Origin of the sequence: Pseudomonas sp. C11, assembly GCF_034683865.1 — a bacterium.
Classification (GTDB): Bacteria; Pseudomonadota; Gammaproteobacteria; order Pseudomonadales; family Pseudomonadaceae; genus Aquipseudomonas.
In genome coordinates this window covers 111,159-168,829 of the sequence record NZ_JAWIIP010000011.1, presented here as the reverse complement: position 1 = coordinate 168,829, position 57,671 = coordinate 111,159, and the positions used below count along the sequence as shown (strand labels likewise).

47 protein-coding genes and 1 riboswitch (2 of these 48 cut by a window edge) are annotated in these 57,671 nt (G+C 62.8%); of the genes, 29 read left to right on the top strand and 18 right to left on the bottom strand.

What is annotated here, in order from left to right; translation table 11 throughout:
- Positions 1-1,796, bottom strand: partial view of a methyl-accepting chemotaxis protein gene (locus tag VC352_RS18520; RefSeq protein ID WP_322980986.1) — the 5' portion only. The gene continues 355 nt to the left of window position 1, outside the view; the window shows 1,796 of its 2,151 coding nt (coding positions 1-1,796); the start codon lies at positions 1,794-1,796; its stop codon lies off the left edge, out of view.
- 201 nt (positions 1,797-1,997) lie between these two features.
- On the opposite strand from VC352_RS18520, the gene VC352_RS18515 reads away from it, so the two are divergent.
- Positions 1,998-2,819: a M48 family metallopeptidase gene (locus VC352_RS18515; RefSeq protein WP_322980985.1), complete on the top strand. Its 822-nt coding sequence runs from the start codon at positions 1,998-2,000 to the stop codon at positions 2,817-2,819.
- 17 nt (positions 2,820-2,836) lie between these two features.
- On the opposite strand, the gene VC352_RS18510 is transcribed toward VC352_RS18515, so the two are convergent.
- The 4 genes from VC352_RS18510 to VC352_RS18495 form a co-directional block, all read right to left on the bottom strand.
- The gene (locus VC352_RS18510) at positions 2,837-3,280 is read right to left on the bottom strand and encodes a ketosteroid isomerase-related protein (protein ID WP_322980984.1); all 444 of its coding nucleotides are present in this window, start codon (positions 3,278-3,280) and stop codon (positions 2,837-2,839) included.
- A 110-nt stretch (positions 3,281-3,390) separates the two neighbouring features.
- Positions 3,391-3,972 carry a TMEM165/GDT1 family protein gene (locus VC352_RS18505; RefSeq protein WP_322981015.1) on the bottom strand — a complete coding sequence of 194 codons (582 nt, stop codon included), beginning with the start codon at positions 3,970-3,972 and terminating at the stop codon, positions 3,391-3,393.
- A 26-nt stretch (positions 3,973-3,998) separates the two neighbouring features.
- Positions 3,999-4,185: riboswitch (yybP-ykoY riboswitch) on the bottom strand.
- Positions 4,186-4,221: 36 nt separating this feature from the next.
- On the bottom strand, positions 4,222-5,217 hold the full coding sequence (locus tag VC352_RS18500) for a class I SAM-dependent methyltransferase (protein WP_322980983.1): 996 nt from the start codon (positions 5,215-5,217) through the stop codon (positions 4,222-4,224).
- A 77-nt stretch (positions 5,218-5,294) separates the two neighbouring features.
- Positions 5,295-6,260: a 2-hydroxyacid dehydrogenase gene (locus VC352_RS18495; RefSeq protein ID WP_322980982.1), complete on the bottom strand. Its 966-nt coding sequence runs from the start codon at positions 6,258-6,260 to the stop codon at positions 5,295-5,297.
- A 79-nt stretch (positions 6,261-6,339) separates the two neighbouring features.
- On the opposite strand from VC352_RS18495, the gene VC352_RS18490 reads away from it, so the two are divergent.
- The 5 genes from VC352_RS18490 (at position 6,340) to VC352_RS18470 (ending at position 15,175) form a co-directional block, all read left to right on the top strand.
- Positions 6,340-6,969 carry a LysE family translocator gene (locus tag VC352_RS18490; protein ID WP_322980981.1) on the top strand — a complete coding sequence of 210 codons (630 nt, stop codon included), beginning with the start codon at positions 6,340-6,342 and terminating at the stop codon, positions 6,967-6,969.
- A gap of 162 nt (positions 6,970-7,131) precedes the next feature.
- A complete protein-coding gene (locus tag VC352_RS18485; RefSeq protein WP_322980980.1) occupies positions 7,132-8,814 on the top strand; it encodes a fatty acid--CoA ligase in 1,683 nt (560 codons plus the stop codon).
- 217 nt (positions 8,815-9,031) lie between these two features.
- Positions 9,032-10,885, top strand: a complete 1,854-nt coding sequence (locus tag VC352_RS18480) for a DUF1302 domain-containing protein (RefSeq protein ID WP_322980979.1) — start codon at positions 9,032-9,034, stop codon at positions 10,883-10,885.
- Between the two features lie 31 nt (positions 10,886-10,916).
- Positions 10,917-12,284: a DUF1329 domain-containing protein gene (locus tag VC352_RS18475; protein ID WP_322980978.1), complete on the top strand. Its 1,368-nt coding sequence runs from the start codon at positions 10,917-10,919 to the stop codon at positions 12,282-12,284.
- A 149-nt stretch (positions 12,285-12,433) separates the two neighbouring features.
- Complete coding sequence (locus tag VC352_RS18470) at positions 12,434-15,175, top strand: LuxR C-terminal-related transcriptional regulator (RefSeq protein WP_322980977.1); 2,742 nt, start codon at positions 12,434-12,436, stop codon at positions 15,173-15,175.
- Here VC352_RS18470 and VC352_RS18465 read toward each other — a convergent pair.
- Positions 15,164-16,030, bottom strand: coding sequence for a hypothetical protein (locus VC352_RS18465; protein ID WP_322980976.1), 867 nt, complete (start codon positions 16,028-16,030; stop codon positions 15,164-15,166). The genes VC352_RS18470 and VC352_RS18465 overlap by 12 nt on opposite strands.
- 73 nt (positions 16,031-16,103) lie before the next feature.
- Here VC352_RS18465 and VC352_RS18460 point away from each other — a divergent pair, with 73 nt between their 5' ends.
- Positions 16,104-16,760, top strand: coding sequence for a TetR/AcrR family transcriptional regulator (locus VC352_RS18460; RefSeq protein ID WP_322980975.1), 657 nt, complete (start codon positions 16,104-16,106; stop codon positions 16,758-16,760).
- A 69-nt stretch (positions 16,761-16,829) separates the two neighbouring features.
- A complete protein-coding gene (locus VC352_RS18455) occupies positions 16,830-17,771 on the top strand; it encodes an alpha/beta hydrolase (RefSeq protein ID WP_322980974.1) in 942 nt (313 codons plus the stop codon).
- A 42-nt stretch (positions 17,772-17,813) separates the two neighbouring features.
- Here the strand turns inward: VC352_RS18455 and VC352_RS18450 are convergent, their stop codons facing one another.
- Entirely contained in the window at positions 17,814-18,659 is an 846-nt protein-coding gene (locus tag VC352_RS18450) for a metal-dependent hydrolase (protein WP_322980973.1), read from the bottom strand.
- A gap of 206 nt (positions 18,660-18,865) precedes the next feature.
- On the opposite strand from VC352_RS18450, the gene VC352_RS18445 reads away from it, so the two are divergent.
- From VC352_RS18445 to VC352_RS18420, 6 genes are all read left to right on the top strand, one after another.
- Positions 18,866-19,891 (top strand): AraC family transcriptional regulator, encoded by a 1,026-nt coding sequence (locus VC352_RS18445; protein WP_322980972.1) that lies wholly within the window; start codon positions 18,866-18,868, stop codon positions 19,889-19,891.
- Positions 19,888-20,532, top strand: coding sequence for an MBL fold metallo-hydrolase (locus tag VC352_RS18440; RefSeq protein ID WP_322980971.1), 645 nt, complete (start codon positions 19,888-19,890; stop codon positions 20,530-20,532). Before VC352_RS18445 ends, VC352_RS18440 begins: the two co-directional genes overlap by 4 nt.
- A 65-nt stretch (positions 20,533-20,597) precedes the next feature.
- Positions 20,598-21,266: an OmpA family protein gene (locus VC352_RS18435; RefSeq protein WP_322980970.1), complete on the top strand. Its 669-nt coding sequence runs from the start codon at positions 20,598-20,600 to the stop codon at positions 21,264-21,266.
- Positions 21,267-21,387: 121 nt separating this feature from the next.
- Positions 21,388-22,044: an OmpA family protein gene (locus VC352_RS18430; protein ID WP_322980969.1), complete on the top strand. Its 657-nt coding sequence runs from the start codon at positions 21,388-21,390 to the stop codon at positions 22,042-22,044.
- 163 nt (positions 22,045-22,207) lie between these two features.
- The gene (locus VC352_RS18425; RefSeq protein ID WP_322980968.1) at positions 22,208-25,921 is read left to right on the top strand and encodes a response regulator; all 3,714 of its coding nucleotides are present in this window, start codon (positions 22,208-22,210) and stop codon (positions 25,919-25,921) included.
- Between the two features lie 45 nt (positions 25,922-25,966).
- A complete protein-coding gene (locus tag VC352_RS18420) occupies positions 25,967-28,123 on the top strand; it encodes a putative bifunctional diguanylate cyclase/phosphodiesterase (RefSeq protein WP_322981014.1) in 2,157 nt (718 codons plus the stop codon).
- Positions 28,124-28,135: 12 nt separating this feature from the next.
- Here VC352_RS18420 and VC352_RS18415 read toward each other — a convergent pair whose 3' ends face one another.
- From VC352_RS18415 to VC352_RS18400, 4 genes are all read right to left on the bottom strand, one after another.
- A complete protein-coding gene (locus VC352_RS18415) occupies positions 28,136-29,032 on the bottom strand; it encodes an acyltransferase (RefSeq protein WP_322980967.1) in 897 nt (298 codons plus the stop codon).
- Positions 29,033-29,241: 209 nt separating this feature from the next.
- Positions 29,242-31,335, bottom strand: coding sequence for a phosphate acetyltransferase (gene pta / locus VC352_RS18410; protein ID WP_322980966.1), 2,094 nt, complete (start codon positions 31,333-31,335; stop codon positions 29,242-29,244).
- 8 nt (positions 31,336-31,343) lie between these two features.
- The gene (locus VC352_RS18405; protein ID WP_322980965.1) at positions 31,344-32,528 is read right to left on the bottom strand and encodes an acetate kinase; all 1,185 of its coding nucleotides are present in this window, start codon (positions 32,526-32,528) and stop codon (positions 31,344-31,346) included.
- Positions 32,529-32,819 carry a DUF3565 domain-containing protein gene (locus VC352_RS18400; RefSeq protein ID WP_322980964.1) on the bottom strand — a complete coding sequence of 97 codons (291 nt, stop codon included), beginning with the start codon at positions 32,817-32,819 and terminating at the stop codon, positions 32,529-32,531. It abuts the gene before it with no gap.
- Between the two features lie 11 nt (positions 32,820-32,830).
- Here VC352_RS18400 and VC352_RS18395 point away from each other — a divergent pair, with 11 nt between their 5' ends.
- The 4 genes from VC352_RS18395 (at position 32,831) to clpB (ending at position 37,508) form a co-directional block, all read left to right on the top strand.
- A complete protein-coding gene (locus VC352_RS18395) occupies positions 32,831-33,316 on the top strand; it encodes a peptidylprolyl isomerase (protein WP_322980963.1) in 486 nt (161 codons plus the stop codon).
- A gap of 151 nt (positions 33,317-33,467) precedes the next feature.
- Positions 33,468-33,953, top strand: coding sequence for a glutathione peroxidase (locus VC352_RS18390; protein WP_322980962.1), 486 nt, complete (start codon positions 33,468-33,470; stop codon positions 33,951-33,953).
- A 133-nt stretch (positions 33,954-34,086) separates the two neighbouring features.
- Positions 34,087-34,824, top strand: a complete 738-nt coding sequence (locus VC352_RS18385) for a nitroreductase family protein (protein ID WP_322980961.1) — start codon at positions 34,087-34,089, stop codon at positions 34,822-34,824.
- 119 nt (positions 34,825-34,943) lie between these two features.
- The gene (clpB, locus tag VC352_RS18380) at positions 34,944-37,508 is read left to right on the top strand and encodes an ATP-dependent chaperone ClpB (protein ID WP_322980960.1); all 2,565 of its coding nucleotides are present in this window, start codon (positions 34,944-34,946) and stop codon (positions 37,506-37,508) included.
- Positions 37,509-37,708: 200 nt separating this feature from the next.
- On the opposite strand, the gene dld is transcribed toward clpB, so the two are convergent.
- From dld to VC352_RS18365, 3 genes are all read right to left on the bottom strand, one after another.
- A complete protein-coding gene (dld, locus tag VC352_RS18375) occupies positions 37,709-39,427 on the bottom strand; it encodes a D-lactate dehydrogenase (protein WP_322980959.1) in 1,719 nt (572 codons plus the stop codon).
- Between the two features lie 4 nt (positions 39,428-39,431).
- On the bottom strand, positions 39,432-40,571 hold the full coding sequence (lldD, locus tag VC352_RS18370) for an FMN-dependent L-lactate dehydrogenase LldD (protein ID WP_322980958.1): 1,140 nt from the start codon (positions 40,569-40,571) through the stop codon (positions 39,432-39,434).
- Between the two features lie 82 nt (positions 40,572-40,653).
- Positions 40,654-42,348, bottom strand: a complete 1,695-nt coding sequence (locus tag VC352_RS18365) for an L-lactate permease (RefSeq protein ID WP_322980957.1) — start codon at positions 42,346-42,348, stop codon at positions 40,654-40,656.
- A gap of 296 nt (positions 42,349-42,644) precedes the next feature.
- Between VC352_RS18365 and VC352_RS18360 the strand changes: the two genes are divergently transcribed.
- Positions 42,645-43,412, top strand: a complete 768-nt coding sequence (locus tag VC352_RS18360; protein ID WP_322980956.1) for an FCD domain-containing protein — start codon at positions 42,645-42,647, stop codon at positions 43,410-43,412.
- Between the two features lie 181 nt (positions 43,413-43,593).
- Here VC352_RS18360 and smpB read toward each other — a convergent pair whose 3' ends face one another.
- A complete protein-coding gene (gene smpB / locus VC352_RS18355) occupies positions 43,594-44,076 on the bottom strand; it encodes an SsrA-binding protein SmpB (protein ID WP_322980955.1) in 483 nt (160 codons plus the stop codon).
- A gap of 135 nt (positions 44,077-44,211) precedes the next feature.
- Here smpB and VC352_RS18350 point away from each other — a divergent pair, with 135 nt between their 5' ends.
- The 3 genes from VC352_RS18350 to VC352_RS18340 are packed head-to-tail and all read left to right on the top strand — an operon-like array spanning position 44,212 to position 46,359.
- Positions 44,212-45,615 carry a sodium-dependent transporter gene (locus VC352_RS18350; protein WP_322980954.1) on the top strand — a complete coding sequence of 468 codons (1,404 nt, stop codon included), beginning with the start codon at positions 44,212-44,214 and terminating at the stop codon, positions 45,613-45,615.
- Complete coding sequence (locus VC352_RS18345) at positions 45,612-46,046, top strand: type II toxin-antitoxin system RatA family toxin (RefSeq protein WP_322980953.1); 435 nt, start codon at positions 45,612-45,614, stop codon at positions 46,044-46,046. Before VC352_RS18350 ends, VC352_RS18345 begins: the two co-directional genes overlap by 4 nt.
- Complete coding sequence (locus VC352_RS18340; protein WP_322980952.1) at positions 46,039-46,359, top strand: RnfH family protein; 321 nt, start codon at positions 46,039-46,041, stop codon at positions 46,357-46,359. Before VC352_RS18345 ends, VC352_RS18340 begins: the two co-directional genes overlap by 8 nt.
- Positions 46,360-46,422: 63 nt before the next feature.
- Here the strand turns inward: VC352_RS18340 and VC352_RS18335 are convergent, their stop codons facing one another.
- The gene (locus VC352_RS18335; RefSeq protein ID WP_322980951.1) at positions 46,423-46,941 is read right to left on the bottom strand and encodes an outer membrane protein assembly factor BamE; all 519 of its coding nucleotides are present in this window, start codon (positions 46,939-46,941) and stop codon (positions 46,423-46,425) included.
- A 94-nt stretch (positions 46,942-47,035) separates the two neighbouring features.
- On the opposite strand from VC352_RS18335, the gene fur reads away from it, so the two are divergent.
- Complete coding sequence (fur, locus tag VC352_RS18330) at positions 47,036-47,440, top strand: ferric iron uptake transcriptional regulator (protein ID WP_159973498.1); 405 nt, start codon at positions 47,036-47,038, stop codon at positions 47,438-47,440.
- 216 nt (positions 47,441-47,656) lie between these two features.
- On the opposite strand, the gene recN is transcribed toward fur, so the two are convergent.
- Positions 47,657-49,333, bottom strand: a complete 1,677-nt coding sequence (gene recN / locus VC352_RS18325; protein ID WP_322980950.1) for a DNA repair protein RecN — start codon at positions 49,331-49,333, stop codon at positions 47,657-47,659.
- A gap of 157 nt (positions 49,334-49,490) precedes the next feature.
- Here recN and grpE point away from each other — a divergent pair, with 157 nt between their 5' ends.
- From grpE to dapB, 4 genes are all read left to right on the top strand, one after another.
- The gene (grpE, locus tag VC352_RS18320) at positions 49,491-50,060 is read left to right on the top strand and encodes a nucleotide exchange factor GrpE (RefSeq protein ID WP_322980949.1); all 570 of its coding nucleotides are present in this window, start codon (positions 49,491-49,493) and stop codon (positions 50,058-50,060) included.
- Positions 50,061-50,159: 99 nt separating this feature from the next.
- Entirely contained in the window at positions 50,160-52,076 is a 1,917-nt protein-coding gene (dnaK, locus tag VC352_RS18315) for a molecular chaperone DnaK (RefSeq protein WP_322980948.1), read from the top strand.
- Between the two features lie 117 nt (positions 52,077-52,193).
- Positions 52,194-53,321: a molecular chaperone DnaJ gene (dnaJ, locus tag VC352_RS18310; protein ID WP_322980947.1), complete on the top strand. Its 1,128-nt coding sequence runs from the start codon at positions 52,194-52,196 to the stop codon at positions 53,319-53,321.
- 77 nt (positions 53,322-53,398) lie between these two features.
- On the top strand, positions 53,399-54,202 hold the full coding sequence (dapB, locus tag VC352_RS18305; RefSeq protein WP_322980946.1) for a 4-hydroxy-tetrahydrodipicolinate reductase: 804 nt from the start codon (positions 53,399-53,401) through the stop codon (positions 54,200-54,202).
- A 143-nt stretch (positions 54,203-54,345) separates the two neighbouring features.
- Here dapB and VC352_RS18300 read toward each other — a convergent pair whose 3' ends face one another.
- Positions 54,346-55,764, bottom strand: a complete 1,419-nt coding sequence (locus VC352_RS18300; protein ID WP_322980945.1) for a DNA cytosine methyltransferase — start codon at positions 55,762-55,764, stop codon at positions 54,346-54,348.
- A gap of 277 nt (positions 55,765-56,041) precedes the next feature.
- Here VC352_RS18300 and carA point away from each other — a divergent pair, with 277 nt between their 5' ends.
- Together carA and carB are read left to right on the top strand one after the other, a co-directional pair.
- Positions 56,042-57,190, top strand: a complete 1,149-nt coding sequence (gene carA, locus VC352_RS18295) for a glutamine-hydrolyzing carbamoyl-phosphate synthase small subunit (RefSeq protein ID WP_322980944.1) — start codon at positions 56,042-56,044, stop codon at positions 57,188-57,190.
- 29 nt (positions 57,191-57,219) lie between these two features.
- A protein-coding gene (gene carB, locus VC352_RS18290; RefSeq protein ID WP_099526107.1) for a carbamoyl-phosphate synthase large subunit crosses the window boundary here: on the top strand, positions 57,220-57,671 show its 5' end (the start). The gene runs 2,770 nt beyond the window's last position; only the first 452 of its 3,222 coding nucleotides appear in the window; the start codon lies at positions 57,220-57,222; its stop codon lies off the right edge, out of view.

Sequence of the window (57,671 nt, the reverse complement as noted above, 5' to 3'; positions counted from 1 at the left end):
GTGGCCTGCTGGGTCTTCTGTGCCAGGTTGCGCACTTCATCGGCGACCACGGCAAAGCCTCGGCCTTGTTCGCCCGCGCGGGCGGCTTCGATCGCGGCATTCAGGGCCAGCAGGTTGGTCTGCTCGGCGATGCCGCGGATGGCGACGAGAATGGCGTTGATGTTCTCGCTGTCCTTGGCCAGGTTCTGCACCACCCCGACGGCGCGGCCGATCTCACTGGCCAGGGCGGCGATGGCGGTGGAGGTTTGCTGCACCACCTGCTTGCCCTGATTGGCGGCCTGGTCGGCGTGATTGGCTGCTTCGGCCGCCTGGGTGGCGTTGCGCGCCACATCCTGGGCGGTAGCGGTCATTTCATGGACTGCTGTGGCCACCAGTTCGATTTCCGCCAGTTGCTTCTGAATGCCCTGGTTGGTGCGGATGGCGATATCGGCGGTGTGCTCGGACGAGTCGCTGACCTTCTGTACCGACACCACGACCTGGCCGATCATGCTCTGCAGCTTGCTCAGGAAGGCGTTGAAACCTTGTGCGATCTGCCCAAGCTCGTCGGCGCGATCGACCTTCAGGCGCACGGTGAGGTCGCCTTCGCCCTTGGCGATGTCGTCCAGCATGTTCACCATCTGCCGCAGCGGTCGGGCGATGCCCAGTGCCACCAGCCAGATGACCAGCAGGCCCATCGCCGCGATCAGCAGGCCGACCAGGGTCATACCGAAGGTGTCGGCGTCGCGTTGTTGGGCCAGTTCGCCTTGCATCTTGTTGAGATCCGCCATCACCACCTGCACCGGGAGCGACAGCATCAGCACCCAGCGTGCATCGCTCTGGCCGATGGCAAAACTCAGGAACAGTTCGATATGGCTGTGCTCGGGATCATCCGGGTTGTCGATGGAGTAGATCGGCTGGCCCGGTTGCAGCTTGCCTAGGTTGCCCTGTTCGTTGGCATCGAGCAGGACGGTGGCCGGCTCGCCGAGTTTGTCCGGAGCACGGGTGGAGGCGATCAGGCGGCCGTTGCCGGCGATCAAGGCCAGTTCGCCGGCGCCGTCGTAGAGCTGCGCGTCGGCTTGCTTGAGTAGATCCTGGATGAAATTGACGGCCAGGTCGGCACCGGCGATGCCGCGGAACTCGCCGTTGACCAGAATCGGCGAGGTGAACGAGGCGAGCATGGTCATCTTGCCGCCGACGTCATAGGGCGCCGGATCGATGACGCAGGGGCGTTTGCGCTCCTTGGCGCACAGGTAGTACTCACCGGCACGTACGCCGGTGGGCAGGAGTTCCTCGCTTTCCATCGAACCGATGGCATCGATGCCCAGGCTGCCGTCGGCATTGCGGAACCACCAGGGCAGGAAGCGCCCGGTGCCGTCATAACCGTCCCCCTTCTTGCCGGCATACAGGTCGTCACTGGCATCGAAGGCGTTGGGTTCCCAGCCGATGTAACTGCCCAGCAGTTTGGGGTTTTGTGCTGTGGTCTCGTGCACCAGGCTGGCGAGTTCCTCACGGCTGATGCTCAGTTGGGGGCTGCCATTGCTGTCGGTCATGCCGAGCATGGCGTTGAGGCGTGCGAGGTCGGCAGTGATTTGCAGCGGCACATCCAGCTCACGCTGGATCATGCTGGCCTGCCCCTGAACCAGGGTAGTCAGGCGCTGCTCGATGGCTTGTTCGAGTAGCGCGTGCGTGCGTTTTTCCACCATTGCCTGGCTACGGCTGCTGGCGAAAAGGGCGTAGAGCACCAGGGCGGCTACTACGGCCAACACGCTGGCGCCTGCGAGTAGGGCGACAGAGAACTTGATCGACTTGAACTTCATTGCAGCTCCGGACGCAGATAGGTCTCACCACTGAATCGGCTGCGGGGGAAAAATCCTGAGCCGCAACCCTTCTTTAGCACCCGCTTTCTTACATTCGCTATCGCTCAGCAAAGATGGCCCGCCGCCATTGCGCAAGTCGCCAGGTTGCTCGCCTGGTGACTGCGTCCTAGCATACGGACTCGTTTTCTCGGAGAGTCGTGGATGAACAAGTCACTTACCCTGAGTGGGCTGGCGGCAGCATTGCTGCTGGCCGGCTGCCAGGCGGTCAACACCACCAGCGGTGGCGCCGTTGGCGTGGAGCGCAAGCAGTACATGTTCAGCATGTTGTCAGCCGATCAGGTCAACCAGATGTACGCCCAGTCTTACCAGCAGACGCTTAGCGAGGCGTCGAGCAAAGGCGTTCTGGACAAGACCAGCGCCAATGCCAAGCGAGTGCAGGCTGTGGCCAATCGACTGATCCCGCAGGCGCCGCGCTTTCGGCCGGATGCGGCCAACTGGAACTGGGAGGTCAATCTGATCAAGAGCCCCGAGCTCAACGCCAACTGCGGGCCGGGCGGCAAGATCATCTTCTATTCCGGCATCATCGAGCAGCTCAAGCTGAGCGATGACGAGATCGCCGCGATCATGGGCCACGAGATGGCTCACGCATTGCGCGAGCATAGCCGCGAGGCCATGTCCAAGGCTTATGGTATCGAGATGGCCAAGCAGGGCGCGGGGGCCTTGTTGGGCTTGGGGCAGGACAGCCTGGCACTTGCCGATACCGTGGTCGAATACAGCCTGACGCTGCCCAACAGCCGGGGCAACGAGAACGAGGCTGATCTGATCGGGCTCGAACTGGCCGCGCGTGCGGGCTACGACCCGAACGCGGCGATCTCGCTGTGGAAGAAGATGGAGGCCGCCGGTGGCAATGCGCCGCCCGAGTTCATGAGCACCCACCCGTCGTCCAGCAGCCGCATTGCCTCTCTACAGGCGGCGATTCCCAAGGTGATGCCGCTCTATCAGCAGGCCAAGGCAGGTCAGTAACAGGGCAAGGCGCTGCCTCAGGGGAGCGCCTTGTCGGCAAAGGGGCGGGTTTCCAGACCCAACTGCGCGCGGAAGCTTTCCATGTCGAACATGGTGCAGATTTCCTGGATTTCGTCGCTGTGATTCAGAGTCCAGAACGCCATGGCTGAAATACTCAGTACCCGGTCGCTGGCCGGATAGCCAAAGGCCGGGCGCTCGATCGTGCCGATCATGGTGCTCCAGGTGAACACCTTGTTGCCTTCGGCAATGCATTCCTCGAGCACCACCTGAATGTCCGGCATGGCTTGGCGGACTTCCTCCACCAGATGCGCGAAGCCTGCGCTGTCGAGTGCGGCGCCGGTGAAAGAGCTTTTATAGAGGAAGTCGCTGCTGTGCAGTTGCTCGGCGAGGGCCAGTCGGCCTCGATTCCAGGACAGGTCGATATGCTGGCGCACCACCTTCTTGTGTTCTTCCAATGACATGCCTTCCTCCCGAGACGTGCGTGGCAGCACTGTGATGTGCTGCGCACTCTAAGTGCCCGGGAGGTGGCAGAAATTGGCCGAAATGACGTGCAGGTGGCGTCAGTGAATCGTCAGATGAGCCCGCTGAGTTTCAAGGCCTGATAGCCCGCATACACCGCCAGCACGGCAAACGCGCAGGCAGCGAGGCGGCGGATCAGTGCCAGCGGCAGGCGGTCGGCTGCGAAGTTGCCCGCCAGCACGACCGGCACGTTAGCCAGCAGCATACCCAGCGTGGTGCCCATGACGACCAGAACGAAATGCGGGTACTGAGCGGCCAGCATCACTGTGGCGACCTGGGTCTTGTCGCCCATTTCGGCAAGGAAGAAGGCGATCAGGGTGGTGAGGAATGGGCCGTATTTTTTCAGACCCGACTCTTCATCTTCGTCCAGTTTGTCCGGAATCAGCGTCCAGATGGCCACGGCGACGAAGCTGGCCGTGAGAATCCAGCTCAGGGTGGCGGGCGAGAAGAAGCCGGCAACCCAGTTGCCCACGGCGCCTGCTGCGAAGTGGTTGGCCAGGGTGGCGGCAACGATGCCCCAGATGATCGGCCAGGGGCGGCGGAAGCGGGCGGCCAGCAGCAAGGCGAGCAGTTGCGTCTTGTCGCCAATCTCGGCGAGGGCAACGATGAAGGTGGGGACGAACAGGGATTCCAGCATCAGGTTTCCTAAAGGGGCGGGTCGACACGGCGTATGACACGAACGACCTTCCCGCCCCGGGTGAGGTTGTGCGTGTCATAGGTCTTGTCAAACCGCGGGCCTCTCTAAGAAGGCCTTGGGTCGCATGCGCCATGCTCTGTGGAGCAAGTGTGTTGACGCATGCCGGGCGAGCAGGGCGCTCGCGGGAGACTACTCCCCTAGGACGGGCGCAATTGTGCCCAAGCGCCTGCTCAGGAGCAAGCCCATTCAGCCGCGTGCGCTGTAGATGCGGAAACCGTCGGCCTCGGCAAGGGTGTGGCAGGGGCCGAGATGACGCGCGATCAGCGGGGGATACTTGAGAAAACTATTGGCCACCAGGCGCAGCTCTCCACCTTTGAGCAGATGGCGTTTGGCCTGGGTCAGCAGGTTCTCGCTGGCCTGGTAGTCGGTGTGTACGCCTTGATGGAAAGGCGGATTGCTGACGATGGCGCTCAGCCCCTCGGGAGCCGACTCGATGCCGGTACCGGCGATGACGTTGGCCTCAAGGCCGTTGCGGGCCAGAGTCAGGCGACTGCTTTCCAGGGCGAAGGCGTCGACGTCCAGCAGGCTCAGTTCGCTGCTCGGGTAGCGTCGTTTGAGTGCGGCGCCGAGTACGCCAGCGCCGCAGCCGAAATCGAGCAGATGACCGCTTGGCAGGCCGTCCAGGTGTTCCAGCAGCAGCGCACTGCCGCGATCCAGGCGGCCATGGGCGAATACGCCGGGCAGAGTGACGATCTCCAGCGCGCCATCGCTGAGCGGCAAGGAATAGTGTTGTGCCAGTGCGTGCAGGTCGGGATGCTCAGGAACCTGCTCCACTTCTACGCCCCACAGCTGGCAGTGGCGGGCGCTATCCAGCTTGCGGGGGCGGCCGAAAGCCTCGAGTTGCTTCGCCGCACGCTCGATGCCTGCGCGTTTTTCCCCGACCAGGTACAGCGGCTTGCCAGCCAGGCGTGAGGCCAGGGCCTGTAACAGGTAGTCGCTCAGCTCGCGCGATTTCGGCAGGAACAGCACCGCCGCGCGATAGTCACCGGCCGGCATCTGCGTGTCGAAGTGGCTGCGACCGGGGAAGCGTGTCGCGAGCAGTGCCTGATCACCGGCATGCCAGTTCCAGCCCTGGGCATGTGGCAATACGCCGAGCAGATCGTCTGCCGGCAAGCCTGCCAGCAGCAGTTCGCCGTCGAACAATTCGGCCTGGCGCAGCAGTACTTCGCTTCGCGGATCCATGAGGTGTCCTGTGCATCGGTTTACGGGAAGAAGCATGCAGCAGGCGCTATCACGCCTGCTGAAAAGGGGCGCGCAGCTTACCCGACGACCCGCACTGGCGAACAGGCAAAGAAGCCCGCGGCATTGGCCACGACCTGCCCCACGATGCGTTGCCGGGCCTCTTGACTGCCCCAGGCGCTGTGCGGCGTGACGATCAGACGTGGGATGTCGTTCGCCAGCAGCGGGTTGCCATCTTTTGGCGGCTCCTGCAGCAGCACGTCTGTGGCGGCGCCGCCCAGATGACCACGGCGCAGCGCGTCGGCCAGCGCCTGCTCATCGACCAGCCCACCGCGAGCGGTGTTGATCAGGAAGGCGCGCGGTTTCATCAGCGCCAGCTCGCTGGCGCTGATCAGGTTGCGGGTCTGTTCGTTGAGCGGGCAGTGCAGGGTCAGTGCATCCACCTGTGGCAGCAGTTCGTGCAGTGGCAGGCGATCCGCGCGCGCCGGGCGACCGGGCAACTGCCCGAGCAATACACGCATACCGAAGGCTTCGGCCAGGCGGGCGACGGCACTGCCCAATTCGCCGTGGCCGAGCATGCCGAGCGTTTTGCCTTCCAGCTCGACGATGGGGTGATCGAGCAGGCAGAACTGGCTGGCCTGCTGCCAGCGCCCGGCGGCAATATCGTGTTGGTAGTCGGGCAGGCGCGTGGCCAGCGCCAGCAGCAGCATCAGGGTGTGCTGCGCCACGGACGGGGTTCCGTAGCCCTGGCAGTTGCATACGGTCACGCCATGTTCGCGAGCAGCGCTCAGGTCGATGTTGTTGGTGCCGGTGGCGGTTACCAATACCAGCTTCAGTTCCGGGCAGGCGGCGAAGGTGGTGGCGTCCAGTGGCACCTTGTTGCTGATGGCGACCTGGGCACCTTGCAGGCGTTCGGCGACCTGATCCGGACGCGTTTGCGCGTGCAGGGTCAGCTCGGCGAAGGCCTGATGCAGCGGTTGCATATCCAGGTCGCCCAGGTCGAGGGAGGCGTGGTCGAGAAAGACGGCGCGTGCGCTGTTGCTCATCAGCTGTACCTTTTCGCAGGTGGGTCGCAGGAGTAGATTGGCGAGCCTACCAGACCTTCCTTGTCGATGCGGAGCCGCCATGTACTGGAGCGAATTTCTCACCGTTGCCCTGATCCATCTGCTGGCGGTGGCCAGCCCAGGGCCGGATTTTGCCATCGTCGTACGGGAAAGCGTCGCTCACGGCCGACGTGCAGGTGTCTTCACCGCGCTGGGCGTCGGTAGCGGAATCCTGGTGCACGTGACCTATTCGTTGCTGGGTATCGGCCTGATCGTGTCGCAGTCCATCGTGCTGTTCAACGCACTGAAATGGCTGGCTGCGGCTTACCTGCTGTACGTCGGCTTCAAGGCCCTCAGGGCGCGCCCGGCCGACCCTTCAGCAGCCGAGTTGGCGCTGACCGACGAGCCCCGCAGTGCCCGCAGCGCCTTCGTCACCGGTTTCATCACCAATGGGCTGAATCCCAAGGCCACGCTGTTCTTCCTCTCCCTGTTCACCGTGGTGATCAATCCGCATACGCCTGTTGCCATTCAGGCGGGGTATGGCCTTTATCTGGCGATGGCCACCGCCATCTGGTTCTGCCTGGTGGCCTGGCTGTTCAGCCAGCAACGCGTGCGCGCCGGTTTCGCTCGGCTGGGCCACTGGTTCGACCGACTCATGGGTGTCGTACTGGTGGGTATCGGTGTGAAGCTGGCATTCACCGAGATGCGCTAGCCGCATCCGAGTCGTCGTGAAATGTCCTGAAAGCAGCAGGCGTGGCCGTTTCCTTCGTTGCGGTCACGCTACAAATCATTCTTTGGGATGATTCTGTCATCCGCTTGCCCCACTAGAGTCGCAGCATTCCCTGATTCCTTTCGTGCATAAGAAGGTGATCCCATGCTGCAGACCCGTCTCATCCCGGCGGCGGCCAACGCCCATGACTTTCCCCTGCTGATCAAGCGCCTGCTGCTTTCCGGCAGCCGCTACGAGAAGACCCGCGAGATCGTCTACCGCGACAAGCTGCGCTACAGCTATGCGACCTTCAATGAGCGGGTGGCGCGGCTGGCCAATGTGCTCAGCGATGCCGGAGTAAAAGCCGGCGATACCGTGGCCGTGATGGACTGGGACAGTCATCGCTATCTCGAGTGCATGTTCGCCATCCCCATGCTCGGCGCGGTGCTGCACACCATCAATATTCGTCTGTCGCCGGATCAGATCCTCTACACCATGAACCATGCCGAGGATCGCTTCGTGCTGGTCAACAGCGAGTTCGTGCCGCTGTATCAGGGGATCGCCGGGCAACTGACCACGGTCGAGAAAACCCTGCTGCTGACCGATGGCGAGGACAAGAGCGCCGAGCTGCCGAATCTCGTCGGTGAGTACGAGAGTCTTCTGGCCGCAGCCAGCCCCAGTTATGCCTTCGCCGATTTCGATGAAAACTCGGTGGCCACGACCTTCTACACCACCGGCACCACGGGCAACCCCAAGGGGGTGTACTTCACGCATCGGCAACTGGTGCTGCACACCCTGTCCATGGCGGCTACGGTGAGTGCGCTCGACAGCATTCGCCTGCTCGGCAATGACGATGTGTACATGCCGATCACGCCGATGTTCCACGTTCACGCCTGGGGTGTGCCTTATGTGGCGACCCTGCTTGGGGTCAAGCAGGTCTACCCGGGCCGCTACGAGCCGGACATGCTCTGCCGCCTGATCAAGGAAGAGAAGGTCAACTTCTCCCACTGCGTGCCCACCATTCTGCAGATGCTGCTCAATGCCCCTGGCGCACAGGGGCATGACTTCGGTGGCATGAAAATGATCATCGGCGGCAGTGCGTTGAATCGTTCTCTCTATGAAACCGCCAAGGCGCGCGGTATCCAGCTCACCGCTGCCTACGGCATGTCCGAGACCTGTCCGCTGATTTCCTGTGGCTACCTCAACGAGGAGTTGCGCGCCGGCAGCGAGGACGAGCGCACCACCTACCGTATCAAGGCTGGGATCCCGGTACCGCTGGTCGAGGCCGCGATCATGGATGGCGACGGCAATTTGCTGCCCGCCGATGGCGAGTCCCAGGGCGAGCTGGTGCTGCGTGCGCCCTGGCTGACCCAGGGCTATTTCCGCGAGCCGGAAAAGAGCGAAGAACTCTGGGCGCATGGCTGGTTGCATACCGGCGATGTCGCCACCCTGGACGGAATGGGGTTCATCGAGATCCGCGACCGCATCAAGGATGTGATCAAGACCGGGGGTGAATGGATTTCTTCACTGGAGCTGGAGGATCTGATCAGTCGTCATCCGGCCGTGCGTGAGGTCGCAGTGGTCGGGGTGCCCGATCCGCAGTGGGGCGAGCGTCCCTTCGCGCTGCTGGTAGCGCGTGACGGCCAAGCGTTGGATGCCAAGGGGCTCAAGGAGCACCTCAAGCCTTTCGTCGAGCAAGGTCACATCAATAAGTGGGCCATTCCCAACCAGATCGCGCTTGTTACTGAAATTCCCAAGACCAGTGTCGGTAAGCTGGACAAGAAGCGCATTCGGCTGGATATCGCCCAGTGGCAGGAGGCGGGGAGCGCCTTCCTCTCCACCTTGTGAGGGGCATTTTGACTGGGTGGCCAGCGTGACCACTCAGTCAAACAAGCGTTTGGCTTGCTAATTGCTGTTTCCCGTCCATGCTTGACTCATCGCAGGTGCTGAGACCTGCGAGCCAGAGTGTCTGAGGGCTGCAAATCACTCTTTCGAGGGATCAAGCGGGATGACCCGCTGGCTATAGTCAAAGCATCCATAACAAAAAACACATGGAGTAGCGTCGATGACAACAAAAACAACACCCTACTGGCGCCTGGCAAAACTGCCGTTGGCCGTCAGTCTCGCTTCTACCCTCGCCGCCCCGGCATTCGGCGTCACGTTCAACATCGGTGAGATCGAAGGGCAGTTCGATTCTTCTCTCTCCGTGGGTGCCAGTTGGTCGACCCAGAGTCCTGACAAGGATCTGATCGGGGTGAACAACGGTGGTCGTGGTCTGTCGCAAACTTCTGACGATGGACACGCCAACTTCAAGCGTGGCGAAACGTTCTCCAAGATCTTCAAGGGTATTCATGACCTCGAGTTGAAGTATGGCGATACCGGTGTTTTTGTTCGTGGTAAATATTGGTATGACTTCGAGCTAAAGGACGAAAGCCGGCAGTTCAAAGACATCAGTGATAGCAATCGTAAAGAAGGCGCGCAGGCCTCCGGTGCAGAACTTCTGGATGCGTTCGTTTACCACAACTACACGATTGCAGATCAGCCTGGCTCCGTCCGTCTGGGCAAACAAGTCGTAAGCTGGGGGGAGAGTACTTTTATCGGTAACTCCATTAACTCCATCAACCCGATTGACGTCTCCGCTTTCCGGCGCCCTGGTGCGGAGGTCAAAGAGGGCTTGATTCCGGTCAACATGTTTTACGTTTCGCAGAGCTTGACGGAAAACCTCTCTGCAGAGGCGTTCTACCAACTTGAGTGGGATCAGACCGTCGTTGATAACTGCGGCACTTTCTTTTCTCAGGCCGATATTGCCGCGGATGGTTGCGATGACAACCTGCGCGTGCTGAATAAACGCTCTACACTTTCCGCCCCAGCTCTAGCTGGGCTTGCTAACTTTGGGGTTGATGTGAACGAGGAGGGCGTGCGTGTTGCCCGTTCTCGTGATCGTGACGCTCGTGACAGCGGTCAGTGGGGAGGTGCTTTCCGATACTTTGCGGAAAGTATTGACACCGAGTTTGGTCTCTATTTCATGAACTACCACAGTCGGGCGCCGATTTTTAGCGCTACAGGTGCTCCTGCATCTCTTTACTCGGCTGTAGCGGCGAGCCCACTGGCTCCTCTTATCATCGCGGGTAACTCGTCCTACTTCATGGAGTACCCCGAGGATATTCGTCTCTATGGCCTGAGTTTCTCTACGACTCTGCCTACCGGTACCGCGTGGAGTGGTGAATTCAGCTATCGCCCGAATGCTCCTGTTCAAATCAACAGTACCGATATTCTCTTCTCGGGCCTCACCCCGCTGCCTGGTCGTGGTGGCGTATCGCTGCTACAGGGCGTTCCTGGCGAAGACCAGCACGGTTATCGACGTAAAGAAATCAGCCAATTCCAGACGACGTTCACCCACTTCTTCGATCAGGTCATGGGCGCGTCGCGTCTGACTCTGGTGGGTGAAGTCGGTGTTGTGCACGTGGGAGGACTGGAGAGCAGTTCCAAGCTTCGCTACGGGCGTGACCCAGTCTATGGCCCTGGGCCTTTGGCTGGAACTACTTGCCAGGCGTTGAATACCAGTACCGTCAATGGCGCAGGCGCTGGTGCGTCGAGAGACAATATTTCCAAGTATTGTGAAGACGACGGCTTCGTTACCAGTACTTCTTGGGGCTACCGCGCCCGTGCGATTTGGGAATACCCCAATGCAATTGCAGGTGTGAATCTGCGTCCCAGCGTTGCGTGGTCGCATGACGTTGACGGTTACGGCCCCAATGGCCTGTTCACCGAAGGGGCCAAGGCTGTCAGCCTCGGTCTGAACGCCGAGTACCAGAACACCTACACCGCCGACCTGTCCTACACCAGCTTCTTCGATGGCAAGTACAACACCTCCGTTGACCGTGACTTCGTTGCGCTCAGCTTCGGCGTGAACTTCTAAGTCGTCAGGAATTCGAGGAATGAGAATGCACATGAAAACAACAAAAACACTGTGGCAAAGCGGGGCCCTGGTACTGTCTCTTCTGGCGACCAGCGTCATGGCAGCGGTTGCGCCGGACGAGGCGGCCAAGCTGGGTCAGACACTGACCCCGCTGGGCGCCGAGATGGCCGGTAATGCCGATGGCTCGATCCCGGCCTGGAATGGTGGCCTGCCGGCCAATGCCGGTACCGTCGACAGCAAGGGTTTCCTGTCCGATCCGTTTGCCAACGAGCAGCCGCTGTTCACCATCACTGCGCAGAACGTCGACCAGTACAAGGACAAGCTGACTCCTGGTCAGATGGCAATGTTCAAGCGCTACCCCGACAGCTACAAGATGCCGGTCTACCCGACCCATCGTTCGGCCAGCGTGCCGGCCGCAGTGGCCGAGGCCGCCAAGAAGAACGCGGTCAACACCAAGCTGGTGGAAGGCGGTAACGGTCTGGAGAATTTCCAGACCGCCAACCCCTTCCCGATTCCGCAGAATGGTCTGGAAGCGATCTGGAACCACATCACCCGTTATCGCGGTGGTAGCGTGAGCCGTCTGGTAACCCAGGCGACGCCGCAAGCCAACGGCTCCTACTCGCTGGTGTACTTCCAGGACGAGTTCACCTTCCGTGATGCTCTGACCGACTACGACCCGAGCAAGGAGAGCAACGTGCTCTTCTACTTCAAGCAGCGTGTGACCGCGCCGTCGCGTCTGGCCGGTAACGTGCTGCTGGTGCACGAAACCCTGAACCAGGTGAAGGAGCCGCGCCTCGCGTGGCTGTACAACGCCGGTCAGCGTCGCGTGCGTCGTGCTCCGCAGGTGTCCTACGATGGTCCGGGTACTGCGGCTGACGGCCTGCGTACCTCCGACAACTTCGACATGTACAACGGTGCGCCGGATCGTTACGACTGGAAGCTCGAAGGCAAGAAGGAGATCTACATCCCTTACAACGCCTACAAGCTCGACTCGCCGAACCTGAAGTACTCCGACATCATCAAGGCCGGCCACATCAACCAGGATCTGACTCGTTACGAGCTGCACCGCGTCTGGCACGTGACCGCAACCCTGAAAGCGGGTGAGCGCCACATCTATGCCAAGCGCGACTTCTACATCGACGAGGACACCTGGCAAGCCGCGCTGATCGACCACTACGACGGCCGTGGCACCCTGTGGCGCGTGGCTGAGGCCCATGCCCAGTACTACTACGACAAGCAGGTGCCCTGGTACACCCTGGAGTCCCTGTATGACCTGCTCTCCGGCCGCTATCTGGCACTGGGCATGAAGAACGAGGAGAAGCAGTCCTACAACTTCAACTACAAGGCTTCCAGCAGCGATTACACCCCGGCGGCGCTGCGCCAGGCGGGCGTTCGCTAACGCCTGATTCGCTGAGCAACACGATAGAGCCGGCCTTGTGCCGGCTTTTTCGTTACCGACTGTAGCGGAGCCTTCAAATGGGGCGTGCAAGTCGCTAGGCTGGGGTCAGGTCGCAGGTGACTGACCATAACGCTTCCAAGAATCGGCCGATGACAGACCTTTCTCGCATGCCAGGATTGCCCTACGCCCCGGCCACGCCACTGGAGGCGCGCTTCTATCGTCCGCCTCTGCCGGCCGGGCATGTCTCTCGTCCACGCTTGTGCGAGCGCCTGGAAGATGGGCTGCAGGGGCGTCTGCTGCTGGTCTGCGCGCCGGCAGGCTTTGGCAAGAGCTCCCTGGCTATCGAGTTCTGCGAGCGTCTTCCTGCTTATTGGCACAGCCTCTGGCTCGGTCTGAACGACCGTGACAGGGATCCCGGGCGTTTTCTCGAGCGTTTGCTGTTGGGCTTGCAGCAGTTCTTCCCTGGGCTGGGCGCCGAGGCTCTGGGGCTGCTGAAAATGCGCCAGCGGCACCAGCCTTTCGCATTCGAGCAGTGGCTGGATGGTTTGCTGGACGAACTGACTTCGGTGCTGGATGAATCCCAGCCCCTGTTGCTGGTGCTGGACGACTACCACCTGGCACAGGGCGCCGTACTGGATCGGTGTCTGCAGTTTTTCCTCAATCACTTGCCACCAGGCATCCTCCTGCTGGTCACTAGCCGTCAGCGTCCGGATTGGCACCTGGCGCGTCTGCGCCTGTCGAGGCAGTTGCTGGAACTGAGCGAGCAGGATCTGCGCCTGACCAGCGATGAGTTGAGCGCCTTGCTGAGCAGTCAGGGCGCCTGTTTCGAACGCCAGCAGGTGGCCAACATCCTGCAGCGCAGCGAGGGCTGGGTGGCGGGGTTACGCTTGTGGCTGCTGGCGCGTGACGATTGTCCGAGCGCTGCGCGCGAGCCCCTGCCGCTGCACGGTGGTGAGGGGCTGATCCGCGACTATCTGCTGGAAGAGGTGATCGAGCGCCAGCCGGCGGAGGTGCAGCAGTTTCTGATGGAAACGGCCTGTCTCGAACGCTTCTGTGCAGAATTGTGCGATGCCGTGCGGGATGCCGGTGACAGTGCCGCGATCCTTCGTCATTTGCAGGCCAACCAGGTCTTTCTCGTGCCTTTGGACGAGCAAGGGCGCTGGTTTCGCTACCATCACCTGTTCTCCGACCTGCTCAATGCTCGCCAGCATGAAGCGACCGGGTATGCGCGCGGCGGCGCCCATCTGCGCGCCTGTCGCTGGTTCGCCGCCCAGGGCCTGCTCGAGGCAGCGGTCGAACAGGCGCTGCTGGCCGGGCAGACCGATGTTGCCGCCAGCCTGGTGCAGAACCTTTCCGAAGAGCAACTGCTGGCCGAGCAGAACATCGCCATGTTGCTGCGCTGGAAGACCAACCTGCCCGACAGCCTGCTCTCCAGCACGCCGCGTCTGATCATGCTCTATGGCTGGGCATTGGCGCTGGCCTGTCAGTTGGACGCTGCGCAGGAGTTGCTCGATCAGCTTGGGCGCTTTCTGCCGGCAGCCGATCCGGTGACGCAGCGCAGCCTGCTGGCCCAGTGGCAGGCGCTGGATGGCATGATTGCCCGCGGACGTGGTGATGGTGAGCGCGCCGAGCGTCAGGCCAGCGAGGCGCTGACGGGGCTGAGCAATGATCGTTACGGGCCGCTCTTCATGTGCCTGGCCAACCTGGCCAATCTGGCGGTGGTGCGCGGCGATCTGTGGCGCGCCCGTGGCCTCAATCGTGACGCCCTGGAGCTGGCGCAGCGGGTGGGCAATCCGTTGTTCGAAGCCATTGCCTATTACGAGCGTGCGCGGGTGCTGCAGGCGCGAGGCGAGGTGCACCGTGCGCTCGACGAGGTGCACCAGGGGCAGCATTGCCTGCGTGAGTTGCCGACACAGAGCAACTACTCCGTGCGCGCGCGGCTGCAGATCTATGAGGGTTACCTGCAGAGTCTTCTTTTGCAGCCGGACAGCGCCCTGGAACATTTGCAACGCGGGGTCGCTGAAGCCAGGGGCTGCCGCGATGTCGGCGTGTTGATCGGTTACTGCGTGATGGCCAGTCTGGAGGGGCGCAATGGGCGCAGTGCCGAAGCGTTCGCCCTGCTGGGTGAGGTAGAGCGGCTGATGCACGTCTGGGATGTGCCGGCGATCTATTACCTGGCGATGGTTACGCTGATCAAGTGCGAGCTGTGGTTGCGCCAGGGGCAGATCGAGCTGGCATCCGCCTGGCTGCCGCAGCTGGAGGAGACCTACGGCGCGCAGGGGCGCACTACCGCCCCCGAGTTCCATCCGCAACTGGTACTGCACATCGAGTTGCAGGTGGCTGCCCTGGAACGCCTGCAGGGTGACCTCGGCGCGGCTGAGCGGCGCCTGCGCGCGCTGGTGCAGCAGGCTCAGCCGATGGGCGTGCAGTTGGTGGGCATGATGGCGCAGGGACAACTGGCGCAGCTGCTGCACCAGACCGGCAACGCCCGTGAGGCTCGGCAGTATCTCGATGCCTGTTTGGAGGCTGCCCAAGGGGGCGCCTTGCTGCCATTCGAGGAACTGCTGCAGCACCAGCCACATTGGCTCGCTGCCCAGTTGCGTGAGCGCCCCACCAGCCCGGTACGCGATGCCTTGCTGACGCGTCTGCCGTGCGCGCAGGCGGATGAGCCATCAGTCGAACTCGCTGCGCCGGCCGAGAAGCTCAGCAGTCGAGAACTGGCTGTCCTGCAGTTGATTGCACGCGGCTGCTCGAACCAGGAGATCAGCGAGCGTCTGTTCATCTCCCTGCATACGGTCAAGACTCACGCCCGGCACATCAACAGCAAGCTGGGGGTGGAGCGACGTACCCAGGCCGTCGCGCGAGCCAAGACGCTGGGCCTACTGGCCTGATGGCGGTGGCGTCAGATCCAGCACCTTGGGTTGGGGTTTGGGTGCAACGGGCTCTGCCTGCTTGACCAGCACGTCCTGGTGGATGAGGCGCAATACCGGTAGCAACGTGGCCATGTTCTCGCGCACTTGCGGGTAGCGATGTTGCTGACTGGTCTGCTCGATGCGTGTCAGCAGTTGAGTTTGCACATCGGCGGGCAGATGCACGAACAGCTCCGGCAATTGCTGGCTCAGCTCTGCGCTGTAAAGCAGCAATTCCTCGCGGCCGAAGGCCTGGGTGAGATTCAGATAGTCCAGGGCGCTGCTGGTCAGCATCGCCGCAGCCGCCTTGGTTTCCTGCAGGCCTTGCAGGCGTATGGGTTTGCTCTGTTCGGTTTGTGACAGGGTCATCCAGAACTCGGTGGTCAGGCTGAACAGAATCGCCTGCTGGCGCAGCGAATAACTCATCAGCCCCAGTGCCTCCGCGGCATAGGGCTGCTGCTTGGCGCGAAAGTCGAAGTACAGACGCATCAGCTCCTTGAGCTGGAACAGTACTTCGCGCGCCTCGTTCTGACGCAGTTCCAGTGGTGCGTAGATGTTCAACTGGGGGCGGAAGTTGTCCGGCGAGACCATGCGCTGGTAGATCGGCCCGGTGAACTCGCCGCTGCGCCGGGGCAGGGCGTTGGCCTGGTTGCCCTCGACTTTTTGCAGGGCTTCGAGCAATTGCTGGTAGTCACTGCTGCGCCAGGGCCGGTCGAGATCCGGGATGCGCTGGCCGAGGTAGAACAGTTCGGCTGCGTGCAAGGGGCCACAGACCAGCAAAAGGATGGCCAGCGGCCAGAGCAGGCGACGTGCTAGGGTGGTCGGCACAGTGATCATCCGTAGTGGCAGTTGGCTCCAGCGTACTCAGCTCGTGGCCGCTCGTCACCCGCGCCTTGGTTGGGAGCATCGCATGGAGCAGTTGGCGGCGGTACAGGCCGTGTTCGAAGACCTCGGCGGTTACGGCGCGCTCGCCGGCCAGCGCGCGGGTGATGGGCCGCTGGTCGGGCATCTGCAGCGTACCCATATCCAACTGGCTGCGATCGCGGTGTTCGCCCGCAAGGGCCTGGAGCAGGTTACCGTCGGTGACCTGCTGGAAGCTGCTCAGGTATCGCGGCGTACCTTCTACAAATACTTCGCCAACAAGATGGAGGTGCTCGAGGGCATCTACCAGACGGCCGTACTGCTCCTGCTGGCGCGCTTTCGCGAAATGCGCCAGGTGGCCGGCAGTTCCGATGCCTGGCTGCGGGCGATGGTCGGTCGCTTCTTCGACTATCACCTGGCTGTGGGGCCGATCATCCGCATGATGCAGCAAGAGGCTCTGCGCGCCGACTCGCCTCTGGCGGCACACCGGCAGCGTGCTCACGAGGAGATGCGGCGACTGCTGATCGAGCGGCTGGAGCCGGCGCTGCAACCACGCGACCCGCTCGTCTACCAGGCGCTGATCTGGGCGTTGGAGGCTGCCTCTCTCGATCTGCTCGGGCGTAACGCCAGCCGTGCCGAGATCGAGCGGGCCAAGGCCGTACTCAGTGATGTGTTGATCGCTTCGTTGTGTCCAGCCTCAACCTAGGTTGGGCAGCGTTTGCTGAGGTGCCATGTTTTCATCGGTGCCACACCAACAATAATCGAGGTATCGCGCATGACCGCCAATAGCTTGCCCCTGCAACCCCCATTGGCTGCCGGTTTTGCCCGGCTTGGCTTCGGTGCCTTGTCACTCGAGCGACTCAAGGCGCGTTATGGCAATGCCGCCGAGGGTTCCCGCTATATCGAGCTCGATGGCTTCACGGTGCACTACCGGGACGAGGGCAGCCGCGACAAGCCGGCGCTGGTGATGATCCACGGCGTGGTCGCATCGCTGCATACCTGGGATGCCTGGGTGCAGGCCTTTGCTCCGCATTACCGCATCATCCGTTTCGACGTCCCGGGCTTCGGCCTGACCGGCCCGGCGCGGAATGGCGGATATTCGGCCGAGCGCATGCTCGGCGTGCTGGGCCTGCTGCTCGACTATTTGCAGGTCGACAGGGCCGATATCGCCGGTAACTCCCTCGGCGGCTACATCGCCTGGAACTTCGCCCTGGCACAGCCGCAGCGGGTTGGCAAATTGGTGCTGATCGATCCGGCCGGCTATCACATGGCCAAGGTGCCCTGGATGATCGCGTCCGCGGCGCTGCCCGGTGCCACCCTGGCGATGCCGCTGTGGATGCCGCGCGCGCTGATCGCTCAGGGCATCAAGGAGGTCTACGGCGAGCCAGGACGAATCAAGCCGGGCGTGGTCGACCGCTACTACGACCTGTCGCGCCGTCCGGGCAATCGCCGCGCGATGATGGATATCTTCCGTGTGCTGTTGAATGTGAACAAGACCGAACTGGCGGGCACGCCGCAACGCGTCGCGCAGATCCAGGCGCCCACCTTGCTGATGTGGGGCGAGCGTGATCGCTGGATTTCGCCTCGTCATGTGCCGCTCTGGCAGCGTGATCTGCCGGGTATCCAGGTCAAGGTCTATCCGGGTGTCGGGCATATCCCCATGGAGGAGATTCCCGAGCAGAGTGCGGCAGACGCGATGCGTTTCCTGCTGGGGTGACGGGGAGGAAGGCTTAGCCCGGACAGCGTCCGGGCTACGGCTTCAGGCGGCGCTGGCCTGAGAGGGAGAGACCTCATCGAACTCCACGCGAGTGGCGTGCAGCAGGTCGAGGTTGTCGTGCTGCCAGGGGTGGAAGCCGGGCTTGAAGAAGTCGCGGTAGGTGCCGAGCAGGGGGCGGAACACGCCCTCCTTGCCCCACATCCAGCGCAGGCCGTCACGCCAGACGCGCCAGTTCCACAGCAGGCCGTCGACCTTGAGCATGTGCGCCAGGCCGCGCGTGGTGTCGAGCACGAAGAAGAAGGTGCCCATGACCATCGCCCGCCGCAACAGCCGACGGCTGCCGCATACCTGGTTGTAGACGTCGAACGCCACGGCCTTGTGCTCGGTTTCTTCCAGCGCGTGCCAGCGCCACAGGCGCGCCAGTTCAGGCTGGGCGCCAGCCAGGTACTGCGGGTTGCGCAACAGGCCGTCGGCCATGATCGCGGTGATGTGCTCCAGGGCTGCGGTCGCGGCGAGCTGGCGCTGTGGCGAGAATTTCTTCTGGGTGTAACGAATACGCGCCCGCGCCCGTTTTTCGATGCGCTCGATGTCGTAGCCGAGGTCGCGCAGGCGTTGGCTGTACTCCAGGTGCTCGCGGCTGTGATGACCTTCCTGACCGATGAAACCGCGGATCTGCTCCCTGAGCTGAGCATCCTCGATGCGATCACGGAAGTGCCTGACCGAGTCGATGAAGAAGCGCTCGCCATCCGGAAACAGCACGGACATGGCGTCGAACAGATGGCTCTTGAAGGCATCGCCGCTGTGCCAGTGACGGGGCAGTGGATTGGGCAGGTCGAAATCCATGTGCCGGGGGCGGATCTGCAGTCCTGCCGGAGTTGTACTGGCCATAGGGCCTCCCAGGTGGTGAGTAATCCACGCTCACTATGCGGGCCGCATCACCAGACGCACAGGTTAGGAGCAGCCAGAGTTCAGGTCATATCCGGCCACGCTTTATCTCGCCAGTAAAAAGTTGGGTAAGGGTGCGCTTGTGGTGGGGCAGTGGGCGGAATAAGGTCGGTATCGGTCATATCCGGCCAGACTGCTCAGGTTCCCTCATGAGGCAAGCCTTCGATTTCAGCGCAGAGTTGGTTCCGGTCGCCTATGCCGAGGCGCTCTTGCAACTGGCCGAGGAATACGGCGTCGCGCGTGACGCCCTGTGCGTGGCGGCTCGGGTCAGGCCCGAAGTGCTTGCCAGCCCGACCGGACGCTTGTCCTTCGTCGACTTCCATCAGTTGAGTCAGGCCGCTCTGGATCGCTGTGGCGATCCGGCGCTGGGCCTGGTGCTGGGGCAACGCTTGAACGTGTCCACCCATGGCATCCTCGGCTATGCCGTGCTTTCCAGCGCCAATTTGGGAACGGCATTGCAGTTCGCCCTGCGCTATTACCGCGTACTGGGGCTGGCGTTCGAGCTGGAGATGATCGAGCAGGATGGCCATGCGGAGCTGCGAGCCGTGGAGTCCTTCCCGATGGGGGCACAGTCGCGCTTCGCTGCCGAGGGGCTGCTGACCAGCATCCATACCATTGCCCGCTTTCTCTTGGGCGACGATCTCGACGGCTTGGCTGTGGGGTTCGCCCATGCCGCACCGCCTTATGCCGAGCGCTACCGCGAGGTATTCGGTGTGCCGGCGCAGTTCGAGCAGGCCTGCCACTGGCTGCGCCTGCCCAGCCATTACCTGCAACGCTCGATGGCATTGGCCAATCCGGCCACGGTGCAGATGTGCGAGCAACAGTGCGAGGCCCTGCTGGCCAGCCTCGACGTCCAGGACGCCCTGCTCACACGGGTGCGCCGCCTATTGTTGGCGCGACCTGGCGACTTTCCCGATCTCGACGGCGCTGCGCAGGCGTTGCACACCAGTGCACGCAGCCTGCGCCGGCACCTGTCACAACTGGGCACCAGCTACCAGCAGGTGCTCGACGACGTACGCCGTCGCCTGGCGCTGCAGTACCTGACTACCACGCACCTGCCGTTGTTCGAGATCGCCCACCTGCTGGGCTACAGCGACCCCTCCAATTTCCGCCGTGCGTTCCGCAAATGGACGGGTAAACTGCCGAGTGACTATCGTCACGAGGACATCCGATGAACACCGCTGTGCCCGCCCTGATTCGTGAAACCTTTCCCGTCGGCCCCTTGCAATGCAACTGCACGATCATCGGTGACCCGCTGACCAAGAAGGCCATCGTGGTTGATCCGGGCGGCAATTCCGATCTGATCATGGCGCGCCTCGACGCCCATGGGCTGAAGGTGGTGAGCATCATTCACACCCACGCGCACCTCGACCATTTTCTCGCTTCCGGACAGATGAAGGAGAAGACCGGGGCCACTTTGCACCTGCACAAGGACGATCAGTTCCTCTGGGACAACCTGGAGATGCAGTGTCAGATGTTCGGCGTCCCCTACACGCCGGTGCCTGCACCGGATCGCTGGCTGGCCGATGACGAGGAATTGGCCTGCGGTTGTGGCGTGGCCTTGCACACCCCTGGCCATACACCGGGCTCGATGAGCTTCTGGTTCGCCGATGCCAAGCTGTTGATCGCCGGTGACACCCTGTTCCGTCGCGGCATCGGCCGCACCGACCTGTGGGGCGGGGATTACGCGACCATCGAGCGTTCGATCAAGCAGCGCCTTTATCGCCTGGATGAGGAGGCCACCGTGGTCACCGGCCATGGGCCTGATACGCGGCTAGGTGACGAGATGCGCGAGAACCCTTTTATTCGGGCCTGACAGGGCACTAAATTCGTGATTCGCGTTCAAAAGGCCATCATCCCGCCGCTCCTGGAGATGCTTCCATGTTCCGCCTGACCCTGATTGCCCTGTGCTCTTCCGCTCTGCTGATTTCCGGCTGCGCCTCGCAGAATCCGTACGACCAGAGTGGCCCGACCTCCAACCGCACCGCCACCTATGGCGGCTTGGGAGCACTGGCTGGCGCCGCCGCCGGCGCCCTGATCAATCACGACAACCGTGGCAAGGGCGCATTGATCGGTGCCGCCGTGGCGGGCGCGGCGGCGGCGGGTTATGGCTATTACGCTGACAAGCAGGAGGCAGAGCTGCGCCGCAGCATGCAGGGCACCGGCGTCGAGGTGCAGCGCCAGGGCGACGTGATCCAGTTGGTCATGCCCGGCAATATCACGTTCGCCACCGACTCGGCGCAGATCGCCAGCAGCTTCTACCAGCCGCTGAACAACCTGGCCAACTCCTTCCGCCAGTACAACCAGAACAGCATCGAGATCGTCGGGCACACCGACAGCACCGGCTCGCACAGCCACAACATGGATCTCTCCCAGCGCCGCGCGCAGAGCGTCGCCGACTATCTGCTGGCGCAGGGGGTCGACCCGAGCCGCCTGAGCACCCGTGGTATGGGGCCGGATCAGCCGGTGGCGAGTAACGACACCGCTGACGGCCGCGCGCAAAACCGCCGTGTCGAGGTCACGCTGCGTCCGTTGCCTGGGGCTCAGTGACAGCCAGCTACTAACCAGCTTTTGTGGAGCGCCGCAAAATATGAGGGAACTTCGAGCTTCCGTCCTGGCTCGAAGTCCTTGGCTAACTGCCTGAAATCCCAAGTATTCTAAGGACGCTCCCATGAAAATCTGGCGTAATCTGGCTGCAGCAACTGCAGTCATGGCCGTACTGGCCGGCTGCACCACCAACCCCTACACCGGTGAAAGTCAGGCTGGCAAAGCCGGTATCTATGGCGGTATCGGCGCAGCGACAGGAGCCGTGATCGGGGCCGCTACATCGAGCAAGAAGGATCGTGCCAAGGGTGCCCTGATCGGCGCAGCCGTCGGCGGTGCGGCCGGTGGCGGCTACGGCTACTACGTCGATACCCAGGAAGCCAAGCTGCGCCAGACCCTGCAGGGCACTGGTGTGCAGGTGCAGCGCAATGGCGATGACCTGAAACTGATCATGCCCGGCAATATCACCTTCGCCAGCAATTCGGCGGACATTTCCAGCAGCTTCTACCCGACGCTCAACTCGCTGGTGCTGGTGTTCAAGGAGTTCGACAAGAACGGTGTGAATATCGTCGGCCATACCGACAGCACCGGTTCGCAGGCGCTCAACCAGAGCCTGTCACAGCGCCGTGCGCAGAGCGTCGCCGATTACCTGAGCGGCAATGGCGTCGCTGCCCAGCGTATTTCCGCCTATGGCGCAGGCCCCAGCCAGCCCATCGCCAGCAACGCCACCGATGCCGGCCGTGCGCAGAACCGCCGCGTCGAGATCAACCTCCGCCCGCTCTGACCCTGGCTGAAGCCCCTGCTCTGCAGGGGCTTTCCAAGCGCCTATGGTCTCTCGTCTGGCCAAAGGCCAGTCGTCGAAAACCTGTCTAGACTGCTTGCAAGTGGTTCTGTGACGCTCGTGCACGATTGGTGCGCGGTGGTTTTGGATGACCGAGGGATTATGAATGGACGACAGAGCAGTCCAGCCCCCCAAACCCTGGCTGCCGATTCTGGTAGCGCTTGCTCTGACGCTGACCCTGGGCGGTTTGCTGCTGTGGCAGAGTCGGGTGGCGTACGAACGCCAGAGCGAGGATCGCCAGCACCGCTTTCAGCTCGAAGCCAAGGATATCGGCCAGCGCATCCTGGCGCGGATGCAGACCTACGAGATGGTGCTGCGTGGAGTCTCCGGGCTGATGGTGGGCAGCGATCAGGTTTCGCTCGGCGAGTGGGAGCGGGCGCTCGATCAACTGCAGTTGCAGGATCGCTACCCCGGTATCCAGGCGGTCGCCTGGTCACGATACGTTCGCGCCAGTGAGGTCGAGGCATTTCGCCGCGAAGCGCAGGAGCGAAACCGCAGCGGTTTTCAGTTGTTCCCGGAAAACGCTCAGCCCCCGCACCTGTTCGTCGACTATGTCAGCCCGCTCGACTGGCGCAACCGGCGTGCGCTTGGTTTCGACATGCTCAGTGAGCGCGTGCGCCGAGAAGCGATCCAGCGTGCCATCGAAACCGGGGAGGCCAGCCTGAGCGGGCCTGTGGTATTGCGTCAGGAAACCGATGTGAACCCACAGCATGGACTGCTGCTGTTCCTGCCGGTGTTCCGCACCGGCCTGCCGCTGAATACGGCCGAGCAGCGTCGTGAAGCCCTGCTCGGCATGGTGCATGGGGCGTTTCGCAGCCATGACCTGATCGAGGGCATTCTCGGCCTGCAGAGTCGCAGATTCGATATCGTGCTGCAGGATAAGTCCGAGGATGACGGCCCTCTGCTCAGCATGACGCGGCCCAGTGGGGGCGAGCCTGCGTTGTTCGTCAACCACCAGGAACTGTCGCTTTATGGCCGTACCTGGCTATTGGCCGTGACCGGTACGGTGGAATACGAGCGCGCGCTGAGCGAGGACAGCGGCTCGTTCAATCTTTGGGCCGGTCTGGCAGCCACTGTGCTTTTTGCCTTGCTGGTGGGCGGGTACCTGTATCAGCGTGATCGCAAGGAGTATGTCGCCGAGCTGGCGACTGCGGCGTTGCAGGAGCGTGAGGAGCGTTTTCGCCTGCTTATCGAACGCCTGCCGGTAGCGACTCTGCTGTGCAACGACGCGGGGCGTATCGAGATCGCCAACCGCAGCGCGGCGGAGCTGCTGGATTGTACGGTGCATGCGTTGATCGGCGAGACGGTGTTGCGAGTGTTGCCCAGCATCGAGTCGCCCAGCGATCTGCGGCAGCACCTGGACGAGTCCGATGAGCGGGTAGTGCGCACCCTGCGCGGTGACACCGTCCCGGTCAGCATCAGTCTCAACAGTCTGCACGAGGGCAGTGGTTATCTGCTCAATCTGGTCGATCTGCGCGCACGTAAGGTGGCCGAGGAACGCTTCCGCCTGGTGGTCGAGGCCTCGCCCAATGCCATCGTGCTGGTCGACGGCCTGGGACGTATCGCCATGGTCAATCGTCAGACCGAGCTGCTTTTCGGCTATGAGCGTCAGGCGCTGTTGGGCGAGCCGGTGGAAATGCTACTGCCCGACGCTCAGCGCGGTGTTCACGTCGGTCTGCGCCGGGGTTATCAGGCCATGCCCGAGCAGCGCCGCATGGGCAGCAACCGCGAGCTGTTCGGGAAGCACCGTGAAGGGCGGCTGATCCCCCTGGAGGTAGGTCTCTCGCCGATTCGCAGTGGTGACGAGAACCTGGTGCAGGCGGTGATCATCGATATCAGCGAGCGCAAGGCGGCTGAGCACAAGCTGCGTGAACAGGCTGAGCAACTGCTGTTGGCCAACCGCTACAAATCCGAATTTCTCGCCAACATGTCCCACGAGCTGCGCACGCCGCTCAATAGCATCCTCATCCTCAGTGATCAACTGCGCCAGAACCTGGCCGGCAACCTGACGGAAAAACAGAGCAAACACGCCGACATCGTGCACCGAGCCGGCACCGATCTGCTGCAGTTGATCAACGATGTGCTCGATCTGGCCAAGGTAGAGTCCGGACGCATGCAGCTCAAGCTGGAGCCGATCAGCATGCAGGACGTGCTGGTCGAGCTCGATGCCAGCCTGCGACCGATGGCCGAGCTCAAGGGGCTGCGCCTGCATATGCAACTGGACGCCGGTGTACCCCGCATGGTGCATACCGACCGTGTGCGCCTGCACCAGATTTTGCGCAACCTGCTGTCCAACGCGCTGAAGTTCACCGATCACGGCGAAGTGACGCTTACCGTCAGCTGTCAGGACAAGCTCGACGATGGACGCGAACTCCTGTGTTTCAGCGTGCGCGACACCGGTATCGGCATCGATCCGGCGCAGCATGAGCTGGTGTTCCAGGCTTTTCAGCAGATCGACGGTTCCACCAGCCGGCGTTTCGGTGGCACCGGCCTGGGCCTGGCCATCACGCGTCAGCTGGTGCTGGCGCTCGATGGCGATATTCGTCTGCAAAGTGCGCCGGGGCAGGGCTCGACATTCACCGTGCACCTGCCTGTACGAACCGTGCCCAACGTGCTCGAGGCGCCTGTCGAGGGGCCGCACAGGGCGGGAGAAGGACCGCCGCTGTTGATCGTCGAGGACGATGCCAACTTTGCTGCGGTGATCGCCGAAGAGGCGCACGGCCATGGCTTCTCCAGCGTGCACTGCCGCACGGGTCTGCAGGCCCTGAGCCTGCTGCAGCAGGAGACCTTCACTGCAGTGATCCTCGACATCCTGTTGCCGGATATCAGCGGCTGGCAGCTGTTCCGGCGCCTGCGCTCGCAGCCCAGCCATCGCCACACGCCGGTGCACATCATTTCCTGCGTGCCACAGCCGGCAGGCTGGAACGATGACGGTACGCGCTATCTGGTCAAACCTATCGGGCGTGATGAGCTTGAGCAGGTGTTCCTCGAATTGCAGCACGAGCAGCGCCCCGATCAGCGCCTGCTGCTGGTCGAAGACGTCGAGGTGGAGCGCGAGCATTACCGCGATGAGCTGACGCGGCTGGGCTTCGAGGTCACGGCTTGCGCCAGCGCCGACGAGGCCTGTGAGGCTTATGCACAGGGCAGCTTCTGCGCGCTGGTGATCGACCTCGATCTCCCCGAACAGGATGGCTTCGGCCTGCTCGAGCGGCTCAGCCAGATCCGCACGTTGCAAGGCGCGCGGGTGGTCATCAACACCGGCGTGGATGTAACCCAGCAGGCCTTGCAACGCCTGCGTCGCTACAGCGCGGTGGTGGTACGCAAGCATGGCGAGGATACCCAGGCGTTGTGTCAGGCCGTGCAAGGTTTTCTCGGCGACGTGCGTGCACCGGAGCGTGCCCGCGCGGCGCAGAGCATGCTGCAGGGCCAGCGCATCCTGCTGGTCGACGACGATGTGCGCAATGTCTACGCGCTGACCGCCCTGCTCGACGAGGCCGGGCTGCAGGTCTGCTCGGCCAAGGACGGTCTCGAGGCCATTGCCAGTTATCAGCGCGAACCATTCGACCTGATCCTGATGGACATGGCCATGCCCAACATGGACGGCTACACCGCCACACGTCTGCTCAAGGAGGAGCACGGTTGCACGCTCCCCATCATCGCCCTGACGGCACATGCCATGAAGGGCGATCGCGAAAAATGCATTACCGCCGGGGCGGACGACTACATGGCCAAGCCGGTCAAGCGTGACGAACTGCTGGCGCTGCTCGAGCGCTGGTTGGGCGGGGCGTCGCTACCGCCAGGCCGCAATGATCTAACCTGAGAACAGGAGTCACCGGTGCGAGGGCAGAAGGATAGAGGACTGATGATGGCCCAGGAGCAGAGCAAGACCGCCACCGTGCCCGCCAAGCAGGTATTGCTGGTGGTGGATGACCGTGCCGAAAACCTCGAAGCCATGCAGGCGTTGCTGGACGAGGGGGACTGGCTGCTGCGTTGCGCCAGTTCCGGGGAGGAGGCGCTGCGCTGCCTGCTGGAGGAGGAAGTGGGGCTGGTGCTGCTGGATGTGCAGATGCCGGGCATGGATGGCTTCGAAGTGGCACGTCTGATGCGCGGCAACCCGCGTACACGGCTGATTCCGATCATCTTCGTTTCGGCCATCGCCCAGACTCAGGACGCGGTGCTGCGGGGTTACAGCACCGGCGCCGTGGACTTCGTGCTCAAGCCGTTCGACCCCACCGTGCTGCGGCACAAGATCCACAGCCTGCTCGAACATGAGCGCAATCGCTGCGAATTGCAGATGCTCACCCAGCAGCTCGACCGTGCCCGTGCCTTCAATGCCTCGGTACTGGCCAATGCAGCCGAGGGCATCATGGTGGTCGGCGACGACGGTTTCATCCAGTTCGCCAACCCGGCCATGGCGCAGATGCTCGATGGCGAAGTCGCCGATCTGGAGGGCTCGCAGCTGTTGTCGTTCCTGCAGAGTCCGGCAACCGAGGGCGGCTGGCGAGAGTCCGAGTTCTATCAGCATTTCAAACGCGAGGCGACCTACCGTGTGCATGAAGCCATGCTGCGCACGTTCAGCGGCGGCTACCTGCCAGTAGCGCTGTCCTGTTCGCCACTGCAGCGTTCTCAGCAGGCCATGGTGGTGATCGCGCTGGATATGTCGGTGGTGCGCAATCTGCACGCTCAGCTCGAATCGCAGGCGGTGACCGACTCGCTCACCGGTTTGCTCAACCGCCGTGGTTTTCACCAGGCCCTGGGGTCGGCGCTGGCGCGAATCGAACGCAGTGGCCAGCGCCTGGCTGTGCTGTATCTGGATCTCGACGGTTTCAAGCGCATCAACGATTCCCTCGGCCATGATGTTGGCGATCAGTTGCTGCGCCGTGTCGGTGAACAGCTGAAGGCCTGCCTGCGCCCCTATGACAGCCTGGCCCGCATCGGTGGCGACGAATTCACCGCGCTGCTCGACAACCTCGGGCACCCGGAGGATGCGGCCAAGGTCGCCGAGAAGCTGATCGAGCTGGTGTCCGTGCGGCATACCCTCGACGGGGTGGACTTCACGCTGGGCGCCAGTGTCGGCATCGCCTGTTTTCCTGAGTGCGGGCAGAGCGTCGAGGGCTTGCTACGTTCGTCAGACATGGCCATGTACGAGGCCAAGCGGGCCGGGCGCCAGCAGTACCGCTTCTTTTCTCCCGAGATGAACGGCCGCGCACGGTCGCGGCTGATGCTCGAGGAAAGCCTGCGCCACGCCATCGAAAACGACGATTTCGTGCTGGTCTATCAGCCTCAGGTATACCTCGACAGCGGTCGCCTGCGTGGCTTCGAGGCGCTGCTGCGCTGGCAGCATCGGGTGGCGGGTACGGTGGCGCCGAACGTGTTCATTCCACTGCTCGAGGAGACGCGGCTGATCAATCGCCTCGGCGAGTGGATCTTCCGTGAGGGCGCGGGACAACTGGCGGATTTTCGTGGGCATTTCGGCGAGGATCTGGTGCTGAGCCTGAACGTCAGCCCGGTGCAGTTTGGCATGCCGCAGCTGGTGTCGGAGTTGCAGCGCGCGCTGGAACGTTTCGGCCTGAAACCGAGCCAGTTGGAGGTCGAAGTCACCGAGAGCGCGTTGATGCAGGATCTGCAACTGACGCAGTCACAGCTACGCCACCTGCGCGAGCTCGGGGTGAAGATTGCCATCGATGATTTTGGCACCGGCTACTCGTCGCTGGCCTACTTGCGGCACTTCGAGCTGGATACCCTGAAGATCGACCGGCTGTTCATCGCCAACATGCTCGAATCCCCGCGTGATGCGGCCGTGGTCAGTACCATCATCGACCTTGGCCGCCACCTGGGGCTGGAGATCATCGCCGAGGGGGTAGAAACCCAGGCGCAGCGCGAGTGGCTGACGCAGCATCAATGCACCGTGATGCAGGGCTTTCTGGTCGCGCCAGGCATCCCTCCGAGCGAAGCCCTGCAAGTGCCGGCCCTGTTGGACTGGAACGGCCTGCCGCTGCCGCGGCCGAGCAAGCCGCAGTGATGCCGGCGCGGGTCAGGCTGCGCGGTGCAGGGCGTCCAGTTCGGCGTCCTTTTCCTGCCAGAGCTGGTTGACCCAGCTCTGGAACGCCTGCCGGTACGCGTCGTCCTGATCGTAGTTGCGGCCAATGAACTCGCGCGGGATGTCCACCTGCTTGAAGCGCACCCGCACGGCATCCAGGCGACCGCAGAGCAGATCCCAGAAACCGGGTACGCCATGCGGGTAGTGGATGGTGACATTGACGATGCTGTGCAACTGCTCGCCCATGGCATCGAGGACGAAGGCGATGCCGCCGGCCTTGGGTTTGAGCAGGTACCTGAACGGCGACTGCTGCTGCGCATGCTTGGCTGGCGTCAGGCGTGTGCCTTCGAGGAAGTTGAATACCGCCACCGGGTTGGTTTTGTAGCGGGCACAGGCCTTGCGCGTGGTGGCCAGATCCTGGCCGCGCTTTTCCGGGTACTTGGCCAGGTATTCCTTGCTGAAGCGCTTCATGAACGGGAACTCCAGCGCCCACCAGCACAGACCGATCACCGGTACCCAGATCAGCTCCTGCTTGAGGAAGAATTTCAGCAGCGGCATGCGCCGGTTGAGCAGGTATTGCAGCACGAGAATGTCCACCCAGCTCTGGTGGTTGCTGGTCACCAGGTAGGAATGGCGCGTATCGAAGCGCTCGAGGCCCTGCACATCCCATTCGATCCGGCCGACCAGGCGCATCCAGAACTTGTTGATGCCGATCCAGCTTTCGGCGACGCCATGCATGACGAAGCGCAGTGCGCGTTGAATCGGCGCGAATGGCAGCAACAGTTTGAGCAGGGCGATGATGAACAGCGGCCAGCACCAGAACAGCGTGTTGAGAGCCAGCATCAGGCCGGCGAGCAGGCCGCGCAATGGGGCAGGCAGGAAGTGCAGCATCGGACGAACGTCTCCAAGGGATGACACGCCTGGGCATTCTTCGAGGCCCATGGCGATGTAAGGGGCAGCGGCAGTCCCTGCTGCAAACCGTTTCGGGCGCCAAGGTTAACGGTTGTGCACTGACCTGCAAGTGCCAGCCTTGACCAATTGGTTTCGAGGTGCGGTTCGCGCCGCAGCGAGCAGGGCCCGCTGCGGCTGCGCGCGCCACATCAGTGCGCCAGGTTGGCCGCCTGAATGGCCGTCAGAGCAATGGTATAGACGATGTCATCGACCAGCGCACCGCGCGACAGGTCGTTAACCGGCTTGCGCAGGCCCTGCAGCATCGGGCCGACGCTGATGCAGTCGGCGCTGCGCTGCACCGCCTTGTAGGTGGTGTTGCCGGTATTCAGGTCGGGGAACACGAACACCGTGGCGCGCCCGGCCACCGGGCTGTTCGGCGCCTTCTGCTTGCCCACGCTTTCGATGGCGGCGGCGTCGTACTGCAGCGGGCCGTCGAGCGGCAGTTCCGGGCGTTTTTCACGGGCCAGGCGAGTAGCGGTGCGCACCTTTTCCACTTCCTCGCCGCTGCCGGAGTCACCGGTGGAATAGCTGAGCATGGCCACGCGCGGGTCGATACCGAAAGCCTGGGCGGAGGCCGCGCTTTGCAGGGCGATCTCTGCCAGTTGCTCGGCATTGGGATCCGGGTTCACCGCGCAGTCGCCGTAGACCAGTACCTGATCCGGCAGCAGCATGAAGAACACCGACGACACCAGGTTGTAGCCGGGGGCGGTCTTGATTAGCTGCAACGCCGGGCGGATGGTGTTGGCGGTGGTGTGGATGGCGCCGGACACCAGGCCGTCGACCTCATCCAGCGCCAGCATCATGGTGCCCAGCACCACGCTGTCTTCCAGTTGCGCTTCGGCCATCGGTGCGTTCAGCCCCTTGCCCTTGCGCAGCTCGACCATCGGCTCGATATAGCGACCGCGAATCAGATCCGGGTCGAGAATTTCCAGCCCTTGCGGCAGTTCGATGCCTTGGGCGCGGGCGACGGCGTGAACGTCTTCCGGCTTGGCCAGCAAGACGCAGCGGGCGATACCACGAGCCTGGCAGATGGCCGCGGCCTGTACAGTACGCGGCTCGGCACCTTCCGGCAGGACGATGCGCTTGGCGGCGGCCTTGGCCCGTTGTACCAGTTGATAGCGGAAGGCGGGGGGCGACAGGCGCAGCTCACGTGGCGTGCCGCAGCGGGCGCTCAGCCAGTCGTGATCGATATGCCCGGCGACGAAATCGGAGACCTTCTGCGCACGTTCGCGGTCATCTAGCGGGATTTCCTTGTTCAGGCGGTTGAGGTGGGTGGCGGTGTCGTAGGAGCCGGTGCTCACGGTCATCACCGGCAGGCCGCTGGCCAGGGCGCCCTGGCACAGCTCGAGGATGCGCGGGTCCGGGGCGAAATCGCTGCACAGCAGCAGGCCGGCCAGGGGTACGCCGTTCATCGCCGCCAGGCAGGCGGAGAGGATGATGTCATCGCGATCGCCCGGAGTGACCACCAGGGTGCCGGGTTTGAGCAGTTGCACGCTGTTGGCCACGGCGCGGGCACACAGCACGATCTTGTTCATGCGCCGTTGCTCGTAGTCACCGGCGTTGAGGATGCGCGCACCGAGCAGTTCGGCAATGTCCTTGGTGCGTGGCGCGTTCAGTTCGTCGAGCCACGGAATGCAGCCGAGCAGGCGAAAGTCATCGCTCTTGAGCAGGGGCGAGATTTCACCCAGGCGCGTGGTGAAGGCGGCGAGGCCATCCTCACTGCGCACCTTGTTGAGGATCACGCCGAGCACCTTGGCATCTTTCGGCCCGCCGAACTGCTGGGCCTGAATCTCGATGCGGTCGCACAGCTCGTTGAGGCTCTCGTCTTCCGGCGCGCTGACCAGAATCACGTCGGCATCCAGGCTCTTGGCCAGGTGCGAGTTGACCCGCGCGGCGTAGCTGGCCTGGCGCGTCGGCACCATGCCTTCGACGATGACCACGTCCTTGCCGGCGGCCGCCTGCTGATAGAGGCTGATGATTTCTTCCAGCAGCTCATCCAGGTGGCCATCGCCGAGCATGCGTTCGACGTGGCTGAGCGATAGCGGCTTGGGTGAATGCAGGCCGTGGGTGCGGGCGATCAGTTCGCTGGAGCGCTCCGGGCCGTGGTCACCGATATGCGGTTGGGCGATGGGTTTGAAGAAGCCGACCTTGAGGCCGCTGCGCTCCAGGGCGCCGACCAGACCCAGGCTGATGGAGGTAAGGCCGACACCGAAGCCGGTGGGGGCGATGAAGAAGGTATGCATGAAAAACCTCAGTCGAGCAGGGCAAGGGTGTCGAGAGCGATCTGCCGCTCTTCGTTGGTCGGTACCACCAGCACGCGCGGGGAGCCGTCGCTGTGGATGGCGCCAGCGACGCCGCGAACGCAGCGTGCATTGGCCTCGGCATCGAGTTTCAGGCCGAGCAGGGCGAGGTGGGCGAGGGTCTTGCTGCGAACCAGCGGCGAGTTCTCGCCAATGCCGCCGGTGAAGATCAGGCCATCGAGCCGCTGCAGCGCGCAGCTCATCGCCGCCAGCGACTTGGCCAGGCGGTAGCAGAACACCTCGATAGCCAGGGTTGCGCCGGCATGGCCCTGTTCGCGCGCCTGCTCCAGCGTGCGCATGTCGTTGGACAGCCCGGAGAGGCCGAGCAGGCCGCTCTCCTTGTTGAGCAGAGCGTCGATGCGCTCCAGGCTCCAGCCCAGGGTGCGGGCCAGGTGGCTGTGCAGGTTGGGGTCGACATCACCGCTGCGCGTGCCCATCACCAGGCCTTCCAAGGGGGTCAGCCCCATGCTGGTATCGCGGCTGTGGCCGTTCTCTACCGCGCAGGTCGAGCTGCCGTTACCCAGGTGCGCCACCAGCCAGCTGCTGGTGTCATACGCCAGGCCGCTCAGCTGTGCGGCTTGCTGGCTGACGTAGCGATGGCTGGTGCCATGGAAACCATAGCGGCGTACGCCGTGCTCGGCGTACAGCGCCTGCGGCACGGCGTAGCGGTAGGCGTGCTCGGGCAGGGTCTGATGAAAGGCGGTGTCGAATACGGCGACATGCACCAGTTCCGGGAACAGCTTCATCGCGGCTTCGATGCCTTGCAGATTGGCCGGGTTGTGCAGCGGCGCCAGGGGGGCGATCTGGCGGATGAGCTGCAGGCTGGCGGCGTCCAGGCGGCAGGCACCGGAAAAATATTCGCCGCCATGCACCACGCGATGGCCGATGCCATGCAGTTCTCCCGCTGCCGCTCCCTGCACGATGGGCAGCAGGTGCGACAGGGCCAGGCGGTGATCGGCGCCGGGTAGCACCAGGCTGTCGCGCGTCGCTTCCTGCTGCCAGTGCAGCACGGCCTCAGGGCTGCCGAGGCGCTCGGCCAGGCCACTGAGGAGGAAGGTGTCTTGCGCTTCGTTGACCAGCGCGAACTTGATCGAGGAACTGCCGCAGTTGATTACCAGGATATTGCGTGCCGGCATTTAGGCTTCCTTGTTGTCTTCGGTCGGGCGGTCATCGCCCTTATTGCACCAGCCACAGGCGAAGTGGCTGCCGATTCTGGCCTGGCGCTGCCGGGCATCGAGCACCCAGGCGCGATTCTGCCAGGGAGGTTGATGCCGCAGATGCTGGCTATGACCGCAAGACAAGACTGCCACCCAATGACCGTCTTCGTCCTGACGAAAATCAACGATGCATGCAGCCCGTTTGTCTGGGGTCGGGTCGCAATCGTGGCCAGCCTTGGTTAAACTTGCTCGTTCATTTCTCTTTCGCAAAAGGTCTCCCCATGCTGATCGCCGCCAACAAGGCCGTCTCCATCGACTATACCCTGACCAACGATGCCGGTGAGGTGATCGACAGCTCCGCTGGCGGCGCGCCGCTGGTATATCTGCATGGTGCCGGCAACATCATCGCCGGTCTCGAGAAGGCTTTGGTCGGCAAGCAAGCCGGTGATGAGCTGGACGTTTCCGTCGAGCCGGAAGAAGCCTACGGCGAATACAGCGCCGAACTGGTCGCCACCCTGAGCCGCGCCATGTTCGAAGGCGTCGACACCCTTGAAGTCGGCATGCAGTTCCACGCCTCCGGCCCGGACGGCAGCATGCAGATCGTCACCATCCGCGACATCGATGGCGACGACGTCACTGTCGACGGCAACCACCCGCTGGCCGGCCAGCGCCTGAACTTCAAGGTCAAGGTCGTCAACGTGCGTGACGCCAGCGAAGAAGAAGTCGCCCATGGTCATATCCATGGTGAAGGTGGTCATCACCACTGATTGATTCGAAGCGACTTGCGGTCGTTCTTTTCGAGCAAACCGCTGCTAAGCTCAATCATGCGATCAAGGCGCCTCAGGGCGCCTTTTTCATGCGTCGCAACCGGCAGGGCGGCTTGGCCCTGTTGCACTGGATTCGCCGAGGAAGTTCGTCATGAGTGCCTTTCACGATCTCAATCTGCGCGCGCTGGACGGCCAGGAACTGCCGTTGGCGCCTTACAAGGGCCAGGTGGTGCTGGTGGTCAACGTCGCCTCAAAATGCGGCCTGACGCCCCAGTACGCCGGGCTGGAAAAGCTCTACCAGCAATACAAGGGCAACGGCTTCACGGTGCTGGGGGTGCCGTGCAACCAGTTCGCCGGCCAGGAGCCAGGTAGCGAGGACGAGATCCGTTCGTTCTGCAGCCTCAACTACGGCGTGAGTTTCCCTCTGGGCAGCAAGCTGGAAGTCAACGGCCCCGGTCGCCATCCGCTGTATCGCCTGCTGGCGGGCGAGGGCGCGGAATTTCCGGGCGATATCACCTGGAATTTCGAGAAGTTCCTGGTCGGCCAGGACGGCCGCGTGCTGGCGCGCTTCTCGCCACGTACCACACCGGAAGATCCGGCGCTGATCCAGGCCATCGAGAAAGCCCTCGGTCTGTAAGCGCAAGGCGCCTGCTGCCTCGAACGACGCAGCGGGCGTGGCTAATCGGCCAAATCCACGGCCATTTCCTCTCGTACGCTTGTTCGCCGGGTTGCCTGGTTGCCTAATCGGGCGACTGCCGAGGAGTGTGCCCATGACCCCCTTTCCCAACGAGCAAACGCCCGCCATGGCTTCGCCGGCCGAACTGCGCGCCTTGATCGAAAGCCGCCGCGCGGTGCGACGTTTTACCGAGGAGCCCGTAGCGGACGCGGTGATTCGCGATTGCCTGGAATTGGCCGTGCTGGCGCCGAACTCCTGCAACCTGCAGCCGTGGAGCTTCCAGGTGATTCGCGACCCGGCCCTGTTGGCGCAATTGCATCCGGTGTGCATGAGCCAGAATGCCGCGCGTGCGCCTTTGATCATCGCCGTGCTGGCGCGGCCGGACACCTGGCGCCAGGCCTGTCGCAACGTCATCGATCATTGGCCCGAGGCCGAGGTGCCGGCGCGCATCCGCCACTTCTACAGCAAAACCGCGCCGTTTCAGTACAACCAGGGGCCGCTGGGGCTGCTCGGCCTGTTCAAGCGCCAACTGGTGCGCCTGATGGGGTTGCGCAAGCCCCTGATGCGCAGGCCCAACAGCAAGGCCGATATGCGCCAGTGGGCGGTGAAGTCCACTGCGCTGGCGGCAGAGAACCTGATGCTGGCCTTCCAGAGCCATGGCTATGCCACCTGTCCGATGGAGGGCTTCGACGAACCGCGCTTGCGTCGTGTGCTGGACATCCCGCGCCAGGCCATCCCCATCATGCTGCTGGCCGTTGGGCGCCAGGGCGAGAAGGGCGTGTACAACCCGCGTTTGCGCTTTCCGCTGGAACAGCAGGTGATCTGGCGCTGATCTGGATCAAGTCGCCCTATCTTGAATACGGCGTAATCGTCCTTATCTAGTCTGCATCTCAGCGGGTTTCTTTTTTCGGGGAAGTTGTCCCGGCCCGCCACTCTGGAGGAAGGACATTTATGCGTATCGATCGTTTGACCAGCAAGCTGCAACTTGCACTCTCCGACGCCCAATCCCTGGCGGTGGGCATGGATCATGCCGCCATCGAGCCGCTGCACCTGCTGCAGGCGCTGCTCGAGCAACAGGGCGGCTCGATCAAGCCGCTGCTGATGCAGGTGGGCTTCGACATCAACAGCCTGCGCCAGGGCCTGACCCGCGAGCTGGATCAGCTCGGCAAACTGCAGAACCCCACCGGCGACATCAACCTGTCGCAGGATCTGGCGCGCCTGCTCAACCAGGCCGACCGCCTGGCGCAGCAGAAGGGCGACCAGTTCATTTCCAGCGAACTGGTGCTGCTCGCCGCCATGGACGAGAACACCAAGCTGGGCAAGCTGCTGCTTGGCCAGGGCGTATCGAAGAAGGCCCTGGAAAACGCCATCGCCAACCTGCGTGGCGGCCAGGCGGTGAATGATCCCAACGTCGAGGAGTCGCGTCAGGCGCTGGACAAGTACACCGTCGACCTGACCAAGCGTGCCGAGGACGGCAAGCTCGACCCGGTGATCGGCCGCGACGACGAGATTCGCCGCACCATCCAGGTGCTGCAGCGCCGCACCAAGAACAACCCGGTGCTGATCGGCGAACCCGGCGTGGGCAAGACTGCCATCGCCGAAGGTCTGGCCCAGCGCATCGTCAATGGCGAAGTGCCCGATGGTCTGAAAGACAAGCGTCTGCTGTCGCTGGACATGGGCTCGCTGATCGCCGGCGCCAAGTTCCGTGGCGAGTTCGAGGAACGCCTCAAGGCGGTACTCAACGAGCTGTCCAAGCAGGAAGGGCGCATCATCCTGTTCATCGATGAGCTGCACACCATGGTCGGCGCCGGCAAAGGCGAAGGTGCCATGGACGCCGGCAACATGCTCAAGCCGGCCCTGGCCCGTGGTGAGCTGCACTGCGTCGGTGCCACCACGCTGGACGAGTACCGCCAGTTCATCGAGAAGGACGCTGCCCTGGAGCGCCGCTTCCAGAAGGTGCTGGTGGACGAGCCGAGTGAGGAGGACACCATCGCCATCCTGCGTGGCCTGAAAGAGCGCTACGAGGTGCACCATGGCGTGACCATCACCGATGGCGCGATCATCGCGGCGGCCAAGCTCAGCCACCGCTACATCACCGACCGCCAGTTGCCGGACAAGGCCATCGACCTGATCGACGAAGCGGCCAGCCGCATCCGTATGGAGATCGACTCCAAGCCGGAGGAACTGGATCGCCTGGATCGTCGCCTGATTCAGCTGAAGATCGAGCGCGAGGCGCTGAAGAAGGAAGACGACGACGCAGCCCTCAAGCGCCTGGAAAAGCTCAAGGAAGACATCGCCCGTCTGGAGAAGGAATACGCCGACCTCGACGAAATCTGGAAGTCGGAGAAGGCCGAGGTACAGGGTTCGGCGCAGATCCAGCAACGCATCGAGCAGGCCAAAGCCGATCTTGAGGCGGCGCGGCGCAAGTCCGACCTGCAACGTATGGCCGAGCTGCAGTACGGCATCATCCCTGATCTGGAGCGCAGCCTGCAGATGGTCGACCAGCACGGCAAGAGCGAGAACCAGTTGCTGCGCAGCAAGGTCACCGACGAGGAAATCGCCGAGGTGGTGTCGAAGTGGACGGGCATCCCGGTGAGCAAGATGCTCGAAGGTGAGCGCGAGAAACTGTTGAAGATGGAAGGCCTGCTGCACCAGCGCGTGATTGGGCAGGATGAGGCGGTGGTGGCTGTGGCCAATGCCGTGCGTCGTTCGCGTGCCGGATTGGCCGACCCAAACCGGCCGAGCGGTTCGTTCCTCTTCCTCGGCCCGACCGGGGTGGGCAAGACCGAGCTGTGCAAGGCGCTGGCCGAGTTCCTCTTCGACACCGAAGAGGCGCTGGTGCGCATCGACATGTCCGAGTTCATGGAGAAGCACAGCGTTGCCCGCCTGATCGGTGCGCCGCCCGGCTATGTCGGTTATGAAGAAGGCGGTTACCTGACCGAGGCGGTGCGTCGCAAGCCGTATTCGGTGGTGCTGATGGACGAGGTGGAAAAGGCCCATCCGGACGTGTTCAACGTCTTGCTGCAGGTGCTGGAAGACGGCCGTCTGACCGACAGCCATGGCCGCACCGTGGACTTCAAGAACACCGTGATCGTGATGACCTCCAACCTCGGCTCGGCGCAGATTCAGGAGCTGATCGGCGACAAGGAAGCGCAGCGCGCGGCGGTGATGGATGCGGTGAGCAGCCACTTCCGCCCCGAGTTCATCAACCGCATCGACGAGGTGGTGGTATTCGAGCCGCTGGGCCGCGAGCAGATCGCCGGTATCGCCGAGATTCAGCTGCAGCGCCTGCGCGGTCGGTTGGCCGAGCGTGAGCTGAGCCTGGATCTGACGCCGGAGGCGCTCGACAAGCTGATCGCCGTCGGTTACGACCCGGTGTATGGCGCGCGGCCGCTCAAGCGTGCGTTCCAGCGCTGGATCGAGAACCCGCTGGCGCAGCGCATCCTGGCTGGCGACTTCGCACCGGGGGCGCAGGTCAAGGCCAAGGTGGAGGGCGAGGAGATCGTCTTCGCCTGATCGGTTGCTGCGTAAACACGAAGGCCCGCCAATTTGGCGGGCCTTTGCTTTTGTAGCCCGGATGAAATCCGGGAAATAGGCGTCAGGTATCCCCGGATTGCATCCGGGCTACGGTGCAGCGGAGCCATTGTGGGAGGGGCTTTAGCCGCGACCGTCGCCGCTGAAGCGCCTCCCACATCCGTAATAGCGGCTTCAACGTCTCAGCAGCAACCACCCCAATGCTTCTTCTTCGAGGTATGGCCGATGCCGGGGTTGAAGGTATTGGTCGGATCCAGTTTGCGGTAGAAACCGGCCAGCGCCGGTTTGGCCACGTACAGATGGCCGACATTGTGCTCGGCCGGGTACTCGGCTTGGCGAGCGTCCAGCAGCTTCCACATGCGGTGCTCCATCTCGATCGGGTCGATACCCTTCCTGACGATGTAGTCCTGGTGGAACACATGGCAGAAGAAGTGCCCGTAGTAGAGCTTGTGGACGATCTGCTCTTCCATTTCCTGCGGCAGCGTCTCGACCCAGTCGCGGTCATTGCGGCGCAGGGCGATGTCCAGTGCGAGGATGTCTTCGACGCTGCTGCGGTGCGCCTCGCGGTAGCGAATGGCGGCGCCGGCGATGGCGAAGCGATGCAGGAACGCCTTGCGACCTTCTTCGGCGTCGCACTCGAAATAAGCGCCGCTGGTGCTGCTGGCGAAGTAATCGCTCAGGAACGCGCGGGTCTGCTGCAGGGTGTCGTTGGATACCCGCACCAGCAGGTGATGCTCGTAGCGGTCGCGGTACTCGCGCATGCGCGCTGGCAGGTGGCTGGGCAGCAGGTTCATCAGCGCCTGGATCACCTTGTCGGTCACCCCGCGCAGGCCGAAACGCTCGAAGAATCCGTCGACCCGGCTCTTCATGGCGAAGGCGGCCGGTACCTTGGCGGTGCCGAATTTGTCGATCACCAGGAAGGTGTCCTTGCCGTATTTCTCGCCGATATCGAAGGCCGTACGGTGGATGTACTCCCCGGCAATCGGCAGGCGCGGCAGCTTGGCCAGCAGGTGGCGACGCACTTCAGTGAGATCGTGCGGATCGTTGCTGCCGATGTAGAACACCGTGCTCGGCTCTTTCGGGAAGGTGTCCAGACGCACGGCGAACAGGCACAGCTTGCCGGCCGAACCGGAGGCTTCGAACAGACGCGACGGGTCGGCGTTGAAGCGCGCCGGGGTGTCGGCATCGACGTCGCGAACGTGCTCGCCGTAGCGGGCATCGGAGGCCTTGGCAGTTGCTTCATTGCGCACCTGCTGCGGCGTGTAGTCGCCGTTCTGCAGGCGGGTAAGAATCTCCTCTGGGGTGTCACCCAGCTCGATCCCCAGATGGTTGACCAGTGCCAGCGTGCCGTCATCCTTCACCTGCGCATACAGCGCCAGTTCGGTATAGGCCGGGCCGCGACGCACCAGAGCACCGCCGGAATTGTTGCAGATGCCGCCGAGTACCGAGGCGCCGATGCATGACGAGCCGATCACCGAATGCGGTTCGCGATTCAGTGGTGCCAGCGCCTGTTCCAGGCGGTCGAGGGTGGCGCCGGGCAGACAGACGACTTGCTCGCCATCGTTGATCAGTTGCACACCGGTGATACGCAGGGTGCTGATCAGCACGATCTCGCGGTCATAGTCGGCGCCATCGGGCGTTGAGCCACCCGTCAGGCCGGTGTTGGCCGCCTGCATGATGACGATGCGGTCGGCCGCCACGGCTGCTTGCAGAATGCGCCACTGTTCCAGCAGCGAGCCGGGGCGTACTACCGCTAGCACATTGCCTTCACCCGTGCGGTGCCCCTTGCGGAAGCGCCGCGTGGCTTGTTCGTCGGTGAGCACGTGGCTGCTGCCGACGATCTGGCGCATCTGCGCCAGCAGGGCGTCACGGGTTACGGGCGTGGCGACTGCAGCATTCATGGCATCAACGCTCCTTGACCAGCAGATCCGGGGTGATCTCGGCGATGGACTTGGCGCCGGTCAGCACCATGGCCACGCGCATTTCCTTCTCGATCAGATCCAGCAGGTTGCTTACGCCCGCGCCACCGGCAGCGGCCAGGGCGTAGATGAAGGCGCGACCGAGCAGCACGGTATCGGCGCCCAGGGCGAGCATGCGCACCACGTCCAGGCCGGTGCGGATGCCGGAGTCGGCGAGAATCTTTAGCTCGCCCTTGACCGCATCGGCGATGGCCGGCAAAGCACGGGCGCTGGACAGCACGCCATCGAGCTGGCGACCGCCGTGGTTGGACACGATGATGCCGTCGGCACCGAAGGTCACCGCATCGCGGGCGTCTTCCGGGTCGAGGATGCCCTTGATCACCATCGGGCCGTCCCAGAAATCACGAATCCATTCCAGATCCTTCCAGGAGATCGAGGGGTCGAAGTTGGCGCCCAGCCAGCCGATGTAATCGGCGAGGCCAGTGGGGTTGCCCCGGTAGGCGGAGATATTGCCCAGATCGTGCGGCTTGCCCATCAGGCCGACATCCCAGGCCCATTGTGGATGGGTCATGGCCTGCAGCACACGGCGCATGGCGGCATTCGGGCCGCTCATGCCGGAGTGCGCGTCGCGGTAGCGCGCGCCGGGCACGGGCATATCGACGGTGAAGACCAGGGTCGAGCAGCCAGCAGCCTTGGCGCGCTCCAGGGCATTCTTCATGAAACCGCGATCTTTCAGCACGTAGAGCTGGAACCACATCGGCCGGTCGATGGCCGGAGCCACTTCCTCGATCGGGCACACCGACACGGTGGACAGGGTGAAGGGGATGCCCTTGGCCGCTGCCGCTTTTGCTGCTTGCACCTCACCACGGCGGGCATACATACCGGTCAAGCCGACGGGGGCCAAGCCTACTGGCATCGACATCTTCTCGCCGAACAGCTCGGTGGACAGATCCAGCTCGGACATGTTCTTCAGCACGCGCTGGCGCAGCTCGATGTTCGACAGGTCGGCGACGTTGCGGCGCAGGGTGTGCTCGGCATAGGCGCCGCCGTCGACGTAATGGAACAGGAAGGGCGGCAGCTTGCGCTGGGCCGCGGCGCGGTAGTCGGTAGAGGCAGAAATGATCATGGGCTCATCCTGTTACTGAAAAGAGAAAGCGTAGCCTGACGGCCAATGCCCCGACATTGTCGGGGCGGGTGTGACCGGTCGATCAGCTTGCCAGCAGCGGGTCGCTGACACCCAGCACATAGATCGCGAACATCGCGATGATGCCGGTGAACAGTACGTAGTACAGCGTCGGCCAGATGGTCTTGCGCAGCGTGCTGCCTTCGCGGCCGAGCAGGCCGACGGTAGCCGAAGCGGCGACCACGTTGTGGATCGCGACCATGTTGCCGGCGGCAGCGCCCACGGCCTGGACGGCGACGATCAGCGCGCTGGAAATACCCAGGCTGCTGGCCACGCCGAACTGGAACTGGCTGAACATCATGTTGCTGACGGTGTTGGAACCGGCGATGAAGGCGCCCAGCGCACCGATGCTCGGCGCCAGCAGCGGGTAGATGCCGCCGACGCTATCGGCCACCCAGCGCGCCATGAGGATCGGCATGCTGGCCAGTTCGGCGCCGTTGACGCCGGAGTTGATCAGGATGCGCACCATCGGCACGGTGAACAGCAGCACGAAGCCGGCGCTGAGCAGCACGCTGGAGGATTCTTTCACTGCTTTGCCCAGGTCACGCGCCTTCATGCCGTGCAGGAAGAAGGTGGCCAGCACCACGGCAACCAGGATACCGCCGGGCAGGTACAGCGGCTGGAAGTTGGCGCTGACGCCGGTTTCCCCCAGCAGGTCAGGGAAGTTCACCACCACGGCCTTCAGCGCGTTACCCACGTCCGGGAATACGCGGCTGATCACCAGCAGGGCGCCGACCAGCACGTAGGGCAGCCAGGCACGCAGGGCGCTCATCGGTTTGGCGGTCAGCTCGTCCAGCTTCATCTCGACGGTGCCCAGCCATTCGCTCGGCCATTTGTCTGCGGGGGCGAAGTCCCAGGTCTTCTTCGGCACCAGGAAGCCAACGCGCGCGGCGCTGGTAACGATGGCCAGGCCGATCAGGCCGCCCAGCAGCGAGGGGAATTCCGGGCCGAGGAACACGCCGGTGAAGACGTACGGCACGACGAAGGCCAGGCCGGCGAAAATCGCGAACGGCAGCACTTCCAGGCCGGCTTTCCAGCTTTTCTCCTGACCGAAGAAACGGGTCAGCATCATTGCCATGATGGTCGGCATGACCACGCCGACGGTGGCGTGGATGATCGCCACTTCACTGGTGATCAGCTGCAGGAACTGCGCCCAGGACGAACCCTGCTCGACCAGATGTTGGCCGATGGTGGCGGTATCCAGGCCGGTATTGACGCCCACGATGATCGGCGTGCCGACGGCGCCGAAGGACACCGGTGTGCTCTGTACCAGCATGCCCAGCAGCACCGCGGCCATGGCCGGGAAACCGATGGCCACCAGCAGCGGCGCGGCGATGGCCGCCGGCGTACCGAAGCCCGAGGCGCCCTCGATGAAACAGCCGAACAGCCAGGCGATGATGATCGCCTGGATGCGGCGATCCGGGGTGATGGTGGCGAAACCGGCGCGAATCGCGGTGATGCCGCCGGAATGCTTGAGGGTGTTCAGCAGCAGGATGGCGCCGAAGATGATCCACAGCAGGCCGAGGGTGATCAGCAAACCTTGCACGGTGGAAGCCAGAACGCGGTTGAGGGTCATGTCCCAGGCGAACAGACCGACGGCGGCGGTGACCAGGTAGACCAGCGGCATGGCGTGTTTGGCTGGCCAGCGCAGGCCGATCAGCAAAACGGCGGCAAGCAGAATCGGCGAGAACGCCAGCAGGGCGAGAATTCCGTTGGACATTGCGAGTTACTCCGCACGAGCGCGCGGTTGGCGCGGCAGGGATGAGGCGTGATCGAACAGGCTTGCAGCGACATGGGCTGTCATGGCGTGACCTCGATGGATTGTTGTTCTTGTTGGCTAAATTGGTAAGACCAATTTACAAAATAGCCGGATCAGGTTAAAAGTTGGCCAAATATCTGTCAAATCGAGACGTTAAGACTTTGGTCGTATGACGCCGGCTTGTTCGCCAGGGAGTCGCGCTATAGGCTTGCGCGACGAGGCCTTGAGGCCTGGTCAAACCAATGGAGAGGCGAGGGATGGAAGTAGGGCAGGTGCGGCAGCGTCGTCTATCGGATGACATCGTCGCGCAACTGGAAACCATGATTCTCGAAGGCACCCTGCGTGCCGGCGAGCGGCTGCCTGCCGAGCGTGTCCTGGCCGAGCAGTTCGGGGTTTCGCGTCCTTCGCTGCGTGAGGCGATCCAGAAACTGGTGGCCAAGGGGCTGTTGGTCAGTCGCCAGGGGGGCGGCAACTATGTGGCCGAAACCATCGGCGCGACCTTCAGCGACCCCTTGCTGCAATTGCTGGAAAGCAAGGAAGACGCCCAGCGTGACCTGCTGGAGTTCCGTCATACCCTGGAAGGTTCATGCGCCTATTACGCCGCTCGGCGTGCCACCGACATCGACCGACAACGCCTCACCGAGGCTTTCGAGGCGCTGCAGGATTGCTATAACCGCAAGGGCAAGGTGACGCGCGCGGAGGAGGGGGCCGCCGATGCCCGCTTCCACCTGGCGATTGCCGAAGCCAGCCACAATGCCGTGCTGCTGCATACCATCCGTGGCCTGTTCGACCTACTCAAGCGCAACGTGGTGACCAACATCGGTGGCATGTATGCGCAGCGCGAAGAGACCCGCGACATGCTGATCGACCAGCACCGCGCCCTCTACGAGGCGATCATCGAAGGCCGTGGCGAAGACGCGCGCGAACTGTCGAATCGACATATCGACTACGTGCAGGAAGTGCTCTCGGAAGTGCAGCTCGAAGCCCAGCGCGTGGCGCGCGCGCAGAGGCGCTTGGGGATATAGGTGGCGGGCTAAAAGCGCGCGTACTCGGCATTGGCCTCAACAAAATGTGCTGGCGCCAGGCTTGGTATGGGCAGGCGGACTGTTCGCCTAGGCTCCTGAGTCCGCCCTACACCCGGCTCCGCTCAGGGCCTAAGGCTTTGCCTGCAGCTTGAAGCATGCCGCATGCCGCATACCGCCGCTTTTAGTCTTCCTTGCCCTTGCTGCGCATGGCGCGCTGAACCTCGCGGTCGGCGTCGCGTTCTTTCTCGACATGGCGTTTGTCGAAGTCCTTCTTGCCCTTGGCCAGGGCGATCTCGCACTTGACCAGATGCTGCTTCCAGTACAGCGACAGCGCGACGGCGGTGTAGCCCTTCTGCTGCACGGAGCCGAACAGCTTCTCCAGCTCGCGCCGGTTCAGCAGCAGCTTGCGGGTACGGGTCGGGTCGGCGATCACGTGGGTGCTGGCGGTTTTCAGCGGGCTGATATGCGCGCCCATCAGCCAGGCTTCGTCGTCCTTGAGCAGCACGTAGCTGTCGACCAGCTGCGCCTTGCCGGCGCGCAAACTCTTGACTTCCCAGCCGGCCAGGGCGAGGCCCGCCTCGAACTTCTGTTCGACGAAGTAATCGTGCAGCGCCTTTTTGTTCAGCGCGATGGTGCCTTGAGGATGTTTCTTTTGTTTAGCCATAGGGCGCGCATTATAGGGAGTCGCCCGCGCCTGCGCCATGGGGCGCGCTGAGCCGATTGCCGGCTTGCGCTTGAGCCGCTCGAATGAATCTTCGACAATGCGCGATCTTTTTCCCGCAGTATGGGTGTGGCCTCTATGGCGAACGACAAAGTCTCGATCCACGGTGCCTGGGCCAGTCGCTGGGTGTTCATTCTGGCGGCCACCGGGTCTGCGGTGGGGCTCGGCAACATCTGGAAGTTTCCCTACATGACCGGGGTCTACGGCGGCGGTGCATTCGTGGTGATGTACCTGTTCTGCATCGCTCTGGTGGGTGTGCCGATCATGCTGGCCGAGACGCTGATCGGTCGCCGTGGCCGGCAGAGCCCGGTCAATGCCATGCGCAACCTGGCGATCGAGGCCGGCGCCTCCAAGCATTGGTCCATCGCGGCGTTGATGGGCATGGTCGCTGCGTTGCTGATTCTGTCGTTCTACAGCGTGGTCGCAGGGTGGTCGCTGGATTACATCCTGGGCATGGGACGGGGCGACTTCAGCGGCATCGACGCGGCGGGTGCCGGCGCCGCATTCGGCGGTCTGACCGACAATCCCTGGCGTCTGACGCTGTGGCATAGCCTGTTCATGCTGATCACCGCAGTGGTCATCGCCAAGGGCGTAGTGGCCGGGCTGGAGCGCAGCCTGCGAATCATGATGCCGCTGCTGTTCGTGCTGCTGCTGGTACTGCTGGGCTACAGCTTCACGACCGGGCACTTCCGTGAAGGCTTCGATTTCCTCTTCCATTTCGATCCGAGCAAGGTGCAGGACGGCATTCTCGCAGCGATGGGGCATGCCTTCTTCACCCTCAGCGTCGGGGTTGGCTCGATCATGGTTTACGGCGCCTACATGCCGAAGCAGGCCTCGATTGGCGCTACCGTGCTGACCGTTGGCCTGCTCGACACGCTGGTGGCGCTGACCGCCGGCATGGCGTTGTTTCCGATCGTGTTCGCCGCCGGCCTGGAGCCAGGCGGCGGCCCGGGGCTGATGTTCGTCACGCTGCCCATCGCTTTCGGCAATGTGGCCTTCGGTCAGGTCATGGGGCTGATCTTCTTCGTGCTGGTCGCCGTGGCGGCGTGGAGCTCGTCGATTTCCATGCTCGAACCGGCCGTGGCCTATTTCGTCGAAAGAACGGGCCGCAGCCGTGCCAAGGTCACGGCCGTGCTGGCGCTGTTGTGCTGGCTGATCGGGATGGGCACGGTGCTGTCGTTCAATCTTTGGGCGCAGGCCAAGTTCTTCGTCTTCGCCGAGGACGGTTTCCATCTGTTGCAGTGGGGCGCCGAGGGTGGCAAGACCTTCTTCGACAGCATCGACTACCTGACCAGCCGTATCCTCTTGCCGCTCGGTGGTCTGGCGTTCGCGATGTTCGCCGGCTGGGTGCTGAGTCGTGAGACCGTACGCGAAGAACTGGCGATTCGCAGCCCGCGCCTCTTCGCCCTGACTCTGTGGCTCATCCGAGTGGTGGCGCCGGTGGGTGTGCTGATCGTGTTCATCGCGGAGCTGAGCAAATGACGACACGTATTCAACGCTCGGCACTGCTGCCGTACCCGGCGCAGGCGCTGTTCGACCTGGTCAATGATGTGGCCAGCTATCCGCAGTTCCTACCTTGGTGTTCTGGTAGCCAGGTGCTCGAGGTCAGCGAAACGCACATGCGTGCCAGTCTGGAAGTGGCCAAGGGCAGCATCAGCCAGCGTTTCATCACCCGTAACCAGCTGGTGCCTGGCCAGCGGATCGAGATGAACCTCGAAGAGGGGCCTTTCACCAGCCTCAACGGTATCTGGGAGTTCAAAGCGTTGGGCGACAAGGCGTGCAAGATCAGCCTCGACCTGACCTTCGACTATGCCGGGCCTCTGGTGCGCGCTACGCTGGGGCCTCTGTTCAACCAGGCAGCCAACACACTGGTGGATGCCTTCTGTCAGCGAGCCAAGCAACTCCATGGATAATCGCAGCATCGCCATCGAAGTGGTCTATGCCTTGGCCGATAAACAGCGCTTGCTGCGCCTGTCGGTACCTCAGGGCACCACGATGCGTGAGGCGGTGCGTCTGTCTGGCATGCAGCAGCATTTTCCCGCAGCCGATCTGAGTCAGGCCCCGCTGGGCATCTTCGGCAAGGCGGTGCCCAGGCCGGAAGAGCGCGTGCTGGAAGAGGGCGAACGAGTGGAAATCTATCGACCGCTGATCGCCGATCCCAAAGAAGTGCGCAAACAGCGCGCAGCGAAAGCCAAGGCCAGGGAAAAAGGTGCCGAGCCGAGCTGATCGCGCCGTGCTGGAGACTAAAAAGCCCGGAATCGCTTCCGGGCTTTTTTCATGCAGCGGGTTTTATTGCGGATCGGTGTCCAGCGGTTCCGGTACCGGAACCGGCACGGTTTCCACCTGATCCACCTCGCGCTGGATCTGCTCCAGCAACGAGCCGGGCGCTGCAGGCTTGTCTTCCTGGGGCTTGGCCTGAGGCTGGGCATTGGTGGTATCGCTGCCTTCGCCCATGATCGCCTGATCACGGCTGACGCCCGGCATGAAGTCGCCGGCCAGGCCGATCAGTTGATCGTTGCCGTCGAACATCAGGCTCACACGCTCCTGCAGGCGCTGACCGCCGCCCGGCTGGATGCTGTAGAGATAATCCCAGCGATCGGCGTGGAAGGTATCGGTAATCAGAGGGTTACCCATGATAAACCGCACTTGGCGCCGGGTCATTCCGGGGCGCAGCTGGTCTATCATGTCCTGCGTCACGACATTGCCCTGTTGAATGTCGATCTTGTAAACCCCGGGGAATGAACAACCGGCGAGTGCGAAGAGCCCGGTCAGAGACAGGCTGGTCAGCAAGAGCTTGGTTTTTTGCATCGGAGGGTGACTTCCACTATCTTGGGCAACTTGAACCCCGGATCATACCCGTATTAAGGGAAGCTGCGAAGCAGCCCCCACGAGAAAGCAGACCATGGTTGAAAATAACGAACTGCGCAAAGCTGGACTGAAGGTGACCCTGCCACGGGTCAAAATCCTGCAGATGCTTGATAACGCCGAGCATCGCCACATGAGCGCCGAAGATGTTTACAAGGCGCTGATGGAAGCGGGCGAAGATGTCGGTCTGGCGACCGTCTACCGGGTACTTACCCAGTTCGAGGCCGCTGGCCTCGTGGTTCGTCACAACTTCGATGGTGGCCACGCCGTCTTCGAACTGGCTGACAGCGGCCACCATGACCACATGGTTTGTGTCGATACCGGTGAAGTGATCGAGTTCTTCGACACGGAGATCGAGAAGCGCCAGAAGGAAATCGTCCGAGAGCACGGCTTCGAGCTGGTCGATCACAACCTGGTGTTGTACGTCCGCAAGAAGAGCTGAGGCTCCGGCTGCAATGAAAAGGCGACCCTAGGGTCGGCTTTTTCGCATCTGCATTAGCAGGCTGTTGAAAAACTACCTGCGTTGGCAATACTGCGTTAAAAACAGCCTTAAAATGCTCATTACAGCACGTAAACTGCGCTTTTTCGGCTTTTTTTGCCTTGTCTTGCCTGTCTCGCCTACGTTTTTCAACGGCCTGCTAGCGCATCCGTTTGGGCTTCAGGCCGCCTGGGCGCTGGTGACCATCTTGCGGGCATGAGCCAGGGACTCTTCGGTCAGGTCAACGCCGCCGAGCATGCGGGCGATCTCCTCGATGCGGCCGCTCTCGTCCAGTTGGCTGACCGCCGTGGAGGTCGCACCTTCACCCCGGCGCTTGTGCACGAACAGGTGCTGATGCCCCTGGGCGGCCACCTGTGGCAGGTGGGTCACGCACAATACCTGGCCGCGTTCGCCGAGGCGGCGCAGCAACTGGCCGACCACTTCCGCGGTTGGGCCGCCGATGCCGACGTCCACCTCGTCGAAGACCAGCGTCGGTACGCGCGAGGTCTGCGCGGTGATCACCTGAATGGCCAGGCTGATACGCGACAGCTCGCCACCGGAAGCCACCTTGGCCAGGCCGCGCAAGGGTTGGCCCGGGTTGGCGCTGACCAGAAACTCCACGGCTTCCAGGCCGTTGCCATTGGGCTCGGTGCTTTCCAGGGCTTGCAGCTGGATGCTGAAGCGCCCGCCTGGCATGCCCAGCGCCTGCATTTCCTGCTGGACGGCAGCAGACAGAGATTCGGCGGCGTTACCACGCAGGGCGCTGAGCTCGGCGGCCTTTTCCTGGTAGTGACGTTCATAGGCAGTCAGCTCTTCGGCCAGTCGTTCGCCGGCCTCATCGTCGGCATTCAGGCCTTCCAGTTCTTCAAACAGTTGTTGCTGTAATGCGGCGAGTTCGGTGGGCTGGATGCGATGCTTGCGCGCCAGGGTGTAGATGGTATCCAGGCGTTCTTCGAGAAACTGCTGGCGCTGCGGGTCGGCATCGAAATGATCGATGAAGCGATTGAGTTCGCCCACGGCTTCCTCGATCTGAATCTGGGCGCTGGCCAGCAGGTTGCTGGCTTCGCCGAGAGCGCCACCCTGGTCGCTGAAGGCGCCCAGACGATTGAGGCTGGCGGTCAGTGCTGACAGCACGTTACCGGCATCGCTTTCGCTGCACAGATCGAGTACCTGACGGCAGGCGCCAAGCAGCGACTCGGCGTTGCTCAGGGCCTTGTGCTCCTGTTCCAGTTGCTCCAGTTCGTTGTCGCCGAGGGCGAGATTCTCCAGCTCTTCGAGCTGATAGCTGAGCAACTGGTGGCGGGCGCGCTGTTCGTCGCCCTGGCTGGAGATGCGCTCCAGCTCGTTGCGTGTCTGCTTCCAGCGTTGCGCGGCGAGCTGAACCTGGCGCGCCAGTTCCTGGCTGCCGGCGTATTCATCGAGCAGGCGCCGATGAGTGTCGGTCTTGAGCAGCGACTGATGCTCATGCTGGCTGTGGATATCGATCAGCAGCTCACCGAGCGCCTTGAGATCGCCTTGCGGGCAGGGGCTGCCGTTTATATAGCCGCGCGAACGACCTTCGGCGGTGATCACTCGGCGCAGGATGCACGGGCCGTCGCTGTCCAGATCGCGTTCGGCGAGCCAGGCGCGCGCTTCGGGAATGTCCGCCAGGTCGAAGCTGGCGAGAATGTCTGCCTTGTCGCTTCCCGGTCGTACCACGCCGCTGTCGGCACGATCACCCAGGCACAGGCCGAGGGCGTCGAGCATGATCGATTTGCCGGCACCGGTTTCGCCACTGATCGCGCTCATGCCGGCGCTGAGTTCGAGATCCAGGTGATCGACGATGGCGTAGTTGTGAATGGACAGGTGCACCAGCATGGCGAACGCTCCCGAATTGATGTCTGGTTATTTATACAGTGTTTTTTCTGTGGCTGACAATCCTCCTTATCGCCCCTTGAAAGCTGTGGATTTGGCTCCATATAGGCGGCAGGTGCGCGAGTCGGACTCGCGTCGATTCATTCGAGAGGAGAAAGGCATGGCTGACGAACAGAACCTGGATACGCAGAACCCCGAGGCTCAAGCGGCTGAGGGCGCCGCGCCGAGCGACGACCTGGCGGCTCGCGTGCAGGCCCTGGAAGAGCAGCTGGCTGCAGCGCAGGATCAATCGTTGCGTGTGGCGGCTGAGTTGCAGAACGTGCGCCGTCGCGCCGAGCAGGATGTGGAAAAGGCGCACAAGTTCGCCTTGGAAAAATTCGCCAACGACCTGCTGCCGGTGGTCGACAGCCTGGAGCGTGGCCTGGAGCTGTCCAACCCGGACGACGAGGCCATCAAGGGCGTGCGCGAGGGCATGCAACTGACCCTCAAGCTGTTCATCGATACCCTGGCGCGCCATCAGCTCGAAGCGATCGATCCGCATGGTGTCCCGTTCAATCCGGAGCATCACCAGGCCATGGCGATGGAGGAGAGCACCAAGGTCGAGCCGAACTCCGTGCTCAAGGTGTTCCAGAAGGGCTACCTGCTCAATGGTCGTCTGCTGCGCCCGGCCATGGTCGTGGTCAGTAAGGCGCCTATCACGCCGCCGCCCTCGATCGACGAGCAGGCTTGAAATTCGTCGCAGCGACCCCATTTCTAAGTCAAGCGTTTTAGTGCTGCCGGCGCCTGCGAAACGAGGCGACGGAATAATCAAAGTTTCGGGAGAATTTTCATGGGTAAAATCATCGGTATCGACCTGGGGACTACCAACTCCTGCGTCTCCATTCTGGAAAACGGCAACGTCAAGGTGCTCGAGAACGCCGAAGGCGCTCGCACCACGCCGTCCATCATCGCCTACGCCAACGATGGCGAAATCCTGGTTGGCCAGTCGGCCAAGCGCCAGGCAGTGACCAACCCGCACAACACCCTGTACGCGGTGAAGCGTCTGATCGGTCGTCGCTTCGAAGAAGACGTCGTGCAGAAAGACATCCAGATGGTGCCGTACAAGATCGCCAAGGCGGACAACGGTGACGCCTGGGTCGAAGTGAACGGCCAGAAGATGGCTCCGCCGCAGATCAGCGCCGAAGTGCTGAAGAAGATGAAGAAGACCGCCGAGGACTACCTGGGCGAGCCAGTGACCGAAGCGGTGATCACCGTTCCGGCCTACTTCAACGACAGCCAGCGTCAGGCCACCAAGGACGCCGGTCGCATCGCCGGTCTCGACGTCAAGCGCATCATCAACGAGCCGACTGCGGCTGCGCTGGCCTATGGCATGGACAAGGCCAAGGGCGACCACACCGTGATCGTCTATGACCTGGGCGGCGGTACCTTCGACGTGTCGGTGATCGAGATCGCCGAAGTCGACGGCGAGCACCAGTTCGAAGTGCTGGCCACCAACGGTGACACCTTCCTCGGTGGTGAGGACTTCGACATTCGCCTGATCGACTACCTCGTCGACGAGTTCAAGAAAGAAACCGGCATGAACCTCAAGGGCGACCCGCTGGCCATGCAGCGCCTGAAGGAAGCCGCCGAGAAGGCCAAGATCGAGCTGTCTTCGAGCCAGCAGACCGACGTCAACCTGCCGTACATCACGGCCGATGCCACCGGTCCGAAGCACCTGAACGTGAAGATCTCCCGTTCCAAGCTGGAGTCACTGGTCGAAGACCTGGTACAGCGCACCATCGAGCCGTGCCGCACTGCGCTGAAGGACGCTGGCATCGACGTCGGCAAGATCGACGACGTGATCCTGGTCGGCGGTCAGACCCGTATGCCGCTGGTACAGAAGACCGTTGCCGAGTTCTTCGGCAAGGAGCCGCGCAAGGACGTCAACCCGGACGAAGCCGTGGCCATGGGCGCTGCCATTCAGGGCGCGGTACTGGCCGGTGACGTCAAGGACGTGCTGCTGCTGGACGTTTCCCCGCTGACCCTGGGTATCGAAACCATGGGTGGCGTGATGACGCCGCTGATCGAGAAGAACACCACCATCCCGACCAAGAAGTCGCAGGTGTTCTCCACGGCCGACGACAACCAGAGCGCCGTGACCATTCACGTGCTGCAGGGCGAACGCAAGCAGGCCGTGCAGAACAAGTCGCTGGGCAAGTTCGACCTGGCCGAGATTCCGCCGGCTCCGCGTGGCGTGCCGCAGATCGAAGTGACCTTCGACATCGATGCCAACGGTATCCTGCACGTGTCCGCCAAGGACAAGGCCACCGGCAAGCAGCAGTCCATCGTCATCAAGGCCAACTCGGGCCTGTCCGACGAGGAAATCGAGCGTATGGTGCGTGACGCCGAGGCCAATGCCGAGGAAGACCGCAAGTTCGAGGAGCTGGCTACCGCGCGTAACCAGGGTGATCAGCTGGTGCATGCCACCCGCAAGATGATCACCGAGGCGGGTGACAAGGCCACTGCCGACGAGAAGGCGGCCATCGAAAAAGCCATCGGCGAGCTGGAAGTGGCCATCAAGGGCGACGACAGGGAAGCCATCGAAGCCAAGATGAACGCGCTGTCCGAAGCCACCACGCCGCTGGCGCAGAAGATGTACGCCGAGCAACCGCAAGGTGGCGCGGCCCAGCCGGAAGCCAACGACGCCAAGGACGCCGCCGACGATGTGGTCGATGCGGAGTTCGAAGAGGTCAAGGACAACAAGTAAGCCGAGGCTTGCTTGCGCTCCGGCATGCACCGCGGTGCATGCCTGATCCGCCGCGCGGGGGCTTGCTCCCGCGTCGGCGTGTCTGGAGGGCGCGAATTTTGAGGGTGCAGAAAAGCAATGGCTAAACGTGACTATTACGAAGTGCTCGGTGTCGAGCGCGGGGCCGGCGAGGCGGAGCTGAAGAAGGCTTACCGTCGTCTGGCGATGAAATACCACCCGGATCGCAACCCGGATGACAAGGACGCCGAAGAGAAATTCAAGGAGGCCAACGAGGCCTACGAAGTGCTCTCCGACGCGGCCAAGCGTTCGGCCTACGATCAGTACGGTCACGCCGGTGTCGATCCGCAGATGGGCGGCGGCGGCGGTGCCGGCTTTGGCGGCGCCAACTTCTCCGACATCTTCGGCGACGTATTCAGCGACTTCTTCGGTGGCAGCCGTGGTGGCTCCCGTGGTGGCGCTCAGCGCGGCAGTGACCTGCGCTACACCCTGGAGCTGGATCTGGAAGAAGCGGTGCGCGGTACCACCGTGACCATTCGCGTGCCGACTCTGGTCGGTTGCAAGACCTGCGATGGCACGGGTGCCAAGAAGGGCACCAGCCCGGTCACCTGTACCACCTGTGGCGGTATTGGTCAGGTGCGCATGCAGCAGGGCTTCTTCTCCGTGCAGCAGACCTGCCCGCGTTGCCATGGCAGCGGCAAGATGATCACCGACCCCTGTGGCAGCTGCCACGGTCAGGGTCGTGTTGAAGAGAGCAAGACGCTGTCGGTCAAGGTGCCGCCAGGCGTGGATACCGGTGACCGCATTCGCCTGTCCGGCGAAGGCGAGGCCGGCGCACACGGTGGCCCGGCCGGTGACCTCTATGTGGTGGTCAACGTGCGCGAGCACGCGATCTTCCAGCGTGACGGCAAGCATCTGTACTGCGAAGTGCCGATCAGCTTCGCCGATGCGGCGCTGGGCGGTGAACTGGAAGTGCCGACCCTCGATGGTCGGGTCAAGCTGAAGATCCCCGAGGGCACCCAGACCGGCAAACTGTTCCGCCTGCGTGGCAAGGGCGTGGCACCGGTACGCGGTGGCGCGGCTGGCGACCTGATGTGCCGAGTGGTGGTGGAAACACCGGTCAACCTGAACAAGCGCCAGCGCGAACTGCTCGATGAGTTCCGCAAGTCGCTGCAGGGCGATGACTCCCATTCGCCCAAGGCCAGCGGCTGGTTCGAGGGCGTGAAGCGCTTCTTTGGTGACGTATAACCACGGCGGCAGGCGGCAGGCGGCGGGCTTCGAGCCTTTCCCCTGCGGCCTGAGGCCTGCAGCCTGGAGCTGATTTTATGCAACGTATCGCTGTAATGGGCGCCGCCGGGCGCATGGGCAAGACCCTGATCGAGGCCGTGAGCCAGGCAGAGGGTGCGCAGCTCAGCGCCGCCATCGACCGTGCCGACAGCAGCCTGATCGGTGCCGATGCCGGTGAGCTGGTCGGGTTGGGCAAGGTCGGTGTGACCCTGGCGGGCGACCTGAGCGCCGTGATCGATGATTTCGACGTACTGATCGACTTCACCCATCCGTCGGTGACGCTGAAGAACCTGGAAGTCTGCCGTCAGGCGGGTAAGGCCATGGTCATCGGTACCACTGGCTTCACGCCTGAGGAAAAGCAGCAGCTCAGCGAAGCGGCCAAGCAGATTCCGATCGTCTTCGCGGCCAACTTCAGCGTTGGCGTCAACCTCTGTCTGAAGCTGCTGGATACTGCCGCTCGCGTGCTGGGCGATGATGTGGATATCGAGATCATCGAGGCTCACCATCGCCACAAGGTCGACGCGCCGTCCGGCACCGCCCTGCGTATGGGTGAGGTTGTCGCCAACGCGCTGGGGCGTGATCTGCAGAAGGTCGCCGTTTACGGCCGCGAAGGCCAGACCGGCGCGCGTGAGCGTGAAACCATCGGCTTCGCCACCGTGCGTGCCGGCGACGTGGTGGGCGATCACACCGTACTGTTCGCCGCTGACGGCGAGCGGGTGGAAATCACCCACAAAGCCTCCAGCCGTATGACCTTCGCCAAGGGCGCGGTGCGTTCCGCGCTGTGGCTGCAAGGACGAAGTGCTGCGCTGTACGACATGCAGGACGTGCTGGGGCTGAATTAAGGCCAAAGGTCGCGGGAGGTCACCTCCCGCGCGTACAGGGAACGTGGCTCGCTACATCTAGCTGAATATCGGCGCTATCCACGAGAAGCGTATCGCCTATCTGGCGCGCCTGAGGCTCAAAGATGTGCTCAAGCGCAGGAAGCCTATATGGCGCCAATCGCCAGCTCCAGTTGCGCCTTACGGCGTTGCTGTTCGAAGGCCTTGCGCCATTCCTTATGGCAGGTGGCCTGGTAGCGCGAGAAGCGGAAGCTGCGTGGCGCCTCCTGTGCCTTGTCGGCAAGCAGATCACGTAGCAGTTTGCCAACGGCATGGCCCAGGCTGACGGGGACAGCGTTGCCAACCTGCTTGTATTGCTGGATCAATGGGCCAGCCAGTTGCCAGTGATCCGGAAACTCCTGGATGCGTTTGTATTCCTCGATTGAAAGGGGGCGATCAGCTTCCGGATGTGCCAGATCCGTTGCCGGCATGGCGGGGTGCGTCACCAGTGTCGGTGACGGCTTGTCCCAGGCAAGGCGGCGCAAGAAACCGGTCTTGCCACCTCCTGAGAAGTAGGACTTGCCCAGTGCTTCGCGTTGCAGGTCCGGGGCAAGATCACGCCAGTTCTGTCCGGCCTTGAGCAAGCGGTAGAAACGCAGGCGCTTTTCCGGGAAGTTGAGGTGATGGTGGCTATTGAGCCCTTCCAGTGCCTGGCGCACGGTGCGCCAGGTCGGTAGTCCCAGGGCGCCGTCTTCGCTGTGCGTTGGTGTAAGGAACGGCGCGGTTTTCCCGTCCAGTGAGCAGACGATGATGACGCGCTCACGAATTTGCGGAGTGCCGAAGTTGGCCGAGTTGTAGAGGTTGAACGAGCTGGCGTAACCGGCGTTGCTCAGTTTGCTCAGCACGAAGTTGAGCGCGCCACCTTTCATCTCGTCCAGTGAGAGATCCGGGAAGTCCGGGCCTCGCTGATCATGTGGGCGGTGATCCATCGGGCAGGACAGCAGGCCGCGCACGTTCTCGATCACGATGTAGGGCGGCCTGATTTCCAGGGCCAGGTCGATGAACTTCAGGAAGGCATTACCGCGCTCGTCATTGAACGCCTTGCGCTTGCCTGCCGTGCTGAACGCCTGGCAGGGCGGGCCACCGATGATGACGTCGATTTCTTCACGAGCTACGCCGGCAGCCTCGATCACCTGCTCGGCCGTGCAGGCATTGATGTCGCCTAACAGCGCCGTATTGGGGCGATTCAGGGCGATGGTCTGGCGGCAGTATTTGTCGATCTCGCAGGCCAGGCGGATATCGAAACCGGCCTTTTCCATACCCAGATCAAGCCCCATGGCGCCGGAAAAGAAGCTCAGGGCGATGGGGGCGTTCTTGTCGCGCTTGGGCGCGTGATAGGCAGGATGATCCTCTGCAATCATGTGTGCTGTTTTCAATCCGTATTGGGTCACGCTTTGCGGGTCGATTATCCAGGTCTTGCCGACTCGCTCTGCGTCGAGCAGTTGGGTTCTGCAGAGCGTTCGGGTGCGCTGCGGGCTTATCTGAAGCTGGCGCGCCGCTTCTTCGATGCTGAGCTTGGTACTCATGTGGGGTTTCTCATGCGAAACCTGCAGGAGGTACCAATGGTTTCCCGGCATCTTGTAGCTGTCAACCCAGAGCGGGGAACGGCATGGCGAAGGCGAAAGCCTTTTTGGTCTTTTCGCCTTTCGATTTCGAGGCTTTTCCTGTAAGCTTCCTGTTTTAGTGTGTCCACTAAAAGTTACGCAGAATGGCTCAAATAAAAAAGCGGGATGACCTTCACACGTCATCCCGCTTTTTTACAACCTGCGTTTGCTTCAAGCCTTGATCGAGACGGAGGTCTTCTTGACTAAGCCAGCCCCCAAACCTGCCATTTTGGCCCTTGCTGACGGCAGCATTTTTCGCGGCGATTCCATCGGGGCCGATGGCCAGACGATCGGAGAGGTGGTGTTCAACACCGCCATGACCGGCTATCAGGAAATCCTTACCGATCCATCCTATGCCCAGCAGATCGTCACCCTGACTTACCCGCACATCGGTAACACCGGTACCACTCCGGAAGACGGCGAGTCTTGCAGCGTCTGGGCTGCGGGTCTGATCATTCGCGACCTGCCGCTGATCTCCAGCAACTGGCGCGACAAGCAGCCGCTCGACGAGTACCTGAAAGCCAATGGCACCGTTGCCATCGCCGGTATCGATACTCGCCGCCTGACGCGCATCCTGCGCGAAAAGGGCTCGCAGAACGGCTGCATTCTGGTCGGTGACGATGCCACCGAAGAAAAAGCGCTGGAGTTGGCGCGCAGCTTCCCGGGCCTCAAGGGCATGGATCTGGCCAAGGAAGTCACTTGCGCCACCGCCTACGAATGGCGTTCCAGCGTGTGGAACCTGGAAAACGACAGCCATCCGCTGATCCCCGCCGAGCAACTGCCCTATCACGTGGTGGCTTACGATTACGGCGTGAAGCTGAATATCCTGCGCATGCTGGTCGCTCGTGGCTGCCGCCTGACCGTGGTGCCAGCGCAGACCCCTGCCAGCGAAGTGCTGGCGCTCAATCCCGATGGCGTGTTCCTGTCCAACGGCCCTGGCGATCCCGAGCCGTGCGACTACGCGATCAAGGCGATCAAGGACATCCTGGAAACCGATCTGCCGGTCTTCGGCATCTGCCTCGGCCACCAGTTGTTGGCGCTGGCCTCCGGTGCCAAGACCGTCAAGATGGGCCACGGCCACCACGGTGCCAACCACCCGGTACAGGATCTGGATTCCGGCGTGGTGATGATCACCAGCCAGAACCACGGTTTCGCCGTGGATGAGAGCAGCCTGCCGAGCAATGTGCGGCCGATCCACAAGTCGCTGTTCGATGGCACCCTGCAGGGCATCGAACGTACCGACAAGGCCGCCTTCAGCTTCCAGGGGCACCCGGAAGCCAGCCCAGGCCCGCACGACGTTGCGCCGCTGTTCGACCGTTTCATCAATGAGATGGCCAAACGCCGCTAAGCCCGCCGAGCAGAGAATTCGAGAAGACCATGCCAAAACGTACAGACATCAAAAGCATCCTGATCCTCGGCGCCGGCCCCATCGTCATCGGCCAGGCCTGTGAGTTCGACTACTCCGGCGCCCAGGCGTGCAAGGCGCTGAAGGAAGAAGGTTTCCGCGTCATTCTGGTGAACTCCAACCCGGCCACCATCATGACCGACCCGTCGATGGCCGACGCCACCTACATCGAGCCGATCAAGTGGGCCACCGTGGCCAAGATCATCGAGAAGGAGCGTCCGGACGCACTGCTGCCGACCATGGGCGGCCAGACCGCGCTGAACTGCGCACTGGATCTGGAGCGTCACGGCGTGCTGGAGAAGTTCGGCGTCGAGATGATCGGTGCCAACGCCGACACCATCGACAAGGCCGAAGACCGCTCGCGCTTCGACCGGGCGATGAAGGACATCGGCCTGGCCTGCCCGCGCTCTGGCATCGCCCACAG

Excerpts from the sequence above, each read along its gene's own strand:
- VC352_RS18515 (WP_322980985.1), top strand. The coding sequence starts at position 1,998 with ATGAACAAGTCACTTACCCTGAGTGGGCTGGCGGCAGCATTGCTGCTG.
- VC352_RS18510 (WP_322980984.1), bottom strand. The coding sequence starts at position 3,280 with ATGTCATTGGAAGAACACAAGAAGGTGGTGCGCCAGCATATCGACCTG.
- VC352_RS18500 (WP_322980983.1), bottom strand. The coding sequence starts at position 5,217 with ATGGATCCGCGAAGCGAAGTACTGCTGCGCCAGGCCGAATTGTTCGAC.
- VC352_RS18495 (WP_322980982.1), bottom strand. The coding sequence starts at position 6,260 with ATGAGCAACAGCGCACGCGCCGTCTTTCTCGACCACGCCTCCCTCGAC.
- VC352_RS18490 (WP_322980981.1), top strand. The coding sequence starts at position 6,340 with ATGTACTGGAGCGAATTTCTCACCGTTGCCCTGATCCATCTGCTGGCG.
- VC352_RS18485 (WP_322980980.1), top strand. The coding sequence starts at position 7,132 with ATGCTGCAGACCCGTCTCATCCCGGCGGCGGCCAACGCCCATGACTTT.
- VC352_RS18480 (WP_322980979.1), top strand. The coding sequence starts at position 9,032 with ATGACAACAAAAACAACACCCTACTGGCGCCTGGCAAAACTGCCGTTG.
- VC352_RS18475 (WP_322980978.1), top strand. The coding sequence starts at position 10,917 with ATGAAAACAACAAAAACACTGTGGCAAAGCGGGGCCCTGGTACTGTCT.
- VC352_RS18470 (WP_322980977.1), top strand. The coding sequence starts at position 12,434 with ATGACAGACCTTTCTCGCATGCCAGGATTGCCCTACGCCCCGGCCACG.
- VC352_RS18465 (WP_322980976.1), bottom strand. The coding sequence starts at position 16,030 with ATGATCACTGTGCCGACCACCCTAGCACGTCGCCTGCTCTGGCCGCTG.
- VC352_RS18460 (WP_322980975.1), top strand. The coding sequence starts at position 16,104 with ATGGAGCAGTTGGCGGCGGTACAGGCCGTGTTCGAAGACCTCGGCGGT.
- VC352_RS18455 (WP_322980974.1), top strand. The coding sequence starts at position 16,830 with ATGACCGCCAATAGCTTGCCCCTGCAACCCCCATTGGCTGCCGGTTTT.
- VC352_RS18450 (WP_322980973.1), bottom strand. The coding sequence starts at position 18,659 with ATGGCCAGTACAACTCCGGCAGGACTGCAGATCCGCCCCCGGCACATG.
- VC352_RS18445 (WP_322980972.1), top strand. The coding sequence starts at position 18,866 with ATGAGGCAAGCCTTCGATTTCAGCGCAGAGTTGGTTCCGGTCGCCTAT.
- VC352_RS18440 (WP_322980971.1), top strand. The coding sequence starts at position 19,888 with ATGAACACCGCTGTGCCCGCCCTGATTCGTGAAACCTTTCCCGTCGGC.
- VC352_RS18435 (WP_322980970.1), top strand. The coding sequence starts at position 20,598 with ATGTTCCGCCTGACCCTGATTGCCCTGTGCTCTTCCGCTCTGCTGATT.
- VC352_RS18430 (WP_322980969.1), top strand. The coding sequence starts at position 21,388 with ATGAAAATCTGGCGTAATCTGGCTGCAGCAACTGCAGTCATGGCCGTA.
- VC352_RS18425 (WP_322980968.1), top strand. The coding sequence starts at position 22,208 with ATGGACGACAGAGCAGTCCAGCCCCCCAAACCCTGGCTGCCGATTCTG.
- VC352_RS18420 (WP_322981014.1), top strand. The coding sequence starts at position 25,967 with ATGGCCCAGGAGCAGAGCAAGACCGCCACCGTGCCCGCCAAGCAGGTA.
- VC352_RS18415 (WP_322980967.1), bottom strand. The coding sequence starts at position 29,032 with ATGCTGCACTTCCTGCCTGCCCCATTGCGCGGCCTGCTCGCCGGCCTG.
- pta (WP_322980966.1), bottom strand. The coding sequence starts at position 31,335 with ATGCATACCTTCTTCATCGCCCCCACCGGCTTCGGTGTCGGCCTTACC.
- VC352_RS18405 (WP_322980965.1), bottom strand. The coding sequence starts at position 32,528 with ATGCCGGCACGCAATATCCTGGTAATCAACTGCGGCAGTTCCTCGATC.
- VC352_RS18395 (WP_322980963.1), top strand. The coding sequence starts at position 32,831 with ATGCTGATCGCCGCCAACAAGGCCGTCTCCATCGACTATACCCTGACC.
- VC352_RS18390 (WP_322980962.1), top strand. The coding sequence starts at position 33,468 with ATGAGTGCCTTTCACGATCTCAATCTGCGCGCGCTGGACGGCCAGGAA.
- VC352_RS18385 (WP_322980961.1), top strand. The coding sequence starts at position 34,087 with ATGACCCCCTTTCCCAACGAGCAAACGCCCGCCATGGCTTCGCCGGCC.
- clpB (WP_322980960.1), top strand. The coding sequence starts at position 34,944 with ATGCGTATCGATCGTTTGACCAGCAAGCTGCAACTTGCACTCTCCGAC.
- dld (WP_322980959.1), bottom strand. The coding sequence starts at position 39,427 with ATGAATGCTGCAGTCGCCACGCCCGTAACCCGTGACGCCCTGCTGGCG.
- lldD (WP_322980958.1), bottom strand. The coding sequence starts at position 40,571 with ATGATCATTTCTGCCTCTACCGACTACCGCGCCGCGGCCCAGCGCAAG.
- VC352_RS18365 (WP_322980957.1), bottom strand. The coding sequence starts at position 42,348 with ATGTCCAACGGAATTCTCGCCCTGCTGGCGTTCTCGCCGATTCTGCTT.
- VC352_RS18360 (WP_322980956.1), top strand. The coding sequence starts at position 42,645 with ATGGAAGTAGGGCAGGTGCGGCAGCGTCGTCTATCGGATGACATCGTC.
- smpB (WP_322980955.1), bottom strand. The coding sequence starts at position 44,076 with ATGGCTAAACAAAAGAAACATCCTCAAGGCACCATCGCGCTGAACAAA.
- VC352_RS18350 (WP_322980954.1), top strand. The coding sequence starts at position 44,212 with ATGGCGAACGACAAAGTCTCGATCCACGGTGCCTGGGCCAGTCGCTGG.
- VC352_RS18345 (WP_322980953.1), top strand. The coding sequence starts at position 45,612 with ATGACGACACGTATTCAACGCTCGGCACTGCTGCCGTACCCGGCGCAG.
- VC352_RS18340 (WP_322980952.1), top strand. The coding sequence starts at position 46,039 with ATGGATAATCGCAGCATCGCCATCGAAGTGGTCTATGCCTTGGCCGAT.
- VC352_RS18335 (WP_322980951.1), bottom strand. The coding sequence starts at position 46,941 with ATGCAAAAAACCAAGCTCTTGCTGACCAGCCTGTCTCTGACCGGGCTC.
- fur (WP_159973498.1), top strand. The coding sequence starts at position 47,036 with ATGGTTGAAAATAACGAACTGCGCAAAGCTGGACTGAAGGTGACCCTG.
- recN (WP_322980950.1), bottom strand. The coding sequence starts at position 49,333 with ATGCTGGTGCACCTGTCCATTCACAACTACGCCATCGTCGATCACCTG.
- grpE (WP_322980949.1), top strand. The coding sequence starts at position 49,491 with ATGGCTGACGAACAGAACCTGGATACGCAGAACCCCGAGGCTCAAGCG.
- dnaK (WP_322980948.1), top strand. The coding sequence starts at position 50,160 with ATGGGTAAAATCATCGGTATCGACCTGGGGACTACCAACTCCTGCGTC.
- dnaJ (WP_322980947.1), top strand. The coding sequence starts at position 52,194 with ATGGCTAAACGTGACTATTACGAAGTGCTCGGTGTCGAGCGCGGGGCC.
- dapB (WP_322980946.1), top strand. The coding sequence starts at position 53,399 with ATGCAACGTATCGCTGTAATGGGCGCCGCCGGGCGCATGGGCAAGACC.
- VC352_RS18300 (WP_322980945.1), bottom strand. The coding sequence starts at position 55,764 with ATGAGTACCAAGCTCAGCATCGAAGAAGCGGCGCGCCAGCTTCAGATA.